Source organism: Streptomyces sp. NRRL F-6676 (assembly GCF_000725625.1).
Lineage (GTDB): Bacteria > Actinomycetota > Actinomycetes > Streptomycetales > Streptomycetaceae > Streptomyces.
In genome coordinates this window covers 1-50,744 of record NZ_JOHS01000044.1, presented here as the reverse complement: position 1 = coordinate 50,744, position 50,744 = coordinate 1, and the positions used below count along the sequence as shown (strand labels likewise).

At 72.7% G+C, this 50,744-nt stretch carries 38 protein-coding genes, 1 pseudogene and 1 riboswitch; of the genes and pseudogenes, 27 read left to right on the top strand and 12 right to left on the bottom strand.

The annotated features are described in order from the left end of the window. Window positions 1-19: 19 nt before the first annotated feature. Window positions 20-834, bottom strand: a pseudogene (locus IO29_RS36905) (IS5 family transposase). 329 nt (window positions 835-1,163) lie between these two features. On the opposite strand from IO29_RS36905, the gene IO29_RS24020 reads away from it, so the two are divergent. Then, on the top strand, window positions 1,164-2,783 hold the full coding sequence (locus IO29_RS24020; RefSeq protein WP_199808930.1) for a DUF4153 domain-containing protein: 1,620 nt from the start codon (window positions 1,164-1,166) through the stop codon (window positions 2,781-2,783). A gap of 98 nt (window positions 2,784-2,881) precedes the next feature. On the opposite strand, the gene IO29_RS24015 is transcribed toward IO29_RS24020, so the two are convergent. Beyond that, window positions 2,882-4,447, bottom strand: coding sequence for an MFS transporter (locus tag IO29_RS24015; RefSeq protein ID WP_030381646.1), 1,566 nt, complete (start codon window positions 4,445-4,447; stop codon window positions 2,882-2,884). A gap of 367 nt (window positions 4,448-4,814) precedes the next feature. Here IO29_RS24015 and IO29_RS24010 point away from each other — a divergent pair, with 367 nt between their 5' ends. The 3 genes from IO29_RS24010 to IO29_RS24000 all read left to right on the top strand — a co-directional run bounded on the left by IO29_RS24010 (window position 4,815) and on the right by IO29_RS24000 (window position 6,940). Continuing rightward, window positions 4,815-5,438 (top strand): TetR/AcrR family transcriptional regulator, encoded by a 624-nt coding sequence (locus IO29_RS24010; protein WP_030381645.1) that lies wholly within the window; start codon window positions 4,815-4,817, stop codon window positions 5,436-5,438. A gap of 105 nt (window positions 5,439-5,543) precedes the next feature. Beyond that, a complete protein-coding gene (locus IO29_RS24005; protein ID WP_030381644.1) occupies window positions 5,544-6,245 on the top strand; it encodes a ribonuclease HII in 702 nt (233 codons plus the stop codon). Window positions 6,246-6,313: 68 nt separating this feature from the next. Further along, window positions 6,314-6,940 carry a hypothetical protein gene (locus tag IO29_RS24000; protein WP_030381643.1) on the top strand — a complete coding sequence of 209 codons (627 nt, stop codon included), beginning with the start codon at window positions 6,314-6,316 and terminating at the stop codon, window positions 6,938-6,940. A 165-nt stretch (window positions 6,941-7,105) separates the two neighbouring features. Here IO29_RS24000 and IO29_RS23995 read toward each other — a convergent pair whose 3' ends face one another. Beyond that, a complete protein-coding gene (locus IO29_RS23995) occupies window positions 7,106-7,738 on the bottom strand; it encodes a hypothetical protein (protein ID WP_030381642.1) in 633 nt (210 codons plus the stop codon). A gap of 406 nt (window positions 7,739-8,144) precedes the next feature. Here IO29_RS23995 and IO29_RS23990 point away from each other — a divergent pair, with 406 nt between their 5' ends. Then, window positions 8,145-10,304 (top strand): RecQ family ATP-dependent DNA helicase, encoded by a 2,160-nt coding sequence (locus IO29_RS23990; RefSeq protein WP_030381641.1) that lies wholly within the window; start codon window positions 8,145-8,147, stop codon window positions 10,302-10,304. Between the two features lie 71 nt (window positions 10,305-10,375). On the opposite strand, the gene IO29_RS23985 is transcribed toward IO29_RS23990, so the two are convergent. Beyond that, window positions 10,376-11,434 (bottom strand): hypothetical protein, encoded by a 1,059-nt coding sequence (locus IO29_RS23985; protein ID WP_030381640.1) that lies wholly within the window; start codon window positions 11,432-11,434, stop codon window positions 10,376-10,378. A 237-nt stretch (window positions 11,435-11,671) separates the two neighbouring features. On the opposite strand from IO29_RS23985, the gene IO29_RS23980 reads away from it, so the two are divergent. The 7 genes from IO29_RS23980 (at window position 11,672) to IO29_RS23950 (ending at window position 23,223) form a co-directional block, all read left to right on the top strand. Further along, the gene (locus IO29_RS23980) at window positions 11,672-13,243 is read left to right on the top strand and encodes a DUF4192 domain-containing protein (protein WP_030381639.1); all 1,572 of its coding nucleotides are present in this window, start codon (window positions 11,672-11,674) and stop codon (window positions 13,241-13,243) included. Between the two features lie 573 nt (window positions 13,244-13,816). Continuing rightward, window positions 13,817-15,733, top strand: coding sequence for a glycogen debranching N-terminal domain-containing protein (locus tag IO29_RS23975; protein ID WP_030381638.1), 1,917 nt, complete (start codon window positions 13,817-13,819; stop codon window positions 15,731-15,733). A gap of 165 nt (window positions 15,734-15,898) precedes the next feature. Beyond that, window positions 15,899-16,657, top strand: a complete 759-nt coding sequence (locus IO29_RS23970; RefSeq protein ID WP_030381637.1) for an NUDIX hydrolase — start codon at window positions 15,899-15,901, stop codon at window positions 16,655-16,657. A gap of 99 nt (window positions 16,658-16,756) precedes the next feature. Beyond that, on the top strand, window positions 16,757-18,871 hold the full coding sequence (locus IO29_RS23965) for an ABC transporter ATP-binding protein (protein WP_030381636.1): 2,115 nt from the start codon (window positions 16,757-16,759) through the stop codon (window positions 18,869-18,871). Between the two features lie 161 nt (window positions 18,872-19,032). Further along, entirely contained in the window at window positions 19,033-19,920 is an 888-nt protein-coding gene (locus IO29_RS23960; RefSeq protein ID WP_030381635.1) for a FadR/GntR family transcriptional regulator, read from the top strand. Window positions 19,921-20,697: 777 nt separating this feature from the next. Next, a complete protein-coding gene (locus IO29_RS23955) occupies window positions 20,698-22,239 on the top strand; it encodes an RNA polymerase sigma factor (RefSeq protein WP_030381634.1) in 1,542 nt (513 codons plus the stop codon). A gap of 171 nt (window positions 22,240-22,410) precedes the next feature. Next, window positions 22,411-23,223 (top strand): serine protease, encoded by an 813-nt coding sequence (locus tag IO29_RS23950; RefSeq protein WP_030381633.1) that lies wholly within the window; start codon window positions 22,411-22,413, stop codon window positions 23,221-23,223. A 104-nt stretch (window positions 23,224-23,327) separates the two neighbouring features. Here IO29_RS23950 and IO29_RS23945 read toward each other — a convergent pair whose 3' ends face one another. Beyond that, entirely contained in the window at window positions 23,328-23,558 is a 231-nt protein-coding gene (locus tag IO29_RS23945; protein ID WP_030381632.1) for a DUF7455 domain-containing protein, read from the bottom strand. Between the two features lie 444 nt (window positions 23,559-24,002). On the opposite strand from IO29_RS23945, the gene IO29_RS23940 reads away from it, so the two are divergent. From IO29_RS23940 to IO29_RS23915, 6 genes are all read left to right on the top strand, one after another. Further along, window positions 24,003-26,126 carry a DNA gyrase/topoisomerase IV subunit B gene (locus tag IO29_RS23940; RefSeq protein ID WP_030381631.1) on the top strand — a complete coding sequence of 708 codons (2,124 nt, stop codon included), beginning with the start codon at window positions 24,003-24,005 and terminating at the stop codon, window positions 26,124-26,126. Between the two features lie 263 nt (window positions 26,127-26,389). Next, complete coding sequence (locus IO29_RS23935; protein WP_030381630.1) at window positions 26,390-26,914, top strand: hypothetical protein; 525 nt, start codon at window positions 26,390-26,392, stop codon at window positions 26,912-26,914. Next, entirely contained in the window at window positions 26,911-28,062 is a 1,152-nt protein-coding gene (locus tag IO29_RS23930; RefSeq protein ID WP_030381629.1) for a sensor histidine kinase, read from the top strand. The genes IO29_RS23935 and IO29_RS23930 overlap by 4 nt, the downstream gene beginning before the upstream one ends. Then, window positions 28,059-28,739, top strand: coding sequence for a response regulator transcription factor (locus IO29_RS23925; protein ID WP_030381628.1), 681 nt, complete (start codon window positions 28,059-28,061; stop codon window positions 28,737-28,739). The genes IO29_RS23930 and IO29_RS23925 overlap by 4 nt, the downstream gene beginning before the upstream one ends. A gap of 70 nt (window positions 28,740-28,809) precedes the next feature. Continuing rightward, a complete protein-coding gene (locus IO29_RS23920) occupies window positions 28,810-29,367 on the top strand; it encodes a DUF485 domain-containing protein (RefSeq protein WP_030381627.1) in 558 nt (185 codons plus the stop codon). Then, window positions 29,364-30,956: a solute symporter family protein gene (locus IO29_RS23915; protein ID WP_030381626.1), complete on the top strand. Its 1,593-nt coding sequence runs from the start codon at window positions 29,364-29,366 to the stop codon at window positions 30,954-30,956. Before IO29_RS23920 ends, IO29_RS23915 begins: the two co-directional genes overlap by 4 nt. Window positions 30,957-30,989: 33 nt before the next feature. On the opposite strand, the gene IO29_RS23910 is transcribed toward IO29_RS23915, so the two are convergent. Next, window positions 30,990-31,682, bottom strand: coding sequence for a response regulator (locus IO29_RS23910; protein WP_030381625.1), 693 nt, complete (start codon window positions 31,680-31,682; stop codon window positions 30,990-30,992). A 160-nt stretch (window positions 31,683-31,842) separates the two neighbouring features. Here IO29_RS23910 and IO29_RS23905 point away from each other — a divergent pair, with 160 nt between their 5' ends. The 3 genes from IO29_RS23905 (at window position 31,843) to IO29_RS23895 (ending at window position 34,665) form a co-directional block, all read left to right on the top strand. Further along, window positions 31,843-32,658, top strand: a complete 816-nt coding sequence (locus tag IO29_RS23905) for an ABC transporter ATP-binding protein (protein WP_030381624.1) — start codon at window positions 31,843-31,845, stop codon at window positions 32,656-32,658. Next, window positions 32,648-33,523 carry an ABC transporter permease gene (locus IO29_RS23900; protein WP_030381623.1) on the top strand — a complete coding sequence of 292 codons (876 nt, stop codon included), beginning with the start codon at window positions 32,648-32,650 and terminating at the stop codon, window positions 33,521-33,523. The genes IO29_RS23905 and IO29_RS23900 overlap by 11 nt, the downstream gene beginning before the upstream one ends. Before the next feature lie 74 nt (window positions 33,524-33,597). Then, window positions 33,598-34,665: an ABC transporter substrate-binding protein gene (locus IO29_RS23895; RefSeq protein ID WP_030381622.1), complete on the top strand. Its 1,068-nt coding sequence runs from the start codon at window positions 33,598-33,600 to the stop codon at window positions 34,663-34,665. 4 nt (window positions 34,666-34,669) lie between these two features. Here IO29_RS23895 and IO29_RS23890 read toward each other — a convergent pair whose 3' ends face one another. The 4 genes from IO29_RS23890 to IO29_RS23875 form a co-directional block, all read right to left on the bottom strand. Next, complete coding sequence (locus tag IO29_RS23890; RefSeq protein WP_033226347.1) at window positions 34,670-36,325, bottom strand: sensor histidine kinase; 1,656 nt, start codon at window positions 36,323-36,325, stop codon at window positions 34,670-34,672. Between the two features lie 77 nt (window positions 36,326-36,402). After that, on the bottom strand, window positions 36,403-37,380 hold the full coding sequence (locus IO29_RS23885) for a sucrase ferredoxin (RefSeq protein ID WP_030381620.1): 978 nt from the start codon (window positions 37,378-37,380) through the stop codon (window positions 36,403-36,405). Window positions 37,381-37,642: 262 nt separating this feature from the next. Beyond that, window positions 37,643-37,879: a hypothetical protein gene (locus IO29_RS23880; protein ID WP_030381619.1), complete on the bottom strand. Its 237-nt coding sequence runs from the start codon at window positions 37,877-37,879 to the stop codon at window positions 37,643-37,645. Between the two features lie 193 nt (window positions 37,880-38,072). After that, window positions 38,073-38,594, bottom strand: coding sequence for a DUF6082 family protein (locus tag IO29_RS23875; RefSeq protein ID WP_030381618.1), 522 nt, complete (start codon window positions 38,592-38,594; stop codon window positions 38,073-38,075). A 445-nt stretch (window positions 38,595-39,039) separates the two neighbouring features. Here IO29_RS23875 and IO29_RS23870 point away from each other — a divergent pair, with 445 nt between their 5' ends. Further along, the gene (locus IO29_RS23870; protein ID WP_051707881.1) at window positions 39,040-40,206 is read left to right on the top strand and encodes a CobW family GTP-binding protein; all 1,167 of its coding nucleotides are present in this window, start codon (window positions 39,040-39,042) and stop codon (window positions 40,204-40,206) included. Window positions 40,207-40,226: 20 nt separating this feature from the next. Here IO29_RS23870 and IO29_RS23865 read toward each other — a convergent pair whose 3' ends face one another. Beyond that, complete coding sequence (locus IO29_RS23865; RefSeq protein ID WP_030381616.1) at window positions 40,227-42,680, bottom strand: DNA gyrase/topoisomerase IV subunit A; 2,454 nt, start codon at window positions 42,678-42,680, stop codon at window positions 40,227-40,229. Window positions 42,681-43,106: 426 nt separating this feature from the next. On the opposite strand from IO29_RS23865, the gene IO29_RS23860 reads away from it, so the two are divergent. From IO29_RS23860 to IO29_RS23845, 4 genes are all read left to right on the top strand, one after another. Continuing rightward, window positions 43,107-44,474 (top strand): M16 family metallopeptidase, encoded by a 1,368-nt coding sequence (locus IO29_RS23860; RefSeq protein WP_030381615.1) that lies wholly within the window; start codon window positions 43,107-43,109, stop codon window positions 44,472-44,474. Continuing rightward, window positions 44,471-45,859, top strand: coding sequence for a M16 family metallopeptidase (locus IO29_RS23855; RefSeq protein WP_030381614.1), 1,389 nt, complete (start codon window positions 44,471-44,473; stop codon window positions 45,857-45,859). Before IO29_RS23860 ends, IO29_RS23855 begins: the two co-directional genes overlap by 4 nt. 236 nt (window positions 45,860-46,095) lie before the next feature. Further along, window positions 46,096-46,249: riboswitch (cyclic di-AMP (ydaO/yuaA leader) on the top strand. A gap of 12 nt (window positions 46,250-46,261) precedes the next feature. Further along, window positions 46,262-47,020, top strand: coding sequence for a M23 family metallopeptidase (locus IO29_RS23850; protein WP_030381613.1), 759 nt, complete (start codon window positions 46,262-46,264; stop codon window positions 47,018-47,020). A 239-nt stretch (window positions 47,021-47,259) separates the two neighbouring features. Then, entirely contained in the window at window positions 47,260-47,946 is a 687-nt protein-coding gene (locus IO29_RS23845; protein WP_030381612.1) for a GntR family transcriptional regulator, read from the top strand. Window positions 47,947-48,194: 248 nt separating this feature from the next. Here IO29_RS23845 and IO29_RS23840 read toward each other — a convergent pair whose 3' ends face one another. Then, on the bottom strand, window positions 48,195-48,476 hold the full coding sequence (locus tag IO29_RS23840; RefSeq protein WP_030381611.1) for an HPr family phosphocarrier protein: 282 nt from the start codon (window positions 48,474-48,476) through the stop codon (window positions 48,195-48,197). 120 nt (window positions 48,477-48,596) lie between these two features. On the opposite strand from IO29_RS23840, the gene IO29_RS36895 reads away from it, so the two are divergent. Next, the coding region (locus tag IO29_RS36895) for a GNAT family N-acetyltransferase (RefSeq protein WP_037840587.1) at window positions 48,597-50,744 on the top strand (2,148 nt) is incomplete at its 3' end.

Sequence of the window (50,744 nt, the reverse complement as noted above, 5' to 3'; positions counted from 1 at the left end):
CTAGGGGGTGTCTTGTCGATCATTGGTCGAGCCAGATGAGGGTGCTGGCGAGGGTGATGGCGGCGAGGTAGCGGTCGGAGCGTTTGTCGTAGCGGGTGGCGATGCCGCGCCATTGTTTGAGGCGGTGGAAGCAGCGTTCGACGACGTTGCGGCGCCGGTAGACAGTCTTGTCGAACCCGCAGGGCCGTTCGCGGCGGCGTCTGCGGCCGGCGAGTTGGTCGACGCGTTCGGGGATGGTGGTCTTGATCCCGCGTCGGCGGAGGTAGGCCCGGAAGGTGCGGGCTGAGTAGCCCTTGTCCGCGACGACGTGGTCGGGCCGGGTCCGGGGTCTTCCCGGACCCGGCCCGGGGACGCGGATCAGGCTGATGACGGTCTCGGCCTGGGTGCAGTCGTTGCGGTTGCCCGCGGTGACCAGGAACGCCAGAGGCCGGCCCTGTCCGTCGCAGGCGAGGTGGATTTTGCTGGTCAGCCCGCCGCGGGAGTGTCCGAGGCCTCGTTCTTCGAGCCCCCTTTGGCGGCCGCGTGCTGGTGGGCTCGCACGATCGTGGAGTCGATCGCGACCAGCCAGTCCACCTCCACCCGTGTCTGCGCGGCGGTCAGAAGCCGGTCGAAGGTGCCGTCGGCGGCCCATCGGGCGAAGCGTCCGTGGACGGTCTGCCAGGGACCGAACCGTTCGGGCAGGTCCCTCCAGGGCAGCCCGGTGCGGAACTTGAACACGATGCCCTCAAGGACCTGGCGGTGATCCCGCCACCGCCCCCGGGCCTTGCCCACGGGCGGCAGCAACGGCTCGATCACCGCCCAGGCCGCGTCAGAAATCTCCCCATCCCTCACCACCGGACCAACGATCCGATGATCGGAAAGACACCCCCTAGGGCCTCCGGAACCTCACGGCCGCGTCCCACTGCGCGAGAAGTCCCCGTCGGCCGGCAGCCGACAGCGCACCCAAGGGGGAGGCCGGGGGCGGAGCCTCCGGGGACGGGAAGGGGGGGGGCGGTGGGGGCGAGAAACTCGCCTTCACGTTTGTCACAGGCTTGCCACAGACACCTCCACCCCCCACCTCGAACCGCCCCCCACCTGCCTACCCTGACCGGCACCCATCAGATGATCATGCCGGTCGTCCCCGGCGCCCCGGCGTCCCCGGCGCCCCGGCAGGGAGGACCTCCGTGACCGACAGACCGACGACGATCCCCGATCCCGGCGAGCGGCCCAAGGACACGGAACCGGGTCCGTCCCAAGGCCCGGAGGCGACCTCGGACACCGACGTCAGGGCGGACACCCCCCACCACTCGCCCACGCCGGACTGGCTCACCCCCGCCCAGGCCACCGCACCCCCCGCCCCGATACCCGCCCCCGCCCTCTGGGCCACCCTCGCCACCGGCGTCCTCGCCACCTTCCTCCTCACCGACGGCCTCGCCGTCAACCTCCTCCTCGTGGCGCTCCCCGCCGCCTGTGCGGCCTACGCGGCAGGCCGCTCCGCGGGCCGTCGCACAGGCGCGTGGAGCCTCGTCTGGGCCGTCGGCGGACTCGCCCTGCTGACGATCCCCGTCCTGCGCGACGCGGACTGGCCCTCCTTCCTCGCCGTCGTCACCGCGCTCGCCGCCGGCTCACTCGCGCTGCACGGCGGCCGTAGCTGGCCCGCCGTGCTGCTGGGCCCGATCGGCGTGTTCAACTCCCTGGTCACCGGCCCCCTCTGGGGCTGGCACGGTGTACGCACGCGGTCGAACGACGCGCGGGGCCGGGTCGTACCCGTCCTGCGCGCCCTCGTCGTGACGGCCGTCCTCCTGCTCGTCTTCGGCGCGCTCTTCGCCGGCGCGGACGCCGCCTTCGCCGGCCTGCTCGGCGATCTGATGCCGGAGGCCTCGTTCACCGGTGGCGCGTGGCACGTACTGACGCTCGCTCTCGGCATCGTCGGGGCGCTCGCCGTCGCGCACACCGCCGCCGCGCCCATCCGCTGGGACCGGGCCCGGGTGCCCGAGGGCAGGGCGCGGGGCCGGGTCGAGTGGGCGCTGCCGCTGGTCGTGCTGGTGCTGCTGTTCGCGGTCTTCAATGCCGTGCAGCTCACCGTGCTGTTCGGCGGCTACGACGCCGTATTGCGCGAGACGGGGCTGTCGTACGCCGAGTACGCGCGTCAGGGTTTCTGGCAGCTGCTCCTCGCCACCCTGCTGACCCTGGTCGTCATCGTCCTCGCCCTGCGCTGGGCACCGCGCGGCGGCGTGCGCGACCGGACGCTGGTGCGTGGTGTCCTGGGCACCCTGTGCGCGCTGGCGCTCGTCGTCGTGGCGTCCGCGGTGCGGCGCATGGACATGTACGTGGAGGCGTACGGGCTGACCCGGCTACGGATCTCGGTGACCGCCGTCGAGTGGTGGCTCGGTCTGGTGATCGTCTTCATCATGGCGGCCGGGGTGTGGGGCGCCCGGTGGCTGCCGCGCGCGGTGGCGGCCAGCGCGGTCGCCGGTGTACTGGCGTTCGGGCTCGTCTCCCCGGACGCCCTGGTGGCCGAGCGGAACGTGCAACGGTACGAGGAGACGGGCAAGTTCGACCTCGACTACGCGGACGGACTCTCCGCCGACGCCGTACCGGCGCTCGACCGGCTCGAGGAGCCGATGCGTTCCTGCGCGTTGCGGCTGCTGGCGCGGGACCTCGCGGACACGGCCGGCGACCCCTGGTACGCCACGAGCTGGGGCCAGGCCCGGGCCCGTGACATCCTCGCCGACCGCCCGGTGTCGACGGACGCCGACGTGGTCACCTGCGGACAGCTGGGCTCGGAAGCGCTGTACCGCTGAGCGCCGGGCGTCCGGCGCCGCTATGACGGACACGGTGGGCGGCGGCGACGGGGGCGGGGCCGCGAGGGCGCCCGCCCCCGTCGCCGCCGCCCGCCCGGTCAGCCGGCCGCGGGCCCCGCCGTACCGGCCAGCGCCTCCAGGTCGCTCTTGCGCACCCGGATCACCAGCGCCGCGGTCGCCAGCCCCACCACGGCCATCGCCGCGGCCGGGATGAACGCCGAGGATATGCCGTGCGCCAGCACCTCGTGGCCCCACGGAGCCGGCAGCTGGTGCGACCTGGCGAACTCCGCCTTCTGCTCCGCCGTGCCATTGGCGAGGAACTTCGGCAGCTGCTTCTCCGCCTCGTTCGTACTGGCGGTGCCGAACACCGTGGTCAGGATGGCGAGCCCCAGCGAACCGCCCACCTGCTGCATCGCGTTGAGCAGCCCGGAGGCCGCGCCCGCCTCGTGCTGTGCGACCCCGGAGACCGCGGTGAGCGTCAGCGTCACGAAGTTGAGCCCCATGCCGAAGCCGAACACCAGCATCGGCCCCAGCACACCGCCCGTGTAGGAGCTGTCGGGGGTGATGAACGTCTGCCAGCCGAGGCCCATCACCGCCAGCGTCGAGCCGACGACCATGAACGGCTTCGGGCCGAGCGTCGGCAGGAACCGCTGCGACAGTCCCGCGCCGATCACGATCGCGACCGTGACCGGGAGGAAGGCCACACCCGCCTTGATCGGGCTGTACCCGAGCACGTTCTGCACGAAGAGCACGATGTAGAAGAACATCCCGAACATCGCCGCGGCGAGACTCAGCATGATCACGTACGTGCCGGAGCGGTTGCGGTCGGCGAACATCCGCAAGGGAGTGATCGGTTCCTTGGCCCGCGTCTCGATGAAGGCGAACGCCAGCAGCAGGACCACGGCCACGACGAAGGACCCGATGGCGAGGCCGTTGTGCCAGTCCTTCTCGGCCGCCCGGATGAAGCCGTACACGAGCGCCACCATGCCGAGCGTGGAGGTGAGCGCCCCGGCTATGTCGAAGCGGCCCGGGTGGCGTTCGGACTCGTTGATGTACATCGGGGTCAGAACGGCGATCAGCACACCGATGGGCACGTTGACGAAGAGCACCCAGCGCCAGTCGAGCCACTCGGTGAGCATGCCGCCGGCCAGCAGCCCGATCGCGCCACCGCCCGCCGAGACCGCGGCGAACACGCCGAACGCCCGGTTCCGCTCGGGCCCTTCGGGGAAGGTCGTGGTGATGAGCGCCAGCGACGTGGGCGACGCTATCGCGCCTCCCACACCCTGTAGTGCCCGGGCGACCAGCAGCTGCCAGGGCTCCTGGGCCAGTCCGCCCAGCAGCGAGGCGGCGGTGAACAGCAGGATGCCGGTCATGAAGACCCGGCGCCGGCCGAGGATGTCACCGGCCCGGCCGCCGAGGAGCAGCAGGCCGCCGAAGGTGAGGGTGTACGCGCTGACCACCCATGTCAGGTCGGTGGTGCTGAATTCGAGCGCGTCTTGAATGTGCGGGAGTGCGATGTTCACAATCGTCGCATCGAGTACGACCATGAGTTGGCAGGCCGCGATGACGGCGAGCGCGATGCCGGGGTGTCCCTGCCGGCGGGCGGCTCCCGGCTTGGGTTGGTGGAGTGATGGAGAGGCTGAAGAGGTTGGCGAGGTTGTCACGGTGGATCCCCCACAGAAGTATTAGTGAACGCTCGCGTTCACTGTCGGGGGCTACGGTAGTGATCCCGCCACAGTGAACGCAAGCGTTCACTTAAGTTCGTGGCGCGCGATGCCGTTCTTCGCGCCCCACGTCGCGCGCCCGCCGCGCCCGTACGCCCCCATGCGCCCCGGCGGCGCCGGGGCGCGTGGCTCCCCGCGGGGGACGCGCTTCCCGCCGTCCTGCCTGACAGTGCTCATACGGCGGACCCGTATCCCCCCGTCGATCCCCGGCCCCCGGACACCCCGACCGGGCCCGCCGCGGCTCCGCCCCGCCCCACCGCTGTCCGAGAACCGCTCACCCGCTCACCCGCTCAACGGAGAACCTCAGATGGCTACTTCCCACTGGCCCGACGCCCCCGCCCGCCCGGCGCCCGTGCGCCGGCGCGGTGTCGTTCTGGAGCGCGCGATCCTCGACGCGACCCTGGACCAGCTCAGCACCGTCGGCTGGAGGGATCTCACGATGGAGGCCGTGGCCGCCGGCGCCCAGACCGGCAAGGCCGCGGTGTACCGCCGCTGGTCGTCGAAGGAGGAACTCGTCGCCGACGCGCTGCGGGCCGGGCTGCCCAGCTTCGACCGGGCGCCCGACCTGGGCAGCGTGCGCGAGGATCTGATCGCCCTGTGTCTGCGGGCGCGCGAGGCGATGTTCTCGCGCTCCGGTCACGCCCTGCGCTCGGTGATTCACGAATGCGACACCGTGCAGGTCGAGCGCTTCCATGTGCTGATCTGCGAGAAGGTCCTCGACCCCACCAGCGGGCTGCTCCGCGAGATCGTGAACCGCGGAATCGAGCGGGGCGAGGTGCGGGCGAGCGCGGCCGACGACTATGTGTACGACGCGATCCCGGCCATGATGATGTACCGCTCCAAGATGTGCGACAGCGAATGGAGCGAACGGGACATCGAGGAAATGATCGACCGGCTGATGCTCCCGCTGCTCCGTCCCGACGGCACCTGAGCCGCGCCGCCCCCGACCTGCGGATTGCGGCTTGGCCACGCTTGCGGGCGTGGGGGCGGGGCGGGGTGTCGCGCGGGGTCGGGGGCGTCGTACGCTGAGATCGCCATGCCGTACGAACCACCCACTCACACCGTCGAGCGCTCCCTGCGCGCCACGACCGGAGCGAAGGTCATTGCCGGTGTCGACGAGGTGGGGCGCGGCGCGTGGGCCGGCCCCGTCACCGTCTGCGCGGCCGTCACCGGACTGCGCCGACCGCCCCAGGGCCTCACCGACTCCAAACTGCTGACCGTCAAGCGGCGCACAGAGCTCGCCGAAACACTGCGGACGTGGGTGACCTCGTACGCGCTCGGCCACGCCTCTCCGGAGGAGATCGACGAGCGCGGCATGACGGCCGCACTGCGACTGGCGGCGGTACGTGCCCTTGAGGCGCTGCCCGTCCGGCCCGACGCGGTGATCCTCGACGGCAAGCACGACTACCTCGGCTCGCCCTGGAAGGTCCGTACGGTGATCAAGGGCGACCAGTCCTGCGTCGCCGTCGCGGCGGCCTCGGTGCTCGCCAAGGTGCAGCGCGACAAAATGATGGCCGAACTGGGCATCGACCATGCAGACTTCGCCTTCGCGGCCAACGCGGGATACCCGTCCCCCGTGCACCGGGCCGCGTTGGAGGTCCGGGGCCCCACCCCGTACCACCGGTTGTCGTGGGCGTATCTTGATGCGCTGCCCCAGTGGCGGCACCTCAAGAAGGCCCGCAGCTGGGCGGACGGAAGCGGTCCGGAGATCGAGGGTCAGCTCGGCTTCGATTTCTGACGATTCCGGTCGCACTCATGTGCCACCCGCCGGGGCGACTCGCACCGGCGTTTGATAGACATCAACCCATGCCTCTCATTCCCGAGGAGCCTCAGATTCACGAGAGTGCCCAGGGTCCCCGCGCCACCCCGGCCAGCGGCCGTACCGCGCCGACCCCTCGCCCCGTACCCGGCCCCCGTCCCGCGGCCCCGGCGCGTCCCGGCCGTCCGGGGCCGAACCGGCCCGTGCCGGCGCAGCGCAGCACCCCGCGCGAACCGGCTCCCGCCACGTCCGCCGACCCCGCCAACTCCACCAATGCCGCGGCCACTCCGCAGATCCAGCTGATCCCGGCCTCCGCCGCGGGCGCGCTGGACGCCGCCGAGGAAGCCGTCGACCTGCTGCTGGAGAGCGGTCGCGCCCCGAACGAGGTGCTGGTGATCACCACCGGCGACCTCCACCCGTGGGCCGCGCACGAACTCTCCTTCGGTGAGACGTCGTACTGGGCGCAGCACGACGCCCGTGACGACGTCTTCTACGCCGACGCCTCCGCGGCCGACCGCGCCGCACCCCGGCCCGTGGTCGTCGTCGCCGTCAACGGCGGCACCGACACGACGGTCGCCACGGCGCTGCCGCTCGCCCTGACCAGGGCCGCCGCCCTGCTGATCGTCTGCGGCGACCCGCAACAGATCAACGCGGTCCTGGGCGTCGCAGCCTGACGCGACGCAGTTCACCCGCGCCCGCTCTTCCCGGGGCGCGGGTGAACTGTGCAGTCTTTCAGCGGGGTCCGGGGGCGCGGCCCCCGGGGACGGGGAGGCTAGGGGTGGCGGGGGAGAAAACGCCCCCCAGCGGAGGGCGGAAATCGCCCCCCAGCGGACCTCGCGTCACCGCGCCGCGGCCCGCCGCATCACCTCCGACGCCACACCCCCCGTACGCGGCAACGGCCGCGTCACCCCCTGCTCCGACCCTTCCGGCACGGAGCCGGCGTGCGGCCGCCGACCGCCACGCCCCTCACCGAGCACCTGCCACCCGTCACGTGTCAGCGTGATGTACGCCCCGCACCGCAACCCGTGCAGCGTGCACGCGTCCCGCAGCCCCCACATCCACGCACCGTCCTCCTCCGTCCACCTGGCGTCCCCCTCGCGGCAGTAGAGCAGCACGGCCGTCCGCACCGGGGTGCGGCGCCGCAGATCGTGCGGGATCACCCGGCGCAGCTGGGCGAGCAGCGCGTTGCGGAACATCCAGCCGTCCGCGGGAGTGCCGCGCCGGACGAAGGAGGCGCTGGCGCACAGCCGTTCCTCCGGGTCGAGGACGGCCACGACGGCCGTGGCGGGCCGGGGCCGGTGCAGTGCGTGCAGTCCGTTGACGACGTCCCGGGGGCTGCGCAGCAGCGGGATGCCCGCGGCGGCCCACTCCGCCGGTTCGAGCATGCGGGCCGGTGGGGCGGCGGAAACGGTGGACGGATCGGCGGAAGCCGGCGACGACGCCGCCGAGGACGGAGCGAATCCGAAGGTCACGGTCCTCCCTTCGGCTACGCCGCCCACACAGCGGGCGGGATCGGTGTTGGGGGGCGCACACCGCGGCAGAGTCCTGCCGGACGACGGACGACGGACGACGGACGAGTCACGCGGGGAGCGGATTCCAATTGTTCCTGTCGAACTTGGTTGCGGCAACGAGCAATCGGGATCACCGACCTATTTCGGATGATGCATCCCATATATCCCTGACTGTTGTGTGCCCGCCGAGCCGCCCGGCGATGCGTGGGTCACGTCTGCACGGCTAGGACCAGCGGTAACACCTCCCGGGTCCCGGCCCGCCGCGGCTGAGGTGCCACGGCGGCCGGCGCCCCGACCGTGAGCGCGAAACGGCTGCCAGGGGTGAGCGGATTCGCCTGCGGCCTTCGTCATCGGGTTGCATGGAGGCATGGACAACCTGGAACTCCGCGCCGAAGCCGATGCCGTCCTCGCCGAGCTCGTCGGTGCTCCGGGGGGCTCGGCCCGGTTGCGGGAGGACCAGTGGCAGGCGGTGGCGGCCCTGGTGGAGGAGCGCCGGCGTGCTCTGGTGGTGCAGCGCACCGGATGGGGCAAGTCGGCGGTGTACTTCGTCGCCACCGCTCTGCTGCGCCGGCGTGGCTCCGGCCCGACGGTGATCATCTCTCCGCTGCTGGCGCTGATGCGGAACCAGGTCGAGGCGGCGGAGCGGGCGGGGATCCGGGCCCGGACGATCAACTCGGCCAACCCGGAGGAGTGGGAAACGATCTACGGGGAGGTCGAACGCGGTGAGACCGATGTTCTTCTCGTAAGCCCCGAACGCCTCAATTCGGTGGATTTCCGTGATCAGGTGCTGCCCAGGCTGGCGGCCACCACGGGCCTGCTCGTGGTCGACGAGGCGCACTGCATCTCCGACTGGGGCCACGACTTCCGGCCGGACTACCGCAGGCTGCGCACGATGCTGGCGGAGCTGCCGGCCGGTGTGCCGGTGCTGGCCACGACCGCGACCGCCAATGCCCGGGTCACCGCGGACGTGGCCGAGCAGTTGGGCACGGGGGGCGCGGACGCGCTGGTCCTGCGTGGGCCGCTGGACCGGGAGAGCCTGCGGCTGGGAGTGCTGGAGCTGCCGAACGCGGCGCACCGGCTGGCGTGGCTGGGGGAGCGGCTCGGGGACCTGCCGGGCTCGGGGATCATCTACACGCTGACGGTGGCGGCGGCGGAGGAGGTCGCCGCCTTCCTGCGGCAGCGCGGTTATCCGGTGGCTTCCTACACGGGCAAGACGGAGAACGCCGACCGGTTGCAGGCGGAGGAGGATCTGCTGGCGAACAGGGTGAAGGCGCTGGTCGCCACGTCGGCTCTGGGAATGGGCTTCGACAAGCCGGACCTGGGGTTCGTGGTGCACCTGGGGTCGCCCTCGTCCCCGATCGCCTACTACCAGCAGGTGGGACGCGCCGGGCGTGGCGTGGACCATGCGGACGTGCTGTTGCTGCCGGGCAGGGAGGACGAGGCGATCTGGGCGTACTTCGCTTCGGTGGGCTTCCCTCCCGAGGAGCAGGTGCGGCGCACGCTGGCGGTGCTGGAGGAGGCGGGCCGGCCGCTGTCGCTGCCGGCGCTGGAGCCGCTGGTGGATCTCCGGCGCTCGCGGCTGGAGACGATGCTGAAGGTCCTCGACGTGGACGGCGCGGTGCGGCGCGTGAAGGGCGGCTGGACCGCCACCGGGCAGCCGTGGGTGTACGACGCGGAGCGGTATGCGTGGGTGGCCAAGCAGCGGGCGGCGGAACAGCAGGCCATGCGGGACTACGTGGCCACCGCGGGCTGCCGGATGGAGTTCCTGCAACGGCAGCTGGACGACGAGAAGGCGGTTCCCTGCGGTCGCTGCGACAACTGTGCCGGGCCGTGGCTGGAGGCGGCGGTCTCTCCCCCGGCCCTCGCGGCGGCGACGGGTGAGCTGGACCGGCCGGGGGCCGAGGTCGAGCCGCGCAAGATGTGGCCGACGGGGCTGGCCGCGGTCGGCATGGACCTCAAGGGCCGTATTCCGGTGAGTCAGCAGGCGGCCACCGGGCGGGCGCTGGGCAGGCTGTCGGACATCGGCTGGGGCAACCGGCTGCGGCCGCTCCTGTCGGCGCAGGCGGCGGACGGGCCGGTCCCCGACGACGTGCTGAACGCCGTCGTGACGGTGCTGGCGGACTGGGCCCGTTCGCCGGGCGGCTGGGCCGGCGGCTCCCCTGACGCGGCCGCACGTCCCGTGGGCGTCGTCGCCATGCCCTCCCGCACCCGCCCACGGCTGGTCGCCACCCTGGCCGAGGGGGTGGCAAGGGTCGGCAGGCTCCCCATGCTGGGCAGCCTGGCCTACACCCCCCGGGCCGACGAGCACGCCGCGCACCGCAGCAACTCCGCCCAGCGGCTGCGTGCCCTGGCCGACTCGTTCACCGTGCCCGACGCACTCGCCGCCGCCCTGGCCGCCACACCCGGCCCGGTCCTGCTCGTCGACGACTACACCGACTCCGGCTGGACCCTGGCGGTGGGCGCCCGCCTCCTGCGCCAGACAGGGGCGGACCAGGTGCTCCCGCTCGTCCTCGCTCTGGCCGGTTAGCCCGGCTGCCCGCCGGCAGACTGCGGCCGGGGGCATGCCGCGGTCCTCGGCCGGCGCTCGGGGCGGAACCGTCAACCGCTGGGGCGTGCCCACCGCGCGGCCCGGACCGTGCCCTGCTGAATGTCCCGCCGGGGCAGTTGGAGGCCGAAGGCGTCCTCCAGGGCGTGGAAGTACAGTTCGAACTCGCTGATCAGTTCGGGGTGGTCGAGCTCGGCGCGGCGTATGGCCTGGTTGAGGAAGTCGAGCTGACCGCCTCGGAAGTAAGGGGCGCGTCCGCGGTCGTACCAGATCAGCTCCAGGACGCCCCAGTCGTCGTCGACGCGGCGGCCGTCGCGCAGGTAGGTGAACGTGTAGATGGCCTTCGCGGAGGTGGCGCTCAGGTGGACCGTCTCGGTGACCCCGAGCCGGGCGAGAGCCTCGGCACCGGGTCCGAAGCCGGGGGTCTCGTGGTACATCAGGAACGCCCAGCCGCCCGCCTGTCCGAAGCAGCACGTTTCCCAGACGATGTCCCAGTGGTCGAAGGTGCCGCCGTCCATGTCGCGCAGATCCGCGAGACGGGTCCCGGCGGCGATCTGTGCGGGGTCGGCTCCGTGGAGCAGGGCGATCTGTTCGGCGCTGATGTCCTCGCCGCGGAAGAAGACGAGGTGGGTATAGGGGTCCTGCTCGCGCCAGCTGTCGGCGATCCAGGCGAGGCGCTCCAGCGGGTCGCGTCCGCACGCGGCCGAGGGCGGGGCTCCGTCCATGCCGCCGTTGCGGAATCTGCTGCCCCAGGCGGGGTTGACACGGTCCAGCAACTCGGCCTGCCCCGAGACGAGATTGGCCACCGGACCGCGCCCCGGTGACCGGGCCGCCATGTGCTCGGCCAGCATGCGGACCGCGTCCTCGGCGGCGAAGTACAGCACCTGATCCAGGTCCTGGGTGACGAAGACCTCCCGGTAGGGACCGATGTGGCCGTGCACCGTGCCGTCGTCGTCCAGGACCAGGAAGAGACGACCGTGCGACTCACCCATGTGCTGCCCGTACTGGTCGGGAGAGGTGCCGGTGGGCGGGAGCATCGCGTCGTGGAGGACGTCGGAGCCCACGGCCAGGTCGTGCCAGGCCCGTTCGAGCGTGTACGCCGAGATCTGCATGGGCGTCAGTATGCGACCGGGCACTGACACTCGACGGCTCGGACGTCGGGGGAGGGGATCGGGGGGAGCGGCCGGGCGAGCGGATCGGGGAGCGGCCGGAGGAGCGGCCGGGCGAGCGGACCGGGGGAGCAGCCGGGCGAGCGGATCGGGCGAGCTGGGAACGACTCCTGGCGTGGCCATGATCGTAGTTATCCACAGGCCCAAGCGGAATGCGGGAATCCGCGAGAAGGTCGCGGCATGACGAACCACGACGAAGACCCCACGACGTACGCGGGCCACGGCATCCCCGGTGTCGCCGGCCAGGAGAACCAGGTCACCCTCCGCTCCCCGGCCGAACTGGCCGACGCCCTGCCCTACCTGCTGGGTTACCGGCCGGACGACAGCATCGTGCTGGTCGCCCTGCACGACCGGGAACAGGGCGGAAGGTTCGGCGGCCGGGCCCGCCTCGGCATCCCCGCCCAGCGCGAGGACTGGGCCGCCGCAGCCCGCCAGTTGGCGCACGGTCTGGTCGCCGGGAGCGAGCGCAGGGGAGCCCGGCCGGAGAGCATGGTCGCCTACCTCGTCCAGGACCCGGCGAGCGGGGAGACGGGGCGGGACGTGATGGAACGCCTGCGCCCCCTCGCCCAGTTGCTGCGCACGACCTGCGGCAGCCTCGACGTCGCCGTGGTGGAGGCGCTCTGCATCGCCGACGGCCGCTTCTGGTCCTACTGCTGCCCGAGCCCGGGCTGCTGTCCGGGCGACGGCACCCCCATGGGACTGCCGGGCACCTCGGTCCTGGCAGCGGCCGCGACGTACGCCGGCATCCAGGTCCGGGGGAGCCTCAGGGAACTGCGGGCCAGGCTCCTGCCCTGGGAGAGCGCGGCGGCAGTGGAGCAGGAGACGGCCCTCGACGCGGCCGGCGCGGCCCTCGTGCCCCGCATCCTGGACGGAGGCTCCCGGGACGAGGTAGAGGCGGAGACGCTGGAAGCGGCCAGGCAACTCCTCGACAGGCTCTCCGCAGCCGGACCCGTCACCGACACCGCCTCCGCCGACGCCCGCGACGACGCGCTGATCGGTCACGAGGAGGCGGCCGGCGTCATCCTCGGGTTGCAGGACCGCACCACCCGGGACCGCGCCGCCGCATGGATGGAGGGTGACGAGGCGGCCCCCGCCCTGCGTCTGTGGCGCGCCCTGGCCCGCCGCTGCGTCGGCTCCTACCGGGAACACGCCGCCGCCCCGCTCACCCTGGCCGGCTGGGTCGCCTGGTCCTCGGGCGACGAACTCGAGGCCCGCGAGGCACTGGCCATGGCCATGGGCGCCGATCCCGACTACCTCTTCGCCCGCCTCCTCCACCAGGCCTGCAACGAGGGCCTGGATCCCGAGACCATCCGCAACTGCCTGCGCACCGAGCGGGACCGCGGCGAGAACGACCGGCCGGCCGCCACCTCTCCCCGCCAGGCGACCGGGACGGAATCCGGCACGCCGCAGCAGCACGGGGCGACCGTCCCCGCGGGGGCCGCCCTCCAGCCCGGTGCGACCGCCGCGGCCGCCGGACTCGCGCGGACACCGTCCTGCCCGACCACCACCGGCCCCCTTCCGGAGCGCACCGTACGGCGGCGGTACCGGACGACGCGAGGTGCGGACGCCGGTGGACACCCGGGCCGGCGCACCGCGAAGCCGGGAGACGGACGGCGCAGGCGCCCCGCCGATCCGTCCCCGGCCGCCGACGGGAACCGGCGGCCCGCCGCCGCACCGCGTCACGAGGCCCGGGCGGACCGCACCAGGGAGCGGGGGAGCGTGGTTCCGCACGAGCCGGGGGCCGAGGAATGAGCCCGCGCCCGTCTTTGTGCCGCTTCACCGCCCTTCCAAGTCACCTCACCCTCCCTTCCTGCCGCCTCACCGCCCCCTCATGGCGCTTCACCGCTCGTTTCCGGCAACGAGGGCGTGACCCCGGGCAGGTCCGTTCCGTTCACCTGTGTGGCGGAACCCGCTGCCGGGTCGCGCCGACACACCGCCCCCGACACTCCGGAGCACCCATCCGCTGCCGGACGCCCCCGGGCGCGCGCCCGGGGCAGAGGAAGCCGCCGCATGCCCCAGCCGACCCCGCACCTTCCCGACACCACCCCTGCGCACCACCGCCGACCCGTACCGGACGAGCCGCCTCCGCTCCGGTCGCCGGAGGGGAGCGGAGCGGGCGCGCGCATCCCGAACGCGGGCACGCCGACCCCGCTCATGCCGGTCCCGCCCACACGCGTCCCGTCCATGCCGGTCCCGTCCCGCCCCGGGGATCCGCCGGTACGCCCCGGGGAAATTCCGCGCCACCCCGGAAACCCCGCGTTCCGTTCCCGGCGCCCCGTGCCCGGACCCGCACCGGCGGGGCCGCCCCCGGTGCACACCGCCCTGATGTGCGTGGCCCTGCCGGGGCTGGTCATCTCCGGGGAGGACGGGCAGCTGACCGGCCGGGGCATGGAGGGCTTCTACCGCGCGGGCCGGCGGCTGCTCTCCCGGTGCCGGCTGCGGGTGGCCGGGTGCGAACCGCTCGCGGTGCAGGCGCGGACGGTCGCCGCCGACCGGGCCCGCTTCGTGGGAACCGTCCGTACGTCCCCCGCCGCCGGACCGGACCCCGATGTCCTGGTCGAACGGATCCGGCACGCGGACGGCACGGAACGGATCACCCTGCGCAGCTCCGCCGTGCGAACCCTGCGGATGCCTGTCGAGGCGGCCCTCGGCACGGACCTCGCGGAACTGGCCACGGTGGCCTCCGGCGAAGCGGGCCCGGAGCTCCCGGCCGACGTCCACGCCTCCGGCCTGCGCTGGAACACCCCGCAGGGCGCCTGCGCCGTCACGGCCGACCCGCCGCCGTCCGACGCCCTCGCCTCCGCGGGCCTGCTGCGCTGGCAGGCCGAGCTGCCACCGGGCGGCACCTGGACGGTGGAACTGCGCGTCCGCCCGCACGGCTCGGGCTCGGGCACCGCCCCGGCGGGCACCCCGACGAGCCCGTTCGCCCCCGCCCGGGCGAGCGGCGACGACCCCCGCGTCACGCACCTGTGGCGGACCTGCCTCGAGGACCTGCGCGCCCTGCTGCTGCGCGACCCCGGGCACCCCACCGACCTGCACCTCGCGGGCGGGGCGCCCTGGCGCTGCGGACCGGCACCCGCCGAGGCGCTGGCGGCCGCGCGGATGACCCTTCCGCTCGGTACCGGCCTCGCCCTGGGCACCCTGCGGACGCTCGCCCGCACCCAGCTGACCGGGCCGGGCCCCCGCTCCGGCATGATCCCGGGACCCCGGCGCGACGCCGGTCCCCGGCTTCCGCCGGGCTGCACCGCCACGGAGGCCACCCTGCTGTTCCCGGTGCTCCTCGCCGAGGCCCGGCGCTGGGGCCTGTCCGACCGGCGGACACGGGAACTGCTGCCCACCGCCGAGCGCTGTCTGCGCTGGCTGCGCAGCACCGTCGGCGACGGCGGCTTCCTGGCCGACCCGCTGCCCGGCGGGCCGGTGCGCGCCGAGACGCAGGCGCACGCCCACCGCGCGGCGCTGCTGGGAGCCGATCTCCTCGATGCCTACGGCCGCCCGGGCGGCACGGAGCTGCGGCAGTGGGCGGACACGCTCAGAACCGCGTTCCGCGAGCACTTCTGGATCGAGGACCGCGCCGGCGGCAGACCCGCCGCCGCCCGCACCGCCGACGGACGGCCCGTGACGCATCTCGGTGCCCACAGCGTCCATCTCCTCGACACCGGGCTGCTCGGCTCGGGGGCGCCGGCGCCCGGTCTGCTCGACGCCGTGCGGACCGAACAGCTCGCACGGCTGCTCGGCGGCCCGGCCATGGACTCCGGCTGGGGACTGCGCGGAATGGAGGCGAGGGACACGGCCTACAACCCCTTCGGTCACCGCGGCGGTGCGGTGCGGGTCCAGGAGACGGCGGTCGCCGTCGCGGGACTGGCCGCCGCCGGCTACGAGAAGGAGGCGAGCTCCCTGCTGCGCGGGGTGCTCGCCGCGGCCGAGGCCTTCGCATACCGGCTGCCGGAGATGTACGCGGGCGAGCAGCGCACCGAGGGCGGTCTCCCCCTGCCGCACCCCGCCGCCTGCCGTCCCGCCGCCACGGCCGCCGCCGCGGGCGTGCTGCTGCTGACCACGCTCGCCGGTGTCCGGCCGGACGTACCGGAGGGGACGGTCACGCTCCGCCCGGTGCGCAGCGCGCCGCTCGGGGAGATCGGCCTCACGGGACTGAGGGTCGCGGGCGCCCCCTTCTCCGTACGGGTCGGCCGCCTCGGCCTCGCCATGGTCGAGGAGGCCGCCGAAGGACTGCAACTGGGCGCCTGACCCGGCCCGTACGCCCGCCGCGGCGGAACCCGGAGCGGCCGTACGGACACCAGAACGGGCGGTACGGACGCCAGAGCGGACAGAGGCCCACCGGTTGTCGCAGAGACCGTCGGAGCGACCGGCGAAGGGAGTGTTTATCGTCAGGCAGACGACTATGATCACCGCATGCCCTACGACCCGTCAGCCTTCCCGCCCTTCGCCGTCACCGTGGACCTGGTCGTGCTGACCGTGCGCCGCCACTCCCTGTGCGCACTGGCGGTCCGCAGGGGGGAGCCACCCTTCCAGGGCCGCTGGGCGCTCCCCGGCGGGTTCGTACGGGACGACGAAGACCTGGCGCAGGCGGCGGCGCGCGAGCTGGCCGAGGAGACCGGGCTCCAGGCCCACGACCCGTCCGCACCCGCCCAGGACAACGGGGCGCACCTGGAACAGCTCGCCACCTACGGTGACCCCGGCCGAGACCCCCGGATGAGGGTCGTCAGCGTCGCCCACCTCGCGCTCGCCCCCGATCTCCCGGCCCCGCGCCCGGGCGGCGACGCTCACAGCGCCCGCTGGGCCTCCGTCGAGGACCTGCTGCGGCAGGGCGGCTACGGCAGGGACGGCGAGCAGGCCGCACCGCTCGCCTTCGACCATGCGCGGATCCTCGCCGACGGTGTGGAGCGCGCCCGCTCCAAGATCGAGTACTCCTCGCTGGCGACCGCGTTCTGCCCCCCGGAATTCACCGTCGGGGAACTGCGCCGCGTCTACGAGGCGGTGTGGGGCGTGGCCCTCGACCCGCGCAACTTCCACCGCAAGGTCACCGGCACACCGGGCTTCCTCGTCCCGACCGGCGGCACGACGACCCGTCAGGGCGGCAGGCCCGCCCAGCTCTTCCGGGCCGGCGGCGCCACCCTGCTCAACCCGCCCATGCTGCGGCCGGAGGCCTGACGCTCCCTCAGGCGGACGTCGGCGGACCACGGGTGATCCGGGCTGCGGCGCAACCCATACATCCCGACAAAACAGACAAATAGCGCTATCTTGCTTCGGGTGATCCAGGTGCTCGGGCTCTCCAGCCACCCCCGCAAGGACCTTCCGCCCGCTGTCGACGACGTTTCCTTCGAGGCGTGCGCCGGCCGTGTCACGGCCCTCCTCGGGGCGCCGGGCGCGGGCCGCACGACCGTGCTCCGGCTCATGCTCGAACTCCAACCCGGCCTCGGCGTCGCCCGCTTCAAGGGACGCCCGCTGCACGAGATCCCCCACCCGGCACGAGAGGTCGGCACCCTCCTCGGCGACGTTCCCGGTCACCCCGCGCGCACCGTCCGCGGCCACCTCCGCATGCTGTGCGCGGCCACCGGCCTCCCCGCCCGCCGCGCCGACGAACTCCTGGAAGCGGTCGGCCTGGTCAGCCTGCGCGAGGAACGCCTCAGCAGCCTCTCGCACGGCCTCGACCGGCGCCTCGGCCTCGCCTGCGCCCTGCTCCCCGACCCCCACACCCTCGTCCTGGACGAACCCGCCGCGGGTCTGTCCGGCCGCGAGGGCCGCTGGCTGCACGGCGTGCTGCGGGCCCACGCGGAACGGGGCGGCACCGTCCTGTTCACCACGGGCGACTCCAAGGAGGCCGCACGGAACGCCGACCGGGTCGTCGCGATGAACGAGGGCAGGGTCGTCGCCGACCTGCCCGCGGCCGACTTCGCCCGTACCCGGCTGCGCCCGCGCGTCGCCGTCCGCAGTCCGCACGCCGCCCGGCTCGCGGCACTGCTCACCAAGGAGGCGCGTACCGACCGGCGCTCCCTGGAGGTGGTGCGGGAGGAGGCCAACCGGCTGTCGGTGTACGGCAGCACCTGCGCCGACGTCGGAGAGACCGCCTTCCGGCACGGCATCCTCGTCCACCAACTCGCCGACGAGGTCGGGGACATGGGCTGCTCCTCCGCGCCTGCGGCAGAGCGTGCGGAACGGCCCGCCCCGGCGCGGTCCGGCGGGACGCGGCCCGACGTCACACGGACCGTGCCGGCACGGTCCGCGCCCGAGGCGCACGTCCCGGAGGCGCACGCCCCGGAGGCGTCCGGCGCGGAGGCATCCGGCGCGGAGGCGTCCGAACCCTCCGGCCGCCGAACGCCCGACCGGGTAACATCCAGCCGGCCGACCCCCAGCCCGTCAACGCCTGACCGACCCGTGCCCGCTCCGACGGTGCCCGGCCCGGGAGCGTCCGGCTCGGCCGTACGGCGGCCCCCCGTCGTGAGGGGCCCGGGCGGGCAGGGTCCTGGCGTACCGGTCCGCGGCACGCGGGGGCCGCACGCGCGGCAACCCGGCGAAACGGGCCCGCGCGCGCACGCCCAGAACCCCGCGGCGCGCTCCACCGCCGTGCTGCCCGGCTTCATCCACGTCCGCCCCGCCCCCAGCCCGCTCCAGCCCCTGCGGTACGAGCTGCGGCGCGCCGCCGGGGTGGGCACCGGCTACTTCACGACCGCCGCCGTCCTGCTCACCTCCGCCCTCATCGCCGTACTGCTCGCCCATACCGGTCACACCCCGCAGCACCGTCTGCTGGCGGCCTGGCCGCAGCAGATCCCGCTGCCGCCCGCCGCGCTCGGCGCCGGGCTGCTCGGCGCGATCGCCTTCGGCGACGAGTTCCGCCACCCCGCCCTGGCCGCGGACCGCGGGACCGTCCCACGCCGTCTGGGACTGCTCACCGCGAAACTCCTCGTCTCCGGGGCCACCGCGCTGCTCATCGCCTTCCTCGCGCTCGGCTGCGACCTCGAAGTGCTCTACCTCGTCTACGGACAGGAGCTCACCAGGGTTCCCGGCAACTGGCTCTCGCTCGGCGCGGGCTGGTTCGCGCTCGTCGTGGGCTGCGCCTGGGCGGGCGTGCTCGCCGCCGGCCTCTTCCGTTCGACGACCGCCGGGCTCGCCGCGGTACTGGCTGTCCCCGTCGCCGTCGTCCCCCTCGTGCAACACGTGTTCGGCGCCCCGTCCGTCCGGGCAGCGGCCGGAATCACCGGACGGCTGCGTGAGCTGACCCTCCCGCAGTGGCCCTTCGGCGGCGAGCGGTACGTCGCGGCCCTGGCCCGGCTGGTCGCCCAACCCGTCGGTGGAGCACTGACGTTGTCGCTCGGCGCGCTGCTCTGCGCCTACGTGTGCACGACCCTGCGCACGAGGGCACGGTGACGACGGTCCGCAACCGTCCGTCCAGCCATGCCCACAACTCCCAGAAACGCGCCCATTTCTTTCCGATAAGGCGTCAATTGCGACGGAGTGAGCGATCACCCTTTCGTGTGCTTTTCACCAAAGCCCTCAAGGCAGTTGAGAACAGCGCCGACAAAGGATCCGTGACTACCCTTGCGCAGACCATGATGACCGCCGCCCGCTCCGCCGACTCCGGCCTGACCGGACCGGGCGAACTCGACCGCTATCCCTACGCCGAGACCCCCGCCGTCGAGCGCGTCGGCGCCCCCGTCTGGGAGACCCCCGATGTGGAGCTCGGCCGGGTCGGCCGCCGCGCCGCCGGCAGCCGGGGCCGCGGGCTGCACGGCCAACTCGTCCAGCAGTTGGGACAGATGATCGTCTCCGGCGACCTGGGGGCGGACCGTCCGCTGGTTCCCGAGGAGATCGGCCAGCGGTTCGAGGTCTCCCGCACCGTCGTCCGTGAATCGCTTCGCGTCCTGGAGGCCAAGGGCCTGGTCAGCGCGCGGCCGAACGTGGGCACGCGGGTGCGTCCGGTGAGCGACTGGAACCTTCTCGACCCGGACATCATCGAGTGGCGGGCCTTCGGCCCCCAGCGGGACGACCAGCGGCGCGAGCTCAGCGAACTGCGCTGGACGATCGAGCCGCTGGCCGCCCGGCTCGCCGCCGGGCACGGCCGGGAGGACGTCCAGCAGCGGCTCGGGGACATGGTCGAGATCATGGGCCACGCCATGGCGCAGGGGGACTCGCTGACCTTCGCGCGCGCCGACGCCGAGTTCCACACGCTGCTCATCCAGGTGGCCGGGAACCGCATGCTCGAACACCTCTCCGGCATCGTCTCCGCCGCCCTGCACGTCTCCGGTGGTCCGGTCACCGGGTGCGACCGCCCGAACGACGCCTCGCTGACCCAGCACGCGCGGATCGTCGACGCCCTCGCCGAGGGGGATGGAGCGGCCGCCGAGGTGGCCATGCGCCAGCTGCTCACGATCCACCCCGAGGTCGAGCGCGTGGTGCCCGCCCCGCGCGAGCACTGACCGCGCGCCGGGAGTGGCGCGGGCAGCGCGGGCGACGGCAGAGAGCGAGAGGACCGGGCGAGGCGGCACGGCGACGGGGGTCGTGCCGCCCGGACCCGCCCGTCGACCCGCGAGTCCTGCGGCTGCGCGAGCCCGGCATCCCGCGAGCCCTGCGGCCCGCGACCTCCGGAGCCTCGTGCTCTCGGCATCCGAAGCCTCGTGCTCTCGGCATCCGAAGCCTCGTGCTCTCGGCATCCGAAGCCTGGGGCCTCCCGGTAGCCGGATCCCGCCCGGTATCTCGGCGGACCCGGCCCGCCGGGCCCCGCCCGCCGCGTTCCGCTCGCCCGGCGGTGCCCGCCGTACGGCACCGCACCGCGCCGACCGGCGCACGCCGACGCGAGCGCGGCGCCGCAGCGGCCGGCGACCGCGGCGTCCCACCGGTCGGTGACCGCCGTAGTGCCGGTCCCACCGGTCGGTGACCGTCGTCGTACCGGTCCGGCCCGAGCGGGCAGCAGTACCGAATCCGACCGTAGATGATCCGTTCTGATCGGATACCTCACTCTTTGAGTGGTTACGCGGTGTGACCCGGGCCACGCGGATTGGGCGTAACGCTCCTCGGAACTGCGCGATGACCTAAGAGGTGACAGCCGAGGAGGGAATACGGGCGCCGCATCCGGCGCTGTGTCTCTTCCCGGCGCCCGCCCGCGCCGTCGGCCCATCCCCAAGTCGGCGGTCGTCGGCTCCAGTCCGTCGTGGACGGAGCCGGAAGCCGTTTTCCAACGTTCCGAGAGGTTGTTCGTGTCGGCCAGCACATCCCGTACGCTCCCGCCGGAGATCGCCGAGTCCGTCTCTGTCATGGCGCTCATCGAGCGGGGAAAGGCTGAGGGGCAGATCGCCGGCGACGATGTGCGTCGGGCCTTCGAAGCTGACCAGATTCCGGCCACTCAGTGGAAGAACGTACTGCGCAGCCTCAACCAGATCCTCGAGGAAGAGGGTGTGACGCTGATGGTCAGTGCCGCGGAGCCCAAGCGCACCCGCAAGAGCGTCGCAGCGAAGAGTCCGGCCAAGCGCACCGCCACCAAGACGGTCGCGGCGAAGCCGGTGACCACGAAGAAGGCCGCCGCCCCCGCCGCTCCCGTCGCCCCGGAGGTGCCCGCCGCCGCTCCGGCCGAGGACGACGCGCCCGCCAAGAAGGCGGCGGCGAAGAAGACGACGGCCAAGAAGGCGGCGGCGAAGAAGACCGCGACCAAGAAGACGGCTGCCAAGAAGACGACGTCCAAGAAGGACGATGCCGAGCTGGTCGAGGAGGAGACGCTCGAGGACGCCCCCAACAAGGGCGGCGACGAGCCCGAGGGCACCGAGAGCGCCGGTTTCGTCCTCTCCGACGAGGACGAGGACGACGCCCCCGCCCAGCAGGTGGCCGCGGCCGGCGCCACCGCCGACCCGGTCAAGGACTACCTCAAGCAGATCGGCAAGGTCCCCCTGCTCAACGCGGAGCAGGAGGTCGAGCTCGCCAAGCGCATCGAGGCCGGTCTGTTCGCCGAGGACAAACTGGCGAGTGCCGACAAGCTGGCCCCCAAGCTCAAGCGCGAGCTGGAGATCATCGCCGAGGACGGCCGCCGCGCCAAGAACCACCTCCTGGAGGCCAACCTCCGTCTGGTGGTCTCCCTGGCCAAGCGCTACACCGGCCGCGGCATGCTCTTCCTGGACCTCATCCAGGAGGGAAACCTCGGTCTGATCCGCGCGGTCGAGAAGTTCGACTACACCAAGGGCTACAAGTTCTCCACGTACGCCACGTGGTGGATCCGTCAGGCGATCACCCGTGCCATGGCCGACCAGGCCCGCACCATCCGTATCCCGGTGCACATGGTCGAGGTCATCAACAAGCTCGCGCGCGTGCAGCGCCAGATGCTCCAGGACCTGGGCCGCGAGCCCACCCCGGAGGAGCTGGCCAAGGAACTCGACATGACCCCCGAGAAGGTCATCGAGGTCCAGAAGTACGGCCGCGAGCCCATCTCCCTGCACACCCCGCTCGGCGAGGACGGCGACAGCGAGTTCGGTGACCTCATCGAGGACTCCGAGGCGGTCGTGCCGGCCGACGCGGTCAGCTTCACGCTCCTCCAGGAGCAGCTGCACTCCGTCCTCGACACGCTCTCCGAGCGCGAGGCGGGCGTCGTGTCCATGCGCTTCGGCCTCACCGACGGCCAGCCGAAGACGCTGGACGAGATCGGCAAGGTGTACGGGGTCACCCGTGAGCGCATCCGCCAGATCGAGTCCAAGACGATGTCGAAGCTGCGCCACCCGTCCCGCTCCCAGGTCCTGCGCGACTACCTCGACTGACCGGGGCACCAGCACGCTCGAGGGCCCGGCTCCCGTTCTGGGGGCCGGGCCCTTCGCGTGCCGCCGGTCGAGGGGCGCTCACGACGTGTGGACGGCCGCTCTGCGTGTGCGCGCGAGAGGCAGGTGGATCACTCTGGGTGTTCCATGACCACCTCTGAGTGAGGAGTGCGCATGCGTCGTCCCTTTGTCCGGGCCCTGGCCCTCGGGGCCGCAGCGGCCGTGATACCACTGGCCGCGCCCGCCACCGCCACCGCCGACAGCGTCGTGATCGGTGGCCATCCCGTCGATGTCTCCCAGAGCCCCTGGACGGTCGCCCTGTCCAGCCGTGACCGGTTCGGGGGAAGCAGGGCGGGACACTTCTGCGGAGGGGTCGTGGTCGCCCGCACGGCCGTTCTCACCGCCGCGCACTGCCTGGAGCGGGACGTTCTGGGTTCACCGCGCGCCCGCGACTTCAAGGTCATCGCGGGCCGTACCGATCTGCTGTCCACACAGGGCGAGGAGGTCGCCGTCCGCGGCGTGTGGGTCAATCCGGGGTACGACAGCGACACCAACGCCGGTGACTTCGGCCTGCTCACGCTCGCGTCGCCGCTCCCCGAGAACTCGGTCATCAGGATGGCGGGCGCCGACGACCCCGCCTACACGCCGGGCGAGCAGGCCACGGTGTACGGCTGGGGGGACACCACGGGGGCCGGTGCCTATCCGCGCGACCTGAGGGCCGCCCCCGTGCACGTCCTGTCCGACGAGGCGTGCGGGGCGGCCTATCCGGGCAGCCGGGACGGCACCTATCTGGCCGGCTCGATGCTGTGCGCCGGGGAGACGGGCGGGGGCCGGGACGCCTGCCAGGGGGACAGCGGCGGCCCGCTGGTGGCGCGGGGGCGCCTGATCGGCCTGGTGTCCTGGGGAAACGGCTGCGGGCAGCCGGAGAGCCCCGGTGTCTACACGCGCGTCGCGGACGTCGTACGCACGCTCAGCGCCGGACGCTGAGTACCGCCCTCGGAACACGCGTACGGGCGGCCGCCCCCGGTGTGGGGGCGGCCGCCCGTTTCGCCGGCCTGGTGCCGGCACTCGCTCGTCGTCGACGCGAAGTGTCAGCGCTCCTCTTCGGAAGCAGCGGCCGGAGCGGACGTCAGGCGCTGCGTCTCGTCCTGTATCTCAGCGGCGATCTTCTTGAGTTCCGGCTCGAACTTGCGACCGTGGTGGGCGCAGAAGAGCAGTTCTCCACCGCTCAGGAGGACCACGCGTACGTAGGCCTGGGCGCCGCAACGGTCGCAGCGGTCGGCCGCCGTCAGCGGGGTCGCGGGGGTCAGAACAGTAGTCACGTCGCCTCTTCTCTAGCTCGACGAGCTGTCGTACCAGGGTCAACATCCAACCAGGCCGAAAACGTTCCCGCTCGCGGCGCTTTCCTCGGAAAAATCTCTCCGGGGCCGGCTGTCTGCTGCCGGTTGGCGGCGAATGTGCCGTAGTGCGTTTCTCTGTGTCGTACGGTTTCGCGCTGTCTGTCAGGGGTGTCGGTCCTCCCGGCCGGCTTGCCGGTGTTCATGAGGACGTGCCCGGAGCCTAAATGGTTCATGCCCCGAAGGGAACGTGATATGTACTTCACTCCATCGAGGGATCGAACGCCCGTGCGAGCCTGAACTAGTCTGGGTCCGGGGGGAGGGTGGCGTGACAACGGCTCTACCTGGGCTCGGTACGCTCGGACCCGCGACGAAGCCCCGCCCTTACCCTCAAGGGCCACATCCGAAATTCAGCGAGGAGCGAACCGCGTGACCGCCGAGACGTCCGTGCCGTCCACAGCGCTTCTGACCGGAGCAGACCGGGACGGTTCCAACTACACCGCGCGGCACCTCCTCGTCCTCGAGGGTCTCGAGGCCGTACGCAAGCGCCCCGGTATGTACATCGGGTCCACCGACAGCCGCGGTCTGATGCACTGCCTGTGGGAGATCATCGACAACTCCGTCGACGAGGCCCTGGGGGGCCACTGCGACCACATCGACGTCGTCCTGCACGACGACGGCTCGGTCGAGGTCCGCGACAACGGCCGCGGCATCCCGGTCGACGTCGAGCCGAAGACCGGCCTGTCCGGCGTCGAGGTCGTGATGACCAAGCTGCACGCGGGCGGCAAGTTCGGCGGCGGCTCCTACGCGGCCTCCGGCGGTCTGCACGGCGTCGGCGCCTCCGTGGTCAACGCCCTCTCCGCCCGGCTCGACGTCGAGGTCGACCGGAACGGCCACACCCACGCCGTCAGCTTCCGGCGCGGAGTTCCCGGCGCCTTCGCCGGGGCGGGGCCGGACGCCAAGTTCGAGGCCGGCGGGGGGCTGCGCAAGGCCAAGAAGATCCCCAAGTCGCGCCTCGGCACGCGGGTGCGCTACTGGGCCGACCGCCAGATCTTCCTCAAGGACGCCAAGCTCTCCCTGGAGACGCTGCACCAGCGCGCCCGGCAGACCGCGTTCCTCGTCCCCGGCCTGACGATCGTCGTGCGCGACGAGTACGGGCTCGGCGAGGGCGGCAGCAAGGGTGAGGAGTCGTTCCGCTACGACGGCGGCATCAGCGAGTTCTGCGAGTACCTGGCCTCCGACCGGCCGGTCTGCGACGTGCTCCGCTTCAGCGGACAGGGCACCTTCAAGGAGACCGTCCCCGTCCTGGACGACGACGGGCAGATGACGCCCACCGACGTGGTACGCGAGTTGGGCGTCGACGTGGCGCTGCGCTGGGGCACCGGCTACGACGCCACGGTCAGGTCCTTCGTCAACATCATCGCCACCCCCAAGGGCGGCACCCATGTCGCCGGCTTCGAGCAGGCCGTCGCCCGGACCTTCAACGAGGTCCTGCGCGCCAAGAAGCTGCTGCGTGTCGCCGAGGACGACATCGTCAAGGACGACGCCCTGGAGGGGCTGACCGCGGTCGTCACCGTCCGGCTGGCCGAGCCCCAGTTCGAGGGGCAGACCAAGGAGGTCCTCGGCACGTCCGCGGCCCGCCGTATCGTCGCCAACGTCGTCTCCAAGGAACTCAAGGCGTTCCTCACCTCCACCAAGCGGGACGCCGCCGCGCAGGCCCGCGTGGTCATGGAGAAGGCCGTCGCCGCGGCCCGGACACGGATCGCCGCGCGCCAGCACAAGGACGCGCAGCGCCGCAAGACCGCGCTGGAGTCCTCGTCCCTGCCGGCCAAGCTGGCCGACTGCCGCAGTGACGACGTCGACCGCAGCGAGCTGTTCATCGTCGAGGGCGACTCCGCGCTGGGTACGGCCAAGCTCGCCCGGAACTCCGAGTTCCAGGCGCTGCTGCCGATCCGCGGCAAGATCCTCAACGTGCAGAAGTCGTCCGTGACCGACATGCTGAAGAACGCCGAGTGCGGGGCGATCATCCAGGTCATAGGGGCGGGGTCCGGGCGGACCTTCGACATCGACACGGCGCGGTACGGCAAGATCATCATGATGACCGACGCCGACGTGGACGGTTCGCACATCCGTACGTTGCTGCTCACGCTGTTCCACCGGTACATGCGGCCCATGGTCGAGGCGGGGCGGGTGTTCGCGGCGGTGCCGCCGCTGCACCGGATCGAGCTGGTCCAGCCGAAGAAGGGGCAGGACAAGTACGTGTACACGTACTCGGACCGTGAGCTGCGGGACAGGCTGCTGGAGTTCCAGAGCAAGAACATCCGGTACAAGGACTCCATCCAGCGGTACAAGGGGCTCGGCGAGATGGACGCCGACCAGCTGGCCGAGACGACGATGGACCCGCGGCACCGGACGCTGCGACGGATCAACCTCACCGACCTGGAGGCGGCGGAGACGGTGTTCGACCTGCTGATGGGCAACGACGTGGCGCCGCGGAAGGAGTTCATCTCGAGTTCGGCGGCTACGTTGGATCGGTCGCGCATTGATGCGTGAGCGCTGCCGCTGGGCTGGGCTGAGGGGGCGGTGACGCGCCGGCCACTGCCGGCCGACACAGCCCCGTGCCCCCTCGCGGGCGTACGCGGTCGACAGGTGCTTGGTGGTGCGCCGCCTTCGGGCTGGCTCCACCCGTGGGTGGAGGTGAGATTCCACCTTGGCTCCACCCCTGCTCCGATTCGCTGGTCTGCGGTTTTCCGTAGCGTCGTGGACGTGAACGGCGGTCGTCGTTCCGTCCGCTTCTCTCGCTCACGGAGGCCGGGATGTCCGGGGTCGTCGATGTTCTGCTGATCGCCGCCGCTGTGGTGCTGGTGGTCGTGCGCCAGTTCCGTACGCGTCGAGTGGACACGGATCGGCGCTGGTGGATCGTGCCGGGTGTCCTCGCTGTGCTCGCGGTGCGTGAGCCGGGGCTCGTCGACGCGCACCATCGTGTGGGATCCGTGGCGCTGCTCGTGGCCGAGTTGCTCATAGGTCTGGCCGTGGGGGCCGGCTGGGCGTGGACCTCGCGGGTGTGGGTGGAGCCGGACGGGGGTGTGTGGAGCAGCAGCACCGCGGCGGGGGTGGTGGTGTGGGGTTCCGGCATAGCCCTGCGGGCCGGGCTCTTCGGGGTCGGTGCGGCGCTGGGTATTCATCAGGACAGTTCGGCTCTGGTGCTGGCACTGGCGGCGACTCTGCTGGTCCGCTCGGGGATCCTGGTCTTGAGGGCGCGGACGGTGGCGCCGGAGGGCGGTCGTGGCGCGGTGGCCGGTGGGGCCCTTGGCCGGTCCGGGTGGAAGGAGCCCGTGTGACGGAGAACGTATGGACGCGCTGGCCCACCCGCGAGGCGCTCATGCTGAGCGCCTCCTCCCGGCCCCGGCGGGCACTCGGCCGGACGGTGAGAGTGCTGGTCTTCGCCATGCTGCTGTGGGGCGCGTTCCGCGACGCTCCCGTGCGGGGGTGGGAACTGGGCGGGGCGGTCGGGGGCGTGTTCGTGGCGGCTGTGGCCGCCTGGGCGCTGTACCGCACGACCCTCGCGCACCGGCTGGTGCCGTCGCTGGCCCTGCTTGCGCTTCTCCTGGCGATGGCGGTCGCCGGTGGGGCCGCGGGGCTGACCGTGCCGGCGCTGGTGATCTGGTGCGGCTGTGCCGTGACGGCGCTGGAGCGGCTGCCCCTGGTGGCGGCTCTGCCGGTCGCCTCGCTCGCCCTGTCGGCGTACGCGGTGGTCAATGACGACGCGTGGCTGACCACGGTGGCGACGACCGCCGGGCTCGCGCTCGCCGGGTATGTGCTGCGGCTGGACGCCGAGGCGCGGGGGCAGTCGCAGCGGCTGCTCGCGCAGGAGCGGGCGGCGCGGGCGGCGGAGGCGGAGTCGGCGGCGCTGGCGGAGCGGGCGCGGATAGCCCGGGAGATCCACGACGTGCTGGCGCACAGCCTCTCGGCCCAGCTGGTGCATCTGGAGGCGGCCCGGTTGCTGATCGAGAGGGGGGCCGAGCGGGAGCGTGTGCTGGAGCGGGTCGTGGCCGCGCGAGGGATGGCCCGGGAGGGGCTCGCGGAGACCCGGCAGGCGCTGTCCGCGCTGCGCGGTGAGGTGTCCCCGGTGGAGGAGTTCCTGACCGAGCTCGTCACCGCGGCGGACGGTGCCGATGTCACCGTTGCGGGGGAACGGCGGCCGCTGACGGCCGAGGCGTCGCAGGCGGTGCGCAGGGTCGCCCAGGAAGCCCTCACCAACGTCCGCAAGCACGCTCCCGGCGCCAGGGTGCACCTGCGGCTGGAGTACGCGGAGCGGCAGGTGACGCTGGACGTACGGGACACCGGGGGGCCGCCGGGCGAACTCAGCGGCACGGGCGGGGGATACGGTCTGCTGGGCATGCGGGAGCGGGCCGAGCTGCTGGGCGGTTCGCTGGACGCGGGGCCGGGTGAGGAGGGATTCGTGGTGACGCTGAAGGTGCCGGTATGACGCGGGAGGAGGACGGGGAACCGGTGCGGGTCGTCGTCGCGGACGATCAGACGGTGGTGCGCGAGGGCATCGTGATGCTGCTCGGACTGCTGCCGGGACTGGAGGTCGTGGGCGCGGCCGGTGACGGGGACGAGGCCGTGCGCCTCGTCGGGGAACTGGCGCCGGACGTGGTGCTGATGGACCTGCGCATGCCCCGCTGCGACGGGGTGGAGGCGACCAGGCGCATCCGGGCCGAGTACCCGGGCACCCAGGTCGTCGTGCTGACCACCTTCGGGGACGACGAGTCGCTGTTCCCGGCGCTCCGGGCCGGTGCCCGGGGCTATCTGACCAAGGACGCGGGAGGTGACGAGATTCTGCGGGCGGTGCGGAGCGTGGTCGACGGGCAGGCCGGCCTGGCCCCGAGCATCCAACGGCGGCTGCTGGAACGGCTGGACGAGCCGGAGGCGGCGGTGACGTCTCCCGAGGAGGCGCCGGACGGGCTCACCGTGCGGGAGGCGGAGGTGCTGGTGCTGATCGCGGAGGGGCTCGGCAACCAGGAGATCGCCCGGCGGCTCCATGTCTCCACCGCGACGGTGAAGACGCACATCAACAACATGTTCGCCAAGACCGGACTCAAGGACCGTGCGCAGGCGGTGCGTTACGCCTTTCGGAAGGGGTTGGTGCGATCTGTCGAGTGAGTCACCTGATGGGGTGAAGAGCTGAGGGAAGAAGAGTCGGGGAACCTCCTGGTCTGTCCATCCTTGGGCCATGCAGTCACGCAACGGCCGTCCACGCGCCAACAAAAGTGGCGCCGAGAGCCCCCCGGAGCGCCACGACCCCCATGGCCCGGTGACGCCGGATGCGGAGCGCGGGCCGGACGCCGGGTACGACGACCCCTGGTACGACGCCCTCGCCGCCGGCTGGGGGGAGACGGACGGTACGGGCCTTGCCTCGCCGGCGGTTCCGGCGCCGCGGCGGGAGCGTGAGCGGGAGGCGGCCGAGGTCTATCTGGAGGTGCGGTCCAGCGCCGCGTTCCAGGAAGTGCGCGGTCGGTACCGCGGGTTCGTGATTCCGGGGGCGGTCGTCTTCCTCGCCTGGTACGTGGGCTATGTGGTGACGGCGACGACGGCGCCGGGGTTGATGGCGCGGCCGGTGGCGGGCGTGGTGAACGTGGCGATGCTGGCGGGGCTCGGACAGTTCCTCAGCACCTTCCTGCTCACCTGGGCCTATGCGCGGCACGCCCGGTTGCGCCGGGACCGGGCGGCGCTCGATCTGCGCTGGACCACACAGGAGTTGACGCGGAACAGCGGGGGCGGCCGGCGGTGACGGGGCATCATCAGGCGTTGGCGCTGGCACTGTTCAGCGGGTTCGTGGCGGTGACGTTGGCGATCACGACATGGGTCAGCCGGAACCGGCACGGCTCGGCGGAGGAGTTCTACGCGGGCGGGCGGCTGTTCTCGCCGATGGAGAATGGTTTTGCCCTCGCGGGCGACTATCTGTCCGCCGCGTCCTTCCTGGGCGTCACCGGACTCATCGCGCTGTTCGGGTACGACGGGCTGCTCTATGTGGTGGGCTTCCTGGTCGCCTGGCTGGTGGTGCTGTTCTTCGTCGCCGAACTGGTGCGCAACTGCGGGCGGTTCACGCTGGCGGACGTCCTGGCGGCGCGCATGCGGGAGCGGCCGGTGCGCATCGCCGCGGGGACGTCGTCGGTGACGGTCTCGGTGCTGTACCTCGTGGCGCAGATGGTGGGAGCGGGCAGCCTGGTGGCGCTGCTGCTCGGCGGCACCGGCGAGGCGGCGCGGTCCTGGACGGTGATCGGGGTCGGCGCGCTCATGGTGGTCTATGTGTCGTTCGGCGGCATGCGGGCCACCACGTGGATCCAGATCGTCAAGTCGGTGCTGATGCTCGGCGGGACGGTCGTGCTGACTGTGCTGGTGCTGGTCAGGTTCCACGGGAACGTCGACGGCCTGCTGCGCACCGCCATGGACCGCAGCGGACACGGGGCGGCCTTCCTCGCGCCCGGGCTGAAGTACGGGGGCGGCTGGACCGCGCGGGCGGACTTCGTCAGTCTCGGTCTGGCGCTGGTCCTGGGCACGGCGGGGCTGCCGCACATCCTGTCGCGCTTCTACACCGTGCCGACGGCGCGGGCCGCACGCCGCTCGGTGGTGTGGTCGGTGGGGCTGATCGGCGGCTTCTACCTGATGACGATCGTGCTCGGCTTCGGGGCGGCGGCGCTGGTCGGGCCCGAGGCGCTGCGGAGCTCCAACGCGGCCGGGAACACGGCGGTGCCGCTGCTCGCGCTCGATCTGGGCGGCGGCCCGGACACCACCGGGGGGACGGTCCTGTTCGCGGTGGTCGCCGCCGTCGCCTTCGCCACGATCCTCGCGGTGGTCGCCGGCATCACCCTGGCCTCGTCGGCCTCCGTGGCCCACGACCTGTACGCGGCCCTGCGCAGGCCCGGGGGACGGCAGCGCGGGGAGGTCGGCGTGGCGCGGGTCGCTGCCGTCGGGATCGGTGTCGTCGCGATCGCGCTCGGGCTGCTCGCCCGCGATCTCAACGTGGCCTTCCTCGTGGGCCTCGCCTTCGCGGTCTCCGCCTCCGCCAACCTCCCGGTGCTGATGTACACGCTGTTCTGGCGCGGCTTCACCACGCGCGGCGCGGTCTGGGCGGTCTACGGCGGCCTGGTCCCCGCGCTGCTCCTGGTGGTGCTCTCCCCGGTGGTCTCCGGCAGCCCCGACTCGCTGTTCCCCGGCGTCGATGTGCAGTACTTCCCGCTGCGCAACCCCGGGATCGTCTCCATTCCGCTCGGTTTCCTGGCCGGCTGGCTCGGCACGGTGATCTCCGCGGAGCCCCCCGACGAGGCCAAGCACGCCGAGACCGAGGTGCGCTCGCTCACCGGCGCCGGCGCGGTGTGAAGGCGCGGGGCGCCAGGCCGCCCCCCTACGGCCTTACGGTGCCACCCAGGCGTACCGGTGCTCCGGGCGCCCGGTGTCGCCGTACTTCAGGGACAGGCTCAGCCGGCCCGCCTGCTCCAGGTGGCGCAGATAGCGCTGGGCGGTGGAGCGGCTGAGGCCCGTCTCGGCGGCCACCTCGTGGGCCGACAGCGGATGCTCGGCCCGGTGCAGTACGGCGCAGATGAGGTCGGTGGTCGGCTCCGAATGGCCGCTGGGCAGCCCCGGGGCGGACGGCGCCGGCCCGGTCCGCAGTGCGCCGAAGATCCGGTCCACCTGCTCCTGCCCCGCCGGCCCGTGCCCGCCGACCCGCTCCACCGTGCGGCGCAGGGCGGCGTAGGACTCCAGGCGGGCCCGCAGCGCGGCGAAGGTGAACGGCTTCACCAGGTAGTGCAGGGCACCGAGTCGCATGGCCGCCCGCACGGTGGCGACGTCGCCGGCCGCCGTGATCATGATGACGTCGGTGCCGTGGCCGCACTCGCGCATGCTGTGCACCAGCTCAAGACCCGTACGGTCGGGCAGGTAGTGGTCGAGCAGCACCAGGTCGACGGGGGAGCGCGCCACGGCGGCCAGTGCCTGCGCGGCACTGTGTGCGTGGGCGGAGACCCGGAAGCCGGGAACCTTCGCCACGTACTTGGCGTTGATCTCGGCGACGCGGAAGTCGTCGTCCACCACCAGGACGTCAATCATCGGGCCTCTCCTTCAAGGCCGACGGGCGCGGTACCCGTTGTTTTCGGCCTCCTGGTTGTAGCGCGAGCAAAACGAGCACAACAGGCTGTTGCAGGCAAAAGAACGTTCAGGTCGCAGAAGACTGCTGCCGTGGCCCCCGTCACCCCTACGGTCCTCGGCCATGAGCGCAGACATCAGCCCCGCCATCGAACTGCGGGGCGCCGGCAAGACCTTCAAGACCCCGTCGGGGGGACTGCACACCGCCGTCCGGGGGCTGGACCTCACCATCGGGCAGGGTGAGTTCGTGGCCGTCGTCGGCCCCACCGGCTGCGGCAAGTCGACCACGCTGACCCTCGTCAGCGGGCTGGAGGAGCCCACCGAGGGCGAGGTCCTCGTCTCCGGCCGGCCGGTGCGCGGGGTCGGCGACAAGGTCGGCTTCGTCTTCCAGCAGGACGCCACCTTCCCCTGGCGCACGGTCCTGTCCAATGTCATGGCGGGCCCCCGCTTCCGGGGCGTGTCCAAGGCGGAGGCGCGGGAGAAGGCGCGCGCCTGGCTGGCCAGGGTCGGCCTCGGCGCCTTCGAGGACCGCTATCCGCACCAGCTCTCCGGCGGCCAGCGCAAGCGCGTCGCCCTTGCCGCGACCTTCGTCAACGACCCCGAGATCCTGCTCATGGACGAGCCGTTCTCCGCGCTCGACGTGCAGACCAGGGCGCTGATGTCGGACGAGTTGCTGGAGCTGTGGGGCGGCACCCGGGCCTCCGTCGTCTTCGTCACCCACGACCTGGAGGAGTCCATCGCCCTGGCCGACAAGGTCGTCGTCATGACGGCGGGTCCCGCCACCGTGAAGCAGGTCTTCGACATCGACCTGCCGAGGCCCCGCAAGGTCGAGGAGGTGCGCCTGGAGCCGCGGTTCATCGAGATCTACCGCGAGATCTGGGAGTCCCTCGGCGAAGAGGTCCGCATCACCCGCGAGAGGGGTGTCGCCGATGTCGCCTGAGATCCTTCCCGAGACCGCGGTCGCCGTGGCGGCGGCCGAGAAGACCGTCTCCGACCGTTCGCCGGCACGCGCGCGTGCCGCGCGCAGACGCAGACTGGTCGTCACCGCCGCCCGCGTCCTGGTCCTCGTCGTCGTCCTCGGCCTGTGGGAGCTGCTCTCCCGCGCCGAGGTCATCGATCCGTTCAACTTCTCGATGCCGTCGAAGATCTGGGACCAGATCTGGACCTGGATCACCCACGGCACGGCGCTCGGCTCGCTGGGCGAGCAGATCTGGTACACGCTCCAGGAGGCGCTGCTCGGCTGGGTGTTCGGCGTCGTCGCGGGTGTCGTCCTCGGCATCGCCCTGGGCCGGATCACGTTTCTCGCCGACATCCTCGGCCCCTACATCAAGGTGCTGAACTCGATCCCCAGGATCGTCCTCGCGCCGATCTTCGTCATCTGGTTCGGGCTCGGGCCGGCCTCCAAGATCGCCTCGGCCGTGGTCCTCGTCTTCTTCCCGGTCTTCTTCAACGCCTTCCAGGGCGCCCGCGAGGTCGACCGCAATCTGGTCGCCAACGCCCGCATCCTCGGGGCGAGCGACCGCCGGGTGACCTTCCAGGTGGTCATCCCGTCGGCCACCTCCTGGATCTTCACCAGCCTCCACGTCAGCTTCGGCTTCGCCCTCATCGGCGCCATCGTCGGCGAGTACATCGGCGCCACCAAGGGCATCGGCCTGCTCGTCGCGCAGTCCCAGGGCACGTTCAACGCGGCCGGCGTGTACGCCGCCATGGTCATCCTCGCCGCGGTCGCGCTCGTCGCCGAGGGGCTGCTCACGTTCGCCGAGCGCCGCATCTTCCGCTGGAAGCCGTCGGAGAGCGGCCGCTGACCGGCCCACGAGACCCCGGCCCCCGTCGGGCCCCGCCCATCGCCCCGCACCACCCCTCCAGAAGGACGTGAACCATGCGCACCCCGAGGACCGCCAGATACGCCGCCCTGGCCACCGCCGCCCTGCTCGCCCTCACCTCGCTCACCGCCTGCGCCGACGACGCCTCCAGCACGGCCTCCTCCGGCTCCGGCAGCGGGGGCGACGGCAAGGGCGTCAAGGTCAAGATCATGGTCGGCGGCCTGGACAAGGTCATCTACCTGCCCGCGATGCTCACCCAGCGGCTCGGCTACTTCGACGCCGAGGGCTTGGACGTCGAACTGCTGAGCGAGCCGGCCGGTGTGCAGGCCGAGACCGCGCTCGTCTCGGGACAGGTCCAGGGCGCCGTCGGCTTCTACGACCACACCCTCGACCTCCAGACCAAGGGCAAGCACGTGGAGTCCGTCGTGCAGTTCTCCCAGGCGCCCGGCGAGGTGGAGGTCGTCTCCAAGAAGCACGCCGACGACATCACCTCGCCGGGGGACTTCAAGGGCCGCAAGCTCGGCATCACCGGCCTCGGCTCCTCGACCGACTTCCTCAGCAAGTACCTCGCGGTCAAGAACGGCGTGCGGGTGAGCGAGTTCAGCCCCGTCGCCGTCGGCGCGGGCCCCACGTTCATCTCCGCCCTGCAAAAGGGTTCCATCGACGCCGGGATGACCACGGACCCGACCGTCGCGCAGATCCTGCGCAAGGACCTCGGCAAGGTGCTCATCGACATGCGCACCCCCGAGGGCTCCCAGGAGGCGCTCGGCGGCCCCTACCCGTCGTCGAGCCTCTACATGCAGACGGAGTGGGCCAACAGCCACAAGGACACCGTCCAGAAGCTGGCCAACGCCTTCGTGAAGACGCTCAGGTGGATGTCCACGCACAGCGCGACGCAGATCGCGGACAAGATGCCCGCCGACTACTCCCAGGGCGACAAGAAGCTGTACGCGGGCGCCATCAAGAGCACGCTGCCGATGTTCACCAAGGACGGCGTGATGCCCTCGGACGGACCGGCCACCGTGGAGCGGGTCCTCAAGGCGTTCAATCCCAACATCAAGAACGCGACGATCGACCTGAGCAAGACGTACACCACGGAGTTCGTGAAGAAGGCCACCGGCTGAGCGGTCACCCCCGGTCGCCGTCGGCGGCCGGCCCGGTGTCCCGCGGCGGCTCCTCGGAGAGCGCCTCCGGCAGCACGACCGTGAACTCTGCGCCGCCGCCGTCCGCCTCGCCCACACGGACGCTCCCGCCCTGCCGCTCGGCGAGCCGGTGCACCAGGGAGAGGCCGATCCCGCGCTTGCCGTGGGCCGGCGGCTGCTTGGTGGACCATCCGTCGGTGAAGATCAGCTCCCGCCGGTCCGCCGGGATGCCCGGGCCGGTGTCGCGCACCACGAGGACCGCCGTTCGCCCCTCGGCGCGCAGTTCGACCTCCACGCGCGCGTGCCGCGTGCCGCCGACGGCGTCCAGGGCGTTGTCCACCAGGTTGCCCAGAACGGTGACCAGCCCCCTGGGGTCGATCAGCCGGTCCGGCAGCAGCGTCCCGTCGGAGACCCACAGGGCCACCCCGCGCTCGGCGGCGACGGTCGCCTTGCCGACCAGGAGGGCCGCCAGCAGCGGGTCCTGGACCTTCTCGGTCACCTGCTCCGCCGTGACCCGGTGATCCCCGACGACCTCTCCGACGAACTCCACCGCGTCCTCGTACATCTCCAGTTCGAGCAGCCCCAGGAGGGTGTGCATCCGGTTGGCGTGCTCGTGGTCCTGGGCGCGCAGTGCGTCGATGAGGCCGCGCGTGGAGTCCAGCTCGCGCCCGATCCGCTCCAGCTCGGTGCGGTCGCGCAGGGTGGCGACGGCGCCGCCGTCGTCGGTGGGCATCCGGTTGGCGACCAGCACCCGGTGCCCGCGCACCGTCAGCAGGTCGGTGCCGGTGACACGTCCGGCCAGCACGTCCGTGGTGCGCCCGGCGCCGAGCGCCTCGTCCAGGGGGCGGCCCACGGCCTCCTCGCCGATGCCCAGCAGCCGCTGCGCCTCGTCGTTGAGCAGCCGGACGCGTCCGGCGCGGTCCAGGGCGACGACGCCCTCCTTGATGCCGTGCAGCATCGCCTCGCGCTCCGAGAGCAGGGCGGAGATGTCGGAGAAGGCCAGGTCACGGGTCTGCCGCTGGACCCGCCGGGAGATCAGGTACGCCGCCAGCGCGCCGATCGCCAGGGCCGCGCCGGCGTACGCGAACAGCCCGGGTATCGCGTGCACGAGCTTGGCGCGGACGCTGTTGTACTCGATGCCCACCGAGACCGCGCCGATGATCCGGCCGTCCTCGTCGCGCAGCGGCACCTTGCCGCGGGCCGAGCGGCCCAGGGTGCCGCGGTCGATCCCCATGACCTCCTCGCCCGCCAGGGCCTTGCTGGGGTCGGTCGAGACGACGTCGCCGATCCGGCTCGGATCGGTGTGCGACCAGCGCACCCCGCGCAGGTTCATCACCACCACGTACTCCGCCCCACTGGCCCTGCGGATACGTTCCGCCTCCCGCTGGACCGGCCCGTCGGGCGTCGGCCGGGAGGTGCGGAACTCCTCGGCGATCCGCGGCTGGGCGGCGGTGGTCTGGGCGATCGCGAGGGCGCGGCGCATCGCCTGGTCGTCGAGCTGCTGCCCGAGCGGGGCGAGGAACAGCCCGGTCGCGAGCACGGCGACGCCCGCGGCGATCGTCACCTGCATCAGCAGGACCTGCGAGAACACACGCCGCGGCAGGCCGAGGCGCAGGCGTCGTACGGGAGTGCGGGGACTCATGGGCACGACGGTACGGGGCGCGTGCGCCGTGCCCCAGGGGGTGCGGCGGGGAACTCGTGGAGGCCGCCCGCGGCGGGTCAGTGCCGGCGTGTGCCCGCCGCCGTCGGGTGCAGTTCGCGTACGGCCGTCACGTCCATCCGGGCGGGGGAGCCGAGGACCGAGCCGCAGCTCTCCGGGCGGGGCGGCGAGGAAGCGCCCCGGACCACGGTGACCCGCCAGAGGCGGCCGTCCGCGTGCGCGACCGTGACCTCCCAGTGCGGCGCCGTGCCCTCGGTACGGGCCACGGTGAGCGCGTCCGCCGCGTGGACGCCGGTGTGCGCGCGGACGGCGAGCTCGGCGGCCTGCCCGGGCCGCTCCCAGGCCGAGCCGCCGCGGCAGCCCTCCAGCACGATCCGCCCCTCGCGCACGCCTCGGAGCGCCTCCTGGACCAGCGGCGCCGTCGCCCGCCCGTACGCGTAGCCGTACGGCAGGACGAGCACGGTGGGCGCGAAGCGGTGGCCGCCCAGGTGGGTGACTTCCCAGATGCCCGGCACACCGGCGGCGGCCAGTTCGGTGGCCAGAGGCCGGCCGAGGACGGCGCAGCACCGGTCGCGCTTGCCGTTGGTGCACACCAGGGCCAGCGGGTCGCCGGTGTGCGGGCGGCCGCCGAGGGCGCGGTCGAAGGTGTACGGGTCGCCCGCGCCGAGCGCCTCGAAGTCGAGGTCGAGCAGCTGTTCGGGGTCGGTGACGGTGGCGTCGTGCAGCCAGGAGAGGCCGGGGAGGGTATGGGCGGCGTACACCTGCCGTACGGGGAGTGCGGCTTCGTCCGCGCGGGCCGGTGCGCCCGGGTCCGGGTCGGCGTGCCGGCCGGGGCGGCGGATCAGGGCGAGGCGGACGCCGGTGTCCTTCGCGGCGGCCTCCAGGGCGCGGCCGAGGCGGGGGGCGAGCTGGCTCGACGTGAGGGCCTTGACGCCCCAGGGGCCGGGCTGTTCGAGGAGCAGCCAGGTCCGCGCGGGGGCGGCGGTGCCGGGCAGCGGCTCGGCGAGGGCCTGGGACGCGGTGGTGCACGTACTCACAGAGGTGAGCCTAACCTGAGTTCAGTGTGCGTGCCGGTCGGGGCTGCGCCCCTTGGCCCCCGGTTCGTGTTGCCTGCTGATTCGGGGGGTGCGGTTCGTTGGGGGGTGCGGGCTCGATGTGGCTTGTCGCGCAGTTCCCCGCGCCCCTGAGGGGGCTTCGGTGGTCGCGCCCGCGCGGCGGAGCCGCAGATCGGGACACAGCCCCGCGCCCCTGAGGGGGCTTCGGTGGTCGCGCCCGCGCGGCGGAGCCGCAGATCCTCGCTTACGTGTCCGGGATGTCGGCCTTCGCCCGGAGCAGCGTGTCGCGGGTGATGACCACGATGCGTTCGTAGGCCGCGCGGGACGCGTCCGGGGGGAGTTCGGCGTCGAGTTGCGCGGTTGCCTCGGTGCCGATGACGGCGAAGTTGCCGTCGCTCAGCTCGAAGATGTCGGGGCAGCTCTGGCCCGTCGCGCTGCCGCGCTCCCGGGGCGAGGCGCCGATGCGACGCACGATCTTCAAGTCCGTTCCTAGCCTGGTCGAAGGACGGGCCGCCACGGTGCCCGGGACGCCGTGCGACGGGGGAGCCGCACAAAGAGGCAGCTCGCGACAGGTTTGACCCCGGCGAGCTGCGGGTAGAATAGCGCCCCACAACGCACGCGTCTCCTCGCGGACACACAGGTGGCGGCCCGGTGTTGACGAACGGCGGCCCGCGTCACTCCGACGGCGGTTCCCCCACCACCCACCACTCCTCGAGCTCCCCGTCCTCCTGGTCGGCGACCAGCGCGTCCATGTCGCGCACCAGGGCGTCCATCATCCTGCCGATCCGCGCCTCCTCCGACCACTCGGGCAGGCTGTCGCGGTGCCTGCGGGTCGCCTGCCAGTACTCCCGGAAAACCGCGTTCCGGCACATCATCCGTACGTGGCCGTAGAGTTCGGCCAGGCTCAGCGCCCCGATGCGGTGGAAATACAGCGCGTTGACGTACAGGGCGTTGGCGAACAGGTACTGGCGCTGCCGCTCGGCCGGGACCTCGTTGTCGTAGGTGTCCAGGACGGCGGCGAGCGCGGGGTCGTCCATGGCCTTGCACAGCAGGTCGAAGTGGAGCCGGTGCTGTTCGACGAGTGCCGCGCGCCGCCGTTTGCGGCCGCCCCAGTCGGTGACGGTGCGTCCGACCGCGGCCAGCCTGCCTCTGGCCGTGGACCCGAACCTCCGTATCGCCGAGGTCTGTGCGGTCATGAGCAACCCCCGATTTCAGGCGGCCGTGCGCCGGTCGTCGGGTGCGGGAGGGCTGACGGGGACCGGCGAGCGGTGGGCGACGCTTGCCGTCTTCCAGGGTGCCGACGGGTACTGATCGGCGGGGAGGCGGAAACAAGGCGCACGGAGGGAAGTGAGGGTCGCACGGACCGGCGCCAAGCGGAACGTCTGCCCTGCGCGCGCCGCGGACCAACCGCTCACCCCGGGGCGTGGAGCGGGGCTCGTATCCTGGGGCCGCAGCGCAGTTCTCGCGCGTGTTCCGGAGCCGTCCGGGCCCGCGCACCGGCACGGAAGAGGTCGCACGGTGGTCCAGAACCCGGTGGACGAGGGCCCGGTCGACCGGAGCCGGGATGATCGGAACCGGGACCGGAGTCGGGACTGGAGCCGGGACCGGAGTCCGCACCGGGGCCGGCGGCAGGTACCGGTCGTGGTCCTCGCCGGATTCCTGGGATCCGGCAAGACCACACTGCTCAACCACCTCCTGCACCACAGCGGAGGCAGCCGCATCGGCGCCGTCGTCAACGACTTCGGCGCCGTGGAGATCGATGCCATGGCCGTGGCCGGGGCGCTCGGGGACTCCACCGTCTCGCTCGGCAACGGCTGCCTGTGCTGCGCCGTCGACGCCAGTGAGCTCGACTCCTACCTGGAGCGGCTGACCCGGCCCTCGACCGGCGTCGACGTCGTCGTCATCGAGGCCAGCGGGCTCGCCGAGCCGCAGGAACTCGTCCGGATGGTGCTCGCCGCGGAGAACCCCGATGTCGTCTACGGCGGGCTCGTCGAGGTCGTCGACGCCGCCGAGTTCGACGACACCCGCGCCCGGCATCCCGAGATCGACCGGCACCTCGCCCTCGCCGACCTGGTCGTCGTCAACAAGCTGGACCGGGCCGCCGACGGGCCGCGCGTGCTGGAGACCGTGCGTTCCCTCGCCGGCGACGCCGCCGTCGTCCCGGCCTCCTACGGGCGCGTGGACCCCGAGTTCCTCTTCGACTGCCGGCCCTCCGAGGAGCGGATCGGACAGCTCTCCTTCGACGACCTCCCCAGGGAGGACGACGGCCCCGAGGAGCACGCCGCCCATCTTCACTCCGGCTACGACAGCCTGTCGTACGTCTCCGCGGTGCCGCTCGAACCGCGTCGGCTGCTGGCCTTCCTCGACAGCCGGCCCGAGGGGCTGTACCGCATCAAGGGGTACGTCGACTTCGGCGCCCACGACCGCCGCAACCGCTACGCCGTGCACGCCGTCGGGCGGTTCCTGCGGTTCACGCCGGAGCCCTGGCCGCGGGCCGGGACGGAGACGGAGGACGGGGCCGGGGAGCGGGCGACCCAGCTGGTCCTGATCGGCTCCGGCATCGACGCGCCCGCGCTGCTGGAGGAGCTCCGGGCGTGCGAGGACGGCTCCGAGCACGTCGACGAGCACGCCCTGTGGGGCGTCCTGCGCTACGTACGGGACCCGGAGGACGGCGCGGACGTACAGGAGCCGGAGGACGCCCCCGAGGTACGGGACCCGGAGGACGCCCCCGAGGTACGGGACCCGGAGGACGCCCCCGACGTACGGGACCCGGAGGACGCCCCGGGTCCCGAACAGCCCCTCCCTTAGGGGGGTCTGCCGCGGCCGGCCTAGGCCGGTCCCGCCACCACCGCCACCGTCTTCGCCAGGGACACCCCCGAGCCGTCGCGGCGCGGGTCGATGTCCGGCAGCTCGGCCGGCGCGCCGTTCTTCTGCGCCGCCCGCGCCGGGACCGGACCCGCCCAGGCGAAGGACAGGCAGTCCTCGCCCTTCAGGAACCGCTGGCAGCGCACGCCGCCCGTGGCCCGCCCCTTGCGCGGGTACTGGTCGAACGGCGTGACCTTCGCCGTCGTCTGCACGGAGTCGTCCAGCGTGCCGCGCGAGCCGGCGACCGTGAAGACCACGGCGTCGGCGGCCGGGTCCACCGCCGTGAACAAGATGACCTTGGCGCCCTGCGTCAGCTTGACGCCCGCCATGCCGCCGGCCGGGCGGCCCTGCGGACGCACCTGGGAGGCCTGGTAGCGCAGCAACTGGGCGTCGTCCGTGATGAAGACCAGATCCTCCTCGCCCGTGCGCAGTTCGGCTCCGCCGACGATCCGGTCGCCCTCCCTGAGGGTGATGACCTCCAGCTCCTCCTTGTTGGCCGGGTAGTCGGGCACCACGCGCTTGACGACGCCCTGGGCCGTACCGAGCGCGAGGCCGGGGGAGGACTCGTCGAGCGTCGTCAGGCACACCACCGTCTCGTCCGCCTCCAGGGAGACGAATTCCGCCAGCGGAGCGCCGCCCGAGAGGTTGGGCGTGCCGGTCTGCTCGGGCAGTTGCGGCAGGTCGACCACGTTGACGCGCAGCAGCCGGCCGGCCGAGGTCACCACGCCCACCTCGCCGCGGGCCGTCGCCGGGACCGCGGAGACGATCAGGTCGTGCTTGACGCGCCGGCCCTTGCCGTCGTCCTCGAACGGGTTGCCGTCCGCCGTGCGCGCCAGCAGCCCCGTCGAGGACAGCAGCACCCGGCACGGGTCGTCCGCCACCTGAAGCGGCACGGCGGCCGGGGCACCCGAGGACTCCAGCAGGACCGTCCGCCGGTCGGTGCCGAACTTCTTGGCGACGACGGCCAGTTCCGCGGAGACCAGCTTGCGCAGTTCCGCGTCCGACTCCAGGATCCGGGTCAGCTCCGCGATCTCGGCGTTGAGCCGTTCCTTCTCCGACTCCAGCTCGATCCGGTCGTACTTGGTCAGCCGGCGCAGCGGCGTGTCCAGGATGTACTGCGTCTGCACGTCCGACAGCGAGAAGCGCTCGATCAGCCGCTCCTTGGCCTGCGCGGAGTTCTCGCTGGAGCGGATCAGGCGGATCACCTCGTCGATGTCCACCAGAGCCGTGAGCAGACCCTCGACCAGGTGAAGGCGGTCGCGCCGCTTGCCGCGCCGGAACTCGCTGCGCCGCCGCACCACGTCGAACCGGTGGTCGAGGTAGACCTCGAGCAGCTCCTTCAGGCCCAGTGTCAGCGGCTGGCCGTCGACGAGGGCCACGTTGTTGATGCCGAAGGACTCCTCCATGGCGGTCAGCTTGTAGAGCTGCTCCAGGACGGCCTCCGGCACGAAGCCGTTCTTGATCTCGATGACCAGGCGCAGGCCGTGCGCGCGGTCGGTGAGGTCCTTGACGTCGGCGATGCCCTGGATCTTCTTGGCGCCGACCAGGTCCTTGATCTTCGAGATGACCTTCTCCGGGCCGACCGCGAACGGCAGTTCGGTGACGACGAGGCCCTTGCGGCGGGCCGTCACCGTCTCGATCTCCACCGTGGCGCGGATCTTGAACGTGCCGCGGCCCGACGCGTAGGCGTCCCGGACGCCGGACAGTCCGACGATCCGGCCACCGGTCGGCAGGTCCGGGCCCGGGACGTGCTTCATCAGCGCGTCCAGGTCCGCGTTCGGGTACCGGATCAGATGGCGGGCAGCGGCGATCACCTCGCGCAGGTTGTGCGGCGGCATGTTCGTCGCCATGCCGACGGCGATTCCGGACGCGCCGTTGACCAGCAGGTTCGGGAAGGCGGCGGGGAGCGCCACCGGTTCCTGCTCCTGGCCGTCGTAGTTCGGCCCGAAGTCGACGGTGTCCTCCTCGATGGACTCCGTCATCAGGCTCGTCGCCTCGGCCATGCGGCACTCGGTGTACCGCATGGCGGCCGGCGGGTCGTCGTTGCCCAACGAACCGAAGTTGCCGTGGCCGTCGACCAGGGGGACGCGCATCGAGAAGGGCTGCGCCATGCGGACCAGGGCGTCGTAGATCGACGCGTCGCCGTGCGGGTGCAGCTTGCCCATGACCTCGCCGACGACGCGGGCGCACTTGACGTAGCCGCGGTCGGGGCGCAGGCCCATCTCGTTCATCTGGTAGACGATGCGGCGGTGCACCGGCTTGAGGCCGTCCCGGGCGTCGGGGAGGGCGCGGGAGTAGATGACCGAGTACGCGTACTCGAGGAAGGAGCCCTGCATCTCGTCGACGACGTCGATGTCGAGGATCCGCTCCTCGTACGAGTCGTCGGGCGGCGGGGTCTTGGTGCTGCGGCGGGCCATCGCTGCCGGCTCCTTGTGTGGGCGTGGGCGGGTTCTGTGCGGACCATTGTGGACCGGGGGACCGACAACGTGTCGCGGGACCCGGCCCGGAGGGCCCCGGGCCCCTCTCGGCCCGGGGGCGCCCCCGCGGTCCGCAGGGGTGTTTCGCCCCCGCCGCCCCTGTCCTTCCCGTCCCTGGAGGCTGCGCCCCCGGACCCCCTGGGCGTGTTGTCGGCCGGCCGCCGGCGGGGGCCTGCCGCGCCCGCGCGGCGGAGCCGCACATGACACAGCCCCGCACCCCGCACGGGGCGCCGCGATCGCTCGCGCCCGCGCGGCCGAGCCGCGTATCGGCACAGCCCCGCGCCCCTTTGGGCGGCGCATACAGTGGCAGGATTGGCAGGAACTCCGCGGTTGGTCACAACCGCATCCGTGAGTGAAGGGACGTACATGCCCATGGGTCACACGGCCACAGCCGAGGCAGGCTCCGGCGGCCTGACAGCGAGTGAGCACCGCCTGGCCAACGGTCTGCGCGTGGTGCTCTCCGAGGACCACCTGACCCCGGTCGCGGCGGTGTGCCTCTGGTACGACGTCGGCTCGCGCCACGAGGTCAAGGGGCGTACCGGTCTGGCTCACCTCTTCGAGCACCTGATGTTCCAGGGCTCCGGCCAGGTGAAGGGCAACGGCCACTTCGAACTGGTGCAGGGCGCCGGCGGCTCCCTCAACGGCACCACCAGCTTCGAGCGCACCAACTACTTCGAGACCATGCCCGCCCACCAGCTGGAGCTCGCCCTCTGGCTGGAGGCCGACCGCATGGGCTCGCTGCTGGCCGCCCTGGACGAGGAGTCCATGGAGAACCAGCGGGACGTCGTCAAGAACGAGCGCCGCCAGCGCTACGACAACGTCCCCTACGGCACCGCGTTCGAGAAGCTGACCGCGCTCGCCTACCCCGAGGGCCACCCCTACCACCACACCCCGATCGGCTCGATGGCCGACCTGGACGCGGCCACCCTGGAGGACGCCCGCGCGTTCTTCCGGACCTACTACGCGCCGAACAACGCCGTCCTGTCGATCGTCGGCGACATCGACCCGGAGCAGACGCTCGCCTGGGTCGAGAAGTACTTCGGCTCCATCGCCTCGCACGACGGCAAGCCCGCCCCGCGCGACGGCTCGCTGCCCGACGTCCTCGGGGAGCAGCTCCGCGAGGTCGTCGAGGAGGAGGTCCCCGCGCGCGCGTTGATGGCCGCCTACCGGCTCCCGGAGGACGGCACGCGCGCGTGCGACGCGGCCGACCTGGCGCTCACCGTGCTCGGCGGCGGCGAGTCCTCCCGGCTGTTCAACCGTCTGGTGCGCCGCGACCGCACCGCCGTCGCCGCCGGCTTCGGCCTGCTCCGGCTCGCCGGCGCCCCCTCGCTGGGCTGGCTGGACGTGAAGACCTCCGGTGACGTCGAGGTGCCCGTCATCGAGGCGGCCGTCGACGAGGAGCTCGCCCGGTTCGCCGAGGAGGGCCCCACCGCCGAGGAGATGGAGCGCGCCCAGGCGCAGCTGGAGCGCGAGTGGCTCGACCGGCTCGGCACGGTCGCCGGCCGTGCCGACGAACTGTGCCGGTACGCCGTCCTGTTCGGCGACCCGCAGCTCGCCCTGACGGCCGTCACGCGCGTCCTGGAGGTCACCCCCGAGGAGGTCCGGGACATCGCCCGGGCCCGGCTGCGGCCCGACAACCGGGCCGTGCTCGTCTACGAGCCGATCGCGCCCGAGGAGCCCGAGGCCGCCGAAGCCGCCGAAGTCACCGACGAGAACGAGGAGTCGGCGAAGTGACCGAGCTCGCGACCATGGAGTTCCACCCGCGGCCCCGGGCCGGCGAGGCGAAGCCCTGGGCGTTCCCCGCCCCCGAACGCGGCACCCTGGACAACGGCCTGACGCTGCTGCGCTGCCACCGCCCCGGCCAGCAGGTCGTCGCCGTCGAGGTGCTCCTCGACGCGCCCCTGGAGGCCGAACCGCAGGCCCAGGAGGGCGTCGCCACCATCATGGCGCGCGCCTTCTCCGAGGGCACCGACAAGCACTCCGCGGAGGAGTTCGCCGCCGAGCTGGAGCGCTGCGGCGCCACCCTCGACGCGCACGCCGACCACCCCGGTGTACGGCTCTCCCTTGAGGTGCCCGTCTCGCGGCTCGCCAAGGCGCTCGGCCTGCTCGCCGACGCGCTGCGCGCCCCCGCGTTCGACGACGGCGAGATCGAGCGCCTGGTGCGCAACCGGCTCGACGAGATCCCGCACGAGACCGCCAACCCGGCCCGCCGCGCCGCCAAGGAGCTCTCCCGGCAGCTCTTCCCGGCCGACTCCCGCATGTCCCGGCCCCGTCAGGGCAGCGAGGAGAGCGTCGAGGCCATCGACTCGGCGGCCGTACGCGCGTTCTACGAGCGGCACGTACGGCCCGCCACCACCACCGCGGTGGTCGTCGGCGACCTCACCGGCGTCGACCTGGACGCGCTCCTCGCCGACACGCTCGGCGCGTGGACCGGCGCGCCCGGGCAGCCGCGCCCGGTGCCGCCGGTGACCGCCGACGACACCGGACGCGTGATCGTCGTGCACCGCCCCGGAGCCGTCCAGACGCAGCTCCTCATCGGCCGCGTCGGCGCCGACCGGCACGACCGCGTGTGGCCCGCCCAGGTGCTCGGCACGTACTGCCTCGGCGGCACCCTCACCTCGCGGCTCGACCGCGTGCTGCGCGAGGAGAAGGGCTACACCTACGGTGTGCGCGCGTTCGGCCAGGTGCTGCGCTCCGCGCCCGACGGCAGCGGCGCCGCGATGCTCGCCATCAGCGGCTCCGTCGACACCCCGAACACCGGCCCCGCCCTCGACGACCTGTGGAAGGTGCTGCGCACCCTCGCCGCCGAGGGGCTGACCGACGCCGAGCGCGATGTCGCCGTGCAGAACCTGGTGGGCGTCGCCCCGCTGAAGTTCGAGACCGCGGCCGCCGTCGCCGGCTCGCTCGCCGACCAGGTCGAGCAGCATCTGCCGGACGACTACCAGGCGACGCTGTATCAGCAGCTCGCCGCCACCGGCACGGTGGAGGCGACGGCCGCCGTCGTCAACGCCTTCCCGGTGGACCGTCTGGTGACGGTCCTCGTGGGCGACGCCGAGCAGATCGCGGAGCCCGTACGCGCCCTGGGGATCGGCGAAGTCACCGTGGTGGCCGCCGAGTAGCACGGGCGGCGTACGGCAGCGTGGACGAGGCCCTGGTGACGCCGGACGTCACCAGGGCCTTCCGCGTCCCCGGTTCGGCCCGCCGGCGGCGCTTGTTTGTCCGTATTGCCACAGAGGGTGGCGCTTCCGCTGTGTGGGATACGCAACAAAACCGTTACCTCGTTTGCCCGTTGAAACGGCGCCCGCTTAGCGTCTTCCCGGCTGTCCGTCAGGCAGCGCGCCGCATCCGCGGCAGCGGACAGTCATCGCCGAGTCCCCGTACGGCGTGAGCCAGGGGAGCCGGGGACCCACGTCCCTGGGGTGAATCGGACGCCCCCCACAGGGTGTCCGTAGGAGACCTTCCTGCTCCGAACCCGTCAGCTAACCCGGTAGGCGAGAAGGAAGGAAAGGACGACCCTCTTCATGGCGTTCACCCGCGCCCCCGGGAAGCACCGCCGTGCCGAGCGCACGAAGCGTACGACGACCGGCGCCGTGGGCGTCGCGGCGCTCGCCACCACCGGCGTCGTCGGCACCCTGGCCGCCCCCGCGTTCGCCGCGGAGCCCGCCGCCTCTGTCGACCAGACCGGGCTCCTGCGGGCCGCCGGCATCGGCGAGAGCGTCGCCGCGCGGATCGACGCCCAGGCCCTCGCCCAGGAGAAGGCGGCCGCGCGCAGGGCCGCCGAGGAGGCCGCGCGCAAGGAGGCCGCCGCGCAGGCGAAGCGGGCCCGCGACGCCAAGGAGCGCGCCGCCCGTGAGTCCGACCGCAAGCGGCTCAACGCCTTCGTCGCGCCGATCTCGGGCTCCTACGTCTCCACCGGCTACCAGGCCAGCAGCTCCCTGTGGTCCTCCGGCAGCCACACCGGCATCGACTTCCACGCCGCCACCGGCACCTCCGTGCACGCCGTCGGCTCCGGCACGGTCGTGGAGACCGGCTGGGGCGGGGCCTACGGCAACCAGATCGTCATCAAGATGACCGACGGCACCTACACCCAGTACGGCCACCTGTCGTCCATCGGCGTCACGGTGGGCCAGCAGGTCACCCCCGGGCAGCAGATCGCCCTGTCCGGCGCGACCGGCAACGTCACAGGCCCGCATCTGCACTTCGAGGCCCGTACGAGCCCGGAGTACGGCTCCGACATCGACCCGGTGGCGTACCTGCGCGCCCACGGCGTCAACGTCTGACGCACCCGCGTCGGCGTACCCGCGCACCGACCGACGTTCCCCCGACCCGTCGTCGACGGCCCCGGCTCCCGAAGCCGGGGCCGTTCTCGTTCCGTGCGGTCATTTCGTCCCGGCCGTTGTCCAAAAAAGAACCATGAATTCCGGCCCGCCGTCGGAAATCCCTCTCCGCTGCAATAGAGTCGGTCGGGCAATGCGCCGGCCGACGGCGCTTCGCACGGAAATCGAGGCGGAGGTCGGACATGCGTATTCCGGCGCACTCGGTATGCGCGGCGATCCGTGAGGACATCGTCGCCGGCGTCCACCCACGCGGCAGCCGGCTCACCGAGGAGGTCCTCGCCCGCCGCTACGGCGTCTCCCGCGTCCCCGTGCGCGAGGCGCTGCGCACGCTGGAGGCCGAGGGCTTCGTCGTCACCCGTCGGCACGCGGGCGCGTGCGTGGCCGAGCCCACCGGGCAGGAGGCCGCCGACCTGCTGGAGATGCACGTCCTGCTGGAACCGCTCGGCGCCGCCCGGGCCGCCCAGCGGCGCACCGAGGCCCATCTGAAGGTGCTGCGCGGCCTGGTCAGGCTCGGCCGGGAGCGGGCCGGCCAGGGCAGCAGCGACGAACTGCGCTCCCTGGACGGCTGGTTCCACGACACGCTCGCGCAGGCCGCCGGGAGCCCGGCGCTGAGCACCACGCTGGCCCAGCTGCGGCACAAGATCGCATGGATGTACGTCGCCGGCACGCCGGCCGACCCCGTGGCGGACTGGGCGGAGCACGGCGGCATCGTCGACGCGATCGCCCGCGGCGACGACGCCCGCGCCCACACCCTCGCCGCACAGCACACCGAACGGACGACCACCACCCACCGCCTGCGCCCCGCCACCACGAACACGGATGTGAGCGCTCCGCAACAAGCCGTAAACATCGCTGGCCCACGGAATTAACAGGGCTGCCGTATACAAAGGAGAGTGAATACGCGGAAGCGGCCCTCTTGGTCCTCGCGCCTCTTTGCGCTGCTCGTATTCATGTGCGCCCGCGCCGGAGTTGTATTTTCGTCCGCGCCTGGTTTCCTGTGCGCCGCGCCCGTGAATTGAACGGTGCTGGAAAAGAAAGAGAGCCGCGCCGTCCCGAAGGGGCGACGCGGCTCCGCCGTACCGCGAGGATCCGCCGGCGCGGACCGGTCCCGGACGGCTCAGACCGTCTCCGGCAGTTCCTCCAGGCCGTCGGCGACCAGCTTGGCCAGGCGGTCGAGGGCCGCGTCCGCGCCCTCGGCGTCGGAGGCGAGGACGACCTCCTCGCCGCCCTGGACGCCCAGGCCGAGTACGGCCAGCATCGAGCCGGCGTTGACGGGCGCGCTGCCCGCCTTGGCGATCGTCACGGGGACGCCGGAGGCCGTGGCCGCCCGGACGAAGATGGAGGCGGGGCGGGCGTGGAGGCCCTCGGCCCAGCCGATGTTGACGCGGCGCTCAGCCATGGTGATGCTGCCCTTCAGGTGTGCCAGGTTGTCTAGACCAGTGTTCCACAACGCCGCTCCCGGGTGTGCGGTCGGTTCCGGCGGACGCCGGTGTCGGACCCGCGCCGTACGCTGGGCCCCATGCAGATCCCGTCGGACCGGCACGAGTACCCCGCCCACTGGGAGGCCGACGTGGTGCTGCGCGACGGCGGCACCGCGCGGATCCGGCCCATCACGGCCGACGACGCCGAGCGCCTCGTCAGCTTCTACGAACAGGTGTCCGACGAGTCGAAGTACTACCGCTTCTTCGCGCCGTACCCGCGGCTGTCCGCCAAGGACGTCCACCGCTTCACGCACCACGACTTCGTGGACCGGGTGGGGCTCGCGGCCACGGTCGGCGGCGAGTTCATCGCCACCGTACGGTACGACCGCATCGACGCCGACGGCCTGCCCGCCACCGGCCCGGCCGACGAGGCCGAGGTCGCCTTCCTCGTGCAGGACGCGCACCAGGGGAGGGGCGTCGCCTCCGCGCTCCTGGAACACGTCGCGGCCGTCGCCCGCGAGCGCGGCATCCGCCGCTTCGCCGCCGAGGTACTGCCCGCCAACACCAAGATGATCAAGGTGTTCACGGACGCTGGATACACCCAGAAGCGCAGCTTCGAGGACGGCGTCGTCCGACTGGAGTTCGACCTGGAGCCGACGGACCGCTCGCTGGCCGTGCAGCGAGCCCGGGAACAGCGCGCCGAGGCACGCTCCGTGCACCGGCTGCTCGCCCCCGGCTCGGTCGCTGTCGTCGGCGTCGGCCGGGCACCCGGCGGAGTGGGCCGCAGCGTGCTCGGCAACCTCAGGGACGCCGGGTTCACCGGCCGGCTGCACGCGGTCAACAAGGCGTTCGCCGATGACCTCGAGGACATCGACGGAGTGCCCGCGCACCGCTCCGTGCGCGAGATCGACGGCCCGGTCGACCTCGCCGTCGTCGCCGTCTCCGCCGAACGGGTCCCCGAGGTGGTCGCCGAGTGCGGGGAGCACGGCGTGCAGGGCCTCGTCGTCCTCTCCGCCGGGTACGCCGAGAGCGGCGCGGAGGGTCGCGAACGCCAGCGCGCGCTGGTGCGCCAGGCGCGGACGTACGGCATGCGCATCGTCGGGCCGAACGCCTTCGGGATCGTCAACACCGCGCCCGCGGTCCGGCTCAACGCCTCCCTCGCGCCCGAGATGCCGCGCCCCGGCCGGATCGGCATGTTCGCCCAGTCCGGCGCCATCGGCATCGCCCTGCTCGCCCGGCTGCACCGGCGCGGCGGCGGGGTCACCGGGGCCACCGGGGTGACGGACGTGTCCGGCGGGAAGGCCGAGCAGGGCGCGGAGGGTGCGGAGGGTGCGTCTGGGGTTACCGGAGTCACCGGCGTCACTGGCGTTACGGGTGTTGCCGGCGTTACGGGTGTTTCGACGTTTGTCTCCGCCGGCAACCGCGCGGACGTCTCCGGCAACGATGTGCTCCAGTACTGGTACGACGACCCGGACACCGACGTCGCCCTCATGTACCTGGAGACCATCGGCAACCCCCGCAAGTTCACCCGGCTCGCCCGCCGCACCGCCGCGGTCAAGCCCCTGGTCGTCGTCCAGGGCGCCCGGCACGGCGGCACCCCGACGGGGCACGCCGTACGGGGCACCCGGCTGCCGCACGCCACCGTCTCCGCGCTGCTGCGGCAGGCCGGGGTCATCCGGGTCGACACCATCACCGAACTGGTCGACGCGGGCCTGCTGCTCGCCCGGCAGCCGCTCCCGGCCGGGCCCCGGGTGGCCATCCTCGGCAACTCCGAGTCACTGGGGCTGCTGACGTACGACGCGTGCCTGGCCGAGGGGCTGCGCCCGCTGCCGCCGCTGGACCTGACGACGGGCGCGAGCGCGGACGACTTCCACGTCGCGCTGACCCGCGCGCTGGCCGACCCCGCGTGCGACGCCGTGGTCGTCACGGCGATCCCGGCGGTGGGAGAGCGCGCGGCGGCGGACGCCGCGCTGGCCGAGGCGCTGCGCTCCGCGGCGACCGAGGCCCCCGCGAAGCCGGTCCTGGTGGTCCACGTGGAACTCGGCGGTCTGGCGGAGGCCCTGTCGGCGGCGGCGAGCACGGGCCCGCAGCCCCCCGGCCCCCCGGCCCCGCCGCAGCCGCCGGACCGCACGCCCACCCCCACGACGGGCCCGACCGGCAGCCGCATGCCCACCCCCGCACCGCAGCCCCCCACCCCCGCGCCACAGGAACCCGCCCCCACGCACCCCACCACCCCCCGCCTCATC

Excerpts from the sequence above, each read along its gene's own strand:
- IO29_RS23970 (WP_030381637.1), top strand. The coding sequence starts at position 15,899 with ATGCCCTACGACCCGTCAGCCTTCCCGCCCTTCGCCGTCACCGTGGAC.
- IO29_RS23975 (WP_030381638.1), top strand. The coding sequence starts at position 13,817 with ATGTGCGTGGCCCTGCCGGGGCTGGTCATCTCCGGGGAGGACGGGCAG.
- IO29_RS23895 (WP_030381622.1), top strand. The coding sequence starts at position 33,598 with ATGCGCACCCCGAGGACCGCCAGATACGCCGCCCTGGCCACCGCCGCC.
- IO29_RS24000 (WP_030381643.1), top strand. The coding sequence starts at position 6,314 with ATGCCTCTCATTCCCGAGGAGCCTCAGATTCACGAGAGTGCCCAGGGT.
- IO29_RS23980 (WP_030381639.1), top strand. The coding sequence starts at position 11,672 with ATGACGAACCACGACGAAGACCCCACGACGTACGCGGGCCACGGCATC.
- IO29_RS23845 (WP_030381612.1), top strand. The coding sequence starts at position 47,260 with ATGCGTATTCCGGCGCACTCGGTATGCGCGGCGATCCGTGAGGACATC.
- IO29_RS23890 (WP_033226347.1), bottom strand. The coding sequence starts at position 36,325 with ATGAGTCCCCGCACTCCCGTACGACGCCTGCGCCTCGGCCTGCCGCGG.
- IO29_RS23865 (WP_030381616.1), bottom strand. The coding sequence starts at position 42,680 with ATGGCCCGCCGCAGCACCAAGACCCCGCCGCCCGACGACTCGTACGAG.
- IO29_RS23910 (WP_030381625.1), bottom strand. The coding sequence starts at position 31,682 with ATGATTGACGTCCTGGTGGTGGACGACGACTTCCGCGTCGCCGAGATC.
- IO29_RS23935 (WP_030381630.1), top strand. The coding sequence starts at position 26,390 with ATGTCCGGGGTCGTCGATGTTCTGCTGATCGCCGCCGCTGTGGTGCTG.
- IO29_RS24005 (WP_030381644.1), top strand. The coding sequence starts at position 5,544 with ATGCCGTACGAACCACCCACTCACACCGTCGAGCGCTCCCTGCGCGCC.
- IO29_RS23920 (WP_030381627.1), top strand. The coding sequence starts at position 28,810 with ATGCAGTCACGCAACGGCCGTCCACGCGCCAACAAAAGTGGCGCCGAG.
- IO29_RS23925 (WP_030381628.1), top strand. The coding sequence starts at position 28,059 with ATGACGCGGGAGGAGGACGGGGAACCGGTGCGGGTCGTCGTCGCGGAC.
- IO29_RS23850 (WP_030381613.1), top strand. The coding sequence starts at position 46,262 with ATGGCGTTCACCCGCGCCCCCGGGAAGCACCGCCGTGCCGAGCGCACG.
- IO29_RS23950 (WP_030381633.1), top strand. The coding sequence starts at position 22,411 with ATGCGTCGTCCCTTTGTCCGGGCCCTGGCCCTCGGGGCCGCAGCGGCC.
- IO29_RS24010 (WP_030381645.1), top strand. The coding sequence starts at position 4,815 with ATGGCTACTTCCCACTGGCCCGACGCCCCCGCCCGCCCGGCGCCCGTG.
- IO29_RS23900 (WP_030381623.1), top strand. The coding sequence starts at position 32,648 with ATGTCGCCTGAGATCCTTCCCGAGACCGCGGTCGCCGTGGCGGCGGCC.
- IO29_RS23875 (WP_030381618.1), bottom strand. The coding sequence starts at position 38,594 with ATGACCGCACAGACCTCGGCGATACGGAGGTTCGGGTCCACGGCCAGA.
- IO29_RS23905 (WP_030381624.1), top strand. The coding sequence starts at position 31,843 with ATGAGCGCAGACATCAGCCCCGCCATCGAACTGCGGGGCGCCGGCAAG.
- IO29_RS23840 (WP_030381611.1), bottom strand. The coding sequence starts at position 48,476 with ATGGCTGAGCGCCGCGTCAACATCGGCTGGGCCGAGGGCCTCCACGCC.
- IO29_RS23985 (WP_030381640.1), bottom strand. The coding sequence starts at position 11,434 with ATGCAGATCTCGGCGTACACGCTCGAACGGGCCTGGCACGACCTGGCC.
- IO29_RS23990 (WP_030381641.1), top strand. The coding sequence starts at position 8,145 with ATGGACAACCTGGAACTCCGCGCCGAAGCCGATGCCGTCCTCGCCGAG.
- IO29_RS23860 (WP_030381615.1), top strand. The coding sequence starts at position 43,107 with ATGCCCATGGGTCACACGGCCACAGCCGAGGCAGGCTCCGGCGGCCTG.